Annotated in this window: 43 protein-coding genes (1 of these 43 running past the window's edge); 19 read left to right on the forward strand and 24 right to left on the reverse strand. The window is 59.5% G+C overall.

Going from position 1 to position 57,671, the window contains the following annotated elements:
- The first annotated feature begins 55 nt into the window (after positions 1–55).
- On the forward strand, positions 56–1,660 hold the full coding sequence (locus IH881_05705; protein ID MCH7867173.1) for a DUF3604 domain-containing protein: 1,605 nt from the start codon (positions 56–58) through the stop codon (positions 1,658–1,660).
- A 110-nt stretch (positions 1,661–1,770) separates the two neighbouring features.
- On the opposite strand, the gene IH881_05710 is transcribed toward IH881_05705, so the two are convergent.
- The 7 genes from IH881_05710 to IH881_05740 all read right to left on the reverse strand — a co-directional run bounded on the left by IH881_05710 (position 1,771) and on the right by IH881_05740 (position 11,848).
- The gene (locus tag IH881_05710; protein MCH7867174.1) at positions 1,771–3,822 is read right to left on the reverse strand and encodes a PAS domain S-box protein; all 2,052 of its coding nucleotides are present in this window, start codon (positions 3,820–3,822) and stop codon (positions 1,771–1,773) included.
- A gap of 266 nt (positions 3,823–4,088) precedes the next feature.
- Positions 4,089–4,874: a succinate dehydrogenase/fumarate reductase iron-sulfur subunit gene (locus IH881_05715; GenBank protein MCH7867175.1), complete on the reverse strand. Its 786-nt coding sequence runs from the start codon at positions 4,872–4,874 to the stop codon at positions 4,089–4,091.
- The gene (locus IH881_05720) at positions 4,871–6,784 is read right to left on the reverse strand and encodes a fumarate reductase/succinate dehydrogenase flavoprotein subunit (GenBank protein ID MCH7867176.1); all 1,914 of its coding nucleotides are present in this window, start codon (positions 6,782–6,784) and stop codon (positions 4,871–4,873) included. The genes IH881_05715 and IH881_05720 overlap by 4 nt, the downstream gene beginning before the upstream one ends.
- Before the next feature lies 1 nt (position 6,785).
- Positions 6,786–7,472 (reverse strand): succinate dehydrogenase cytochrome b subunit, encoded by a 687-nt coding sequence (locus IH881_05725; protein ID MCH7867177.1) that lies wholly within the window; start codon positions 7,470–7,472, stop codon positions 6,786–6,788.
- Between the two features lie 254 nt (positions 7,473–7,726).
- A complete protein-coding gene (locus IH881_05730) occupies positions 7,727–9,433 on the reverse strand; it encodes an NAD-dependent malic enzyme (GenBank protein ID MCH7867178.1) in 1,707 nt (568 codons plus the stop codon).
- A gap of 88 nt (positions 9,434–9,521) precedes the next feature.
- Positions 9,522–10,751, reverse strand: coding sequence for a GNAT family N-acetyltransferase (locus IH881_05735; protein MCH7867179.1), 1,230 nt, complete (start codon positions 10,749–10,751; stop codon positions 9,522–9,524).
- A gap of 95 nt (positions 10,752–10,846) precedes the next feature.
- Complete coding sequence (locus tag IH881_05740; GenBank protein ID MCH7867180.1) at positions 10,847–11,848, reverse strand: NAD(P)H-dependent glycerol-3-phosphate dehydrogenase; 1,002 nt, start codon at positions 11,846–11,848, stop codon at positions 10,847–10,849.
- Positions 11,849–12,078: 230 nt separating this feature from the next.
- Between IH881_05740 and IH881_05745 the strand changes: the two genes are divergently transcribed.
- From IH881_05745 to IH881_05760, 4 genes are all read left to right on the forward strand, one after another.
- A complete protein-coding gene (locus IH881_05745; protein MCH7867181.1) occupies positions 12,079–13,554 on the forward strand; it encodes a patatin-like phospholipase family protein in 1,476 nt (491 codons plus the stop codon).
- A 19-nt stretch (positions 13,555–13,573) separates the two neighbouring features.
- The gene (locus tag IH881_05750) at positions 13,574–14,866 is read left to right on the forward strand and encodes a cytochrome P450 (protein ID MCH7867182.1); all 1,293 of its coding nucleotides are present in this window, start codon (positions 13,574–13,576) and stop codon (positions 14,864–14,866) included.
- Positions 14,867–14,900: 34 nt separating this feature from the next.
- Positions 14,901–15,875, forward strand: coding sequence for a cyclase family protein (locus IH881_05755; GenBank protein ID MCH7867183.1), 975 nt, complete (start codon positions 14,901–14,903; stop codon positions 15,873–15,875).
- Positions 15,876–16,109: 234 nt separating this feature from the next.
- Positions 16,110–17,786, forward strand: a complete 1,677-nt coding sequence (locus IH881_05760) for a hypothetical protein (GenBank protein MCH7867184.1) — start codon at positions 16,110–16,112, stop codon at positions 17,784–17,786.
- 28 nt (positions 17,787–17,814) lie between these two features.
- Here IH881_05760 and IH881_05765 read toward each other — a convergent pair whose 3' ends face one another.
- The 5 genes from IH881_05765 to IH881_05785 all read right to left on the reverse strand — a co-directional run bounded on the left by IH881_05765 (position 17,815) and on the right by IH881_05785 (position 24,889).
- Positions 17,815–18,297, reverse strand: a complete 483-nt coding sequence (locus IH881_05765) for a MaoC family dehydratase (protein MCH7867185.1) — start codon at positions 18,295–18,297, stop codon at positions 17,815–17,817.
- Between the two features lie 43 nt (positions 18,298–18,340).
- A complete protein-coding gene (locus tag IH881_05770) occupies positions 18,341–19,765 on the reverse strand; it encodes an HAD-IB family hydrolase (protein ID MCH7867186.1) in 1,425 nt (474 codons plus the stop codon).
- Positions 19,766–19,829: 64 nt separating this feature from the next.
- Entirely contained in the window at positions 19,830–21,257 is a 1,428-nt protein-coding gene (locus IH881_05775) for a wax ester/triacylglycerol synthase family O-acyltransferase (GenBank protein MCH7867187.1), read from the reverse strand.
- Between the two features lie 21 nt (positions 21,258–21,278).
- Complete coding sequence (locus IH881_05780) at positions 21,279–23,657, reverse strand: glycerol-3-phosphate 1-O-acyltransferase (protein ID MCH7867188.1); 2,379 nt, start codon at positions 23,655–23,657, stop codon at positions 21,279–21,281.
- A gap of 47 nt (positions 23,658–23,704) precedes the next feature.
- A complete protein-coding gene (locus tag IH881_05785; GenBank protein ID MCH7867189.1) occupies positions 23,705–24,889 on the reverse strand; it encodes a hypothetical protein in 1,185 nt (394 codons plus the stop codon).
- Between the two features lie 135 nt (positions 24,890–25,024).
- Here IH881_05785 and IH881_05790 point away from each other — a divergent pair, with 135 nt between their 5' ends.
- Positions 25,025–25,519, forward strand: coding sequence for a copper chaperone PCu(A)C (locus IH881_05790; protein MCH7867190.1), 495 nt, complete (start codon positions 25,025–25,027; stop codon positions 25,517–25,519).
- Positions 25,516–27,759, forward strand: coding sequence for a tetratricopeptide repeat protein (locus IH881_05795; protein MCH7867191.1), 2,244 nt, complete (start codon positions 25,516–25,518; stop codon positions 27,757–27,759). Before IH881_05790 ends, IH881_05795 begins: the two co-directional genes overlap by 4 nt.
- Before the next feature lie 24 nt (positions 27,760–27,783).
- On the opposite strand, the gene IH881_05800 is transcribed toward IH881_05795, so the two are convergent.
- From IH881_05800 to IH881_05810, 3 genes are all read right to left on the reverse strand, one after another.
- Positions 27,784–28,923: an acyl-CoA dehydrogenase family protein gene (locus tag IH881_05800; GenBank protein MCH7867192.1), complete on the reverse strand. Its 1,140-nt coding sequence runs from the start codon at positions 28,921–28,923 to the stop codon at positions 27,784–27,786.
- 39 nt (positions 28,924–28,962) lie between these two features.
- Entirely contained in the window at positions 28,963–30,195 is a 1,233-nt protein-coding gene (locus tag IH881_05805; GenBank protein ID MCH7867193.1) for an acyl-CoA dehydrogenase family protein, read from the reverse strand.
- A gap of 143 nt (positions 30,196–30,338) precedes the next feature.
- A complete protein-coding gene (locus tag IH881_05810) occupies positions 30,339–31,751 on the reverse strand; it encodes an HD domain-containing protein (protein MCH7867194.1) in 1,413 nt (470 codons plus the stop codon).
- Positions 31,752–31,877: 126 nt separating this feature from the next.
- On the opposite strand from IH881_05810, the gene IH881_05815 reads away from it, so the two are divergent.
- From IH881_05815 to IH881_05835, 5 genes are read left to right on the forward strand one after another with little or no spacing between them, the layout of a single operon-like run.
- Positions 31,878–32,495: a LemA family protein gene (locus IH881_05815; protein MCH7867195.1), complete on the forward strand. Its 618-nt coding sequence runs from the start codon at positions 31,878–31,880 to the stop codon at positions 32,493–32,495.
- A 1-nt stretch (position 32,496) separates the two neighbouring features.
- Positions 32,497–33,291 carry a TPM domain-containing protein gene (locus tag IH881_05820; protein MCH7867196.1) on the forward strand — a complete coding sequence of 265 codons (795 nt, stop codon included), beginning with the start codon at positions 32,497–32,499 and terminating at the stop codon, positions 33,289–33,291.
- On the forward strand, positions 33,291–33,947 hold the full coding sequence (locus IH881_05825; GenBank protein ID MCH7867197.1) for a TPM domain-containing protein: 657 nt from the start codon (positions 33,291–33,293) through the stop codon (positions 33,945–33,947). Before IH881_05820 ends, IH881_05825 begins: the two co-directional genes overlap by 1 nt.
- Positions 33,948–33,999: 52 nt before the next feature.
- Positions 34,000–35,514, forward strand: a complete 1,515-nt coding sequence (locus IH881_05830) for a hypothetical protein (GenBank protein ID MCH7867198.1) — start codon at positions 34,000–34,002, stop codon at positions 35,512–35,514.
- Positions 35,511–36,806 (forward strand): sulfatase, encoded by a 1,296-nt coding sequence (locus IH881_05835; GenBank protein MCH7867199.1) that lies wholly within the window; start codon positions 35,511–35,513, stop codon positions 36,804–36,806. Before IH881_05830 ends, IH881_05835 begins: the two co-directional genes overlap by 4 nt.
- Before the next feature lie 54 nt (positions 36,807–36,860).
- Here IH881_05835 and IH881_05840 read toward each other — a convergent pair whose 3' ends face one another.
- Entirely contained in the window at positions 36,861–37,793 is a 933-nt protein-coding gene (locus IH881_05840) for a ribokinase (GenBank protein ID MCH7867200.1), read from the reverse strand.
- Between the two features lie 36 nt (positions 37,794–37,829).
- Positions 37,830–39,191 carry a phosphomannomutase gene (locus tag IH881_05845; GenBank protein MCH7867201.1) on the reverse strand — a complete coding sequence of 454 codons (1,362 nt, stop codon included), beginning with the start codon at positions 39,189–39,191 and terminating at the stop codon, positions 37,830–37,832.
- A gap of 277 nt (positions 39,192–39,468) precedes the next feature.
- Here IH881_05845 and IH881_05850 point away from each other — a divergent pair, with 277 nt between their 5' ends.
- The 4 genes from IH881_05850 (at position 39,469) to IH881_05865 (ending at position 43,676) form a co-directional block, all read left to right on the forward strand.
- Complete coding sequence (locus IH881_05850; GenBank protein MCH7867202.1) at positions 39,469–40,611, forward strand: acyltransferase; 1,143 nt, start codon at positions 39,469–39,471, stop codon at positions 40,609–40,611.
- Positions 40,608–41,552, forward strand: coding sequence for a hypothetical protein (locus tag IH881_05855; GenBank protein ID MCH7867203.1), 945 nt, complete (start codon positions 40,608–40,610; stop codon positions 41,550–41,552). The genes IH881_05850 and IH881_05855 overlap by 4 nt, the downstream gene beginning before the upstream one ends.
- A gap of 100 nt (positions 41,553–41,652) precedes the next feature.
- Positions 41,653–43,197, forward strand: coding sequence for a DNA-3-methyladenine glycosylase 2 family protein (locus IH881_05860; GenBank protein MCH7867204.1), 1,545 nt, complete (start codon positions 41,653–41,655; stop codon positions 43,195–43,197).
- The gene (locus IH881_05865; protein MCH7867205.1) at positions 43,194–43,676 is read left to right on the forward strand and encodes a methylated-DNA--[protein]-cysteine S-methyltransferase; all 483 of its coding nucleotides are present in this window, start codon (positions 43,194–43,196) and stop codon (positions 43,674–43,676) included. The genes IH881_05860 and IH881_05865 overlap by 4 nt, the downstream gene beginning before the upstream one ends.
- 52 nt (positions 43,677–43,728) lie before the next feature.
- Here IH881_05865 and IH881_05870 read toward each other — a convergent pair whose 3' ends face one another.
- The 6 genes from IH881_05870 to IH881_05895 form a co-directional block, all read right to left on the reverse strand.
- On the reverse strand, positions 43,729–45,153 hold the full coding sequence (locus tag IH881_05870) for a PAS domain-containing protein (protein ID MCH7867206.1): 1,425 nt from the start codon (positions 45,151–45,153) through the stop codon (positions 43,729–43,731).
- Between the two features lie 181 nt (positions 45,154–45,334).
- The gene (locus IH881_05875; protein MCH7867207.1) at positions 45,335–46,396 is read right to left on the reverse strand and encodes a Gfo/Idh/MocA family oxidoreductase; all 1,062 of its coding nucleotides are present in this window, start codon (positions 46,394–46,396) and stop codon (positions 45,335–45,337) included.
- Between the two features lie 162 nt (positions 46,397–46,558).
- On the reverse strand, positions 46,559–47,236 hold the full coding sequence (locus tag IH881_05880) for a glutathione S-transferase N-terminal domain-containing protein (protein ID MCH7867208.1): 678 nt from the start codon (positions 47,234–47,236) through the stop codon (positions 46,559–46,561).
- A gap of 56 nt (positions 47,237–47,292) precedes the next feature.
- Entirely contained in the window at positions 47,293–48,180 is an 888-nt protein-coding gene (locus IH881_05885; protein MCH7867209.1) for an LLM class flavin-dependent oxidoreductase, read from the reverse strand.
- Positions 48,181–48,385: 205 nt separating this feature from the next.
- Positions 48,386–49,969: a glycosyltransferase gene (locus IH881_05890; GenBank protein MCH7867210.1), complete on the reverse strand. Its 1,584-nt coding sequence runs from the start codon at positions 49,967–49,969 to the stop codon at positions 48,386–48,388.
- Between the two features lie 142 nt (positions 49,970–50,111).
- On the reverse strand, positions 50,112–50,531 hold the full coding sequence (locus IH881_05895; GenBank protein MCH7867211.1) for a nuclear transport factor 2 family protein: 420 nt from the start codon (positions 50,529–50,531) through the stop codon (positions 50,112–50,114).
- A 333-nt stretch (positions 50,532–50,864) separates the two neighbouring features.
- Here IH881_05895 and IH881_05900 point away from each other — a divergent pair, with 333 nt between their 5' ends.
- Complete coding sequence (locus IH881_05900) at positions 50,865–54,053, forward strand: autotransporter domain-containing protein (GenBank protein MCH7867212.1); 3,189 nt, start codon at positions 50,865–50,867, stop codon at positions 54,051–54,053.
- An 89-nt stretch (positions 54,054–54,142) separates the two neighbouring features.
- On the opposite strand, the gene IH881_05905 is transcribed toward IH881_05900, so the two are convergent.
- Positions 54,143–54,967 carry a 2OG-Fe(II) oxygenase gene (locus IH881_05905; GenBank protein ID MCH7867213.1) on the reverse strand — a complete coding sequence of 275 codons (825 nt, stop codon included), beginning with the start codon at positions 54,965–54,967 and terminating at the stop codon, positions 54,143–54,145.
- Between the two features lie 193 nt (positions 54,968–55,160).
- On the opposite strand from IH881_05905, the gene IH881_05910 reads away from it, so the two are divergent.
- Together IH881_05910 and IH881_05915 are read left to right on the forward strand one after the other, a co-directional pair.
- Positions 55,161–56,720 (forward strand): glycosyltransferase family 39 protein, encoded by a 1,560-nt coding sequence (locus IH881_05910; protein MCH7867214.1) that lies wholly within the window; start codon positions 55,161–55,163, stop codon positions 56,718–56,720.
- Positions 56,717–57,671 carry the 5' portion of a glycosyltransferase family 39 protein gene (locus tag IH881_05915; GenBank protein MCH7867215.1) on the forward strand. 779 nt of this gene lie beyond the right edge of the window, so the window shows 955 of its 1,734 coding nt (coding positions 1–955); the start codon lies at positions 56,717–56,719; its stop codon lies beyond the right edge, outside the window. Before IH881_05910 ends, IH881_05915 begins: the two co-directional genes overlap by 4 nt.

The raw sequence follows: 57,671 nt of genomic DNA on the forward strand, positions 1-57,671 counted from the left end.
CCCTGGAACTCCGCCGATCAGCGAGACCGCGCCTAACAAGGTTTTGGTTGGAGGCATGGCGGCTTATCTGTTCAACTCCGGTGGACCTGAGCTGGCCCGCTATCTGGCCGAGATCCAGACCAACGTCCCCTGCCAGGAGGGTGTGGCGGTGAGAGACCTGCCACGCGATTGTCAGGAAAGCGCGGGCACGCCCGACATTCTCTTCGCCAAACTCGATGAATGGGGCCACGAGGCGATGGTGATCCCGCACGGCACCACCTGGGGCTTCTATACACCTCTCGGCTCTTCCTGGGACAAGCAGATCGCACCGGGCATGCACGACCCGAACCGCCAGCGAATCATCGAGGTCATGAGCGGCCACGGAAACGCGGAAGAGTTTCGCCCGTTCAACGAAGTGACAACCGATGCGGATGGAGAGCGTCGCTGCCCAGCGCCGAACAGCAACTACCTGCCGTCGTGTTGGCGCGCGGGAGAAATCATCGAGGCGCGGTGCATGGGCGCCGGTGAAAGCTCCGAAGAGTGCGCGGGCCGCGCCGAGATCGCGCGGCAAAATTACGTAGATGCGTATCGCAATAGTGGCGCAAATACGGTTCCCGGCGTGGAAACATCCGAATGGCAGGATTCGGGTCAGTGCCGTGACTGCTTTCAGCCTACGTTCAACTACAGACCAAAGAATTCGGTTCAGTACATCCTCGCGCTGGGGCGACCGGGACGAGACGATGACAGCGGCCGCTTCCGCTTCGGCATGATCGCCGCGAGCGACAATCATTCCGCGCGACCCGGTACGGGCTACAAGGAGGTCGCGCGCTCGGAATTCACCGAGGCGCGCTTTGGCAACTTCATTGATACACCTCTGGGCTACAAGGCAAAGTCCAAGCCAAAAGCATACTCGGAGAAGTACGATCAAAAGTTCAGCACCGCGGTCTTCGCCATCTTCGAAACCGAACGCGCTGCTTCCTTTTTCTTGAACGGCGGCCTGGCGGCGGTTCACAGCAACGGACGCAGTCGAGAAGAAATTTGGGATGCGATGCAACGCCGGGAGGTCTACGGAACCAGTGGTCCGCGCATTTTGCTCTGGTTCGATCTCCTGAATGGGCCGGACGGTGCGCCGCAACCCATGGGCAGCAGTGTCGAACTTCGGGAGCCGCCCATCTTCCAGGTGCGCGCGGTCGGTTCCTTCGAACAGAAGCCCGGCTGCCCGGCCGACGCGCTTTCGGCGATGAGTGAGGACCGCATCGATCGCTTGTGCCAGGGTGAGTGTTACAACCCATCGGACACCCGGCGTCCCATCACCAGAATTGAGGTGGTGCGCATACAGCCTCAGCTGAACGCTGACGAAGAAATCGTGGGACTGATCGACGATCCGTGGAAGGTCATTCCGTGCCCTGGGGACGGTGGGGGCTGCCGGGTCGCATTCAGCGACCCGGAATACGAACGACTCGGACGCGACGTCATCTACTACGTACGCGCAATCGAGGCCCCGAGTCTCGCGGTCGGCGCGAATCCATTGGGGTGCAGCTACGACGAATCGGGGCGCTGTGTCGAGGTTTCGCCGTGTAGTGCGCGCCCCAACGACGACGACTGTCTCGCAGAAACCGAAGAACGCGCGTGGTCATCGCCCATCTTCGTCGATCAACCGCGGGTTGAAGGCGAAAGCTGAGACGCCACCCGATCCCCGTTCCTCAACCTGCGCCTCGTGAATTTTCCGGCTTTGTCCTCGCGTCGCAGCGCAGCCAATTGAAGAACCCACGCCCCATCACCCGCGAGGCTTCAGAGCCGCGCATCCTGCGTGGTCGTGGATATTGCCAGTGGCATGATGATGGTCACGGTCGTACCTGCGGCGGGTTCGCTGGCCACCGACAGTGTGCCGCCAAATTCGACCGCAATGCCTGCCGCGACGCTCAGCCCGAGCCCGGTTCCACCCTCCTGCTGACGGGTCGTGTAAAACGGATCGAGCACGCGGCTCGTATGCTCGCGCGGGATTCCCCTGCCATCGTCCGTAACCGCAATACAGACCTGCTCCTCCCGCGCCTGGAGCTGAATCGAAATGTTGGCACCCGAAGCATTCGATTCGATCGCGTTGTTGATGATATTGACCAACACCTGCTCCATCTCGATCGGATTCACCAACACGGGTGTGGGACGGCCGTCCTCCGTAACCTTGATCGTTGCATGATTGGACTTTGCATAGGACTGGGTGGCGTTGAGCGCGCGCTGCAGCACGTCTCCAAAGTCTTCGGCCCACCGCTCGGTTCGCGCACCGCGGGAATACTGCAACATGCTGCGAACGATTCGCCCACAGCGTCTGGCTTGCGCGACCGATTCGAGCAGCGCTTCCTTCCAAACCGAATCGGCGTCCTGGTCTTCTTCGCAAAGCAATGCGTATTCAGCCGAGTTCAATATCGACCCGATGGGGTTGTTGATCTGATGGGCAAGGCCCGACGCGAGGGTTCCCACGGACGCGAGGCGCTCGGCCCGGCGAAGCCGGGTGAGCGTTTCTTCGAGCTCCTGGGTGCGCTGGGCAACCTGGGTTTCGAGATGGTCTTGCTGCTGGGCCTGGGCACGCTCGAGTTGTTTCTGCTGGGTGATGTTGCGGGTACGAGACAAGATGGCGAGTGGTTCGTTCCGATCGTCGGTCAACAGCCAGGCGCATACCGAAACCGGGACCACCGAGCCGTCTCTACAGCGCATCTCGCGCTCGCGCTCCGGAGAAATCCCCGTGGTCTCGAGTTGTACGAGATCTTCCTGCAACTGCTCGGGGTCAACGTCCGCAGAGCGCAGGTCCGAATACAGCATCTGCTCGAGGGTTTCCTTCGAGTAGCCGGTCAGTTCACAGAACGCGCCATTGACCTCCATGATCTTGCCATCGGCTACGGTGAGGAATGCCATTGCATCTCGACTGGTTTCGAACAACTTTCGGTAGCGCCTTTCGGCGATGGACACTTTGGCTTCGATCAGCAGTTGCTCAGTGACGTCCCACAGAATCGACATCGCATGGGTCGCCCCGCTCTCGATTTGAATGGGACAAGACGACACCTCGAAGGTATGAGTACTTCCGTCCTTGTATATAATGTCCGTGAAAATCTCGATGGAATCTCCGTTGATCACACTGTTGAGCGCCGCAATCATCTCTTGTTGTGAATCCGGGTGAATGAACTTCAAAAGGGGCTGGCCCACGATTTCGGATTGATCGAATCCTGATTCCTTCAATACGGTGTGACTTGAGTCCACGATCACACCTGTATCATCGACCTCGATCATCTCGAGCTGCGGATTATTGGAAAGGGCCTGGAAGCGAAGACGGTCCTCGCCCCTTTCGCGTTCGGCGCGGCGTCGCTCGATCAGGTCCACCACCCAATCGGCAAAGTCTTGAAGAGTTTTGCGGTCGTATTCACTGAATGATCTCTCCTTCAGATCCGCAATGCACAGCGTGCCGAGGATATGACCTTCCGAGTTTCGAATTGGAGCACCGGCGTAAAAGACGATCCCCTCCCCGTTGTCGACCAGGGGATGAAGCTTCGCGACCGGATGTTTTCGCGCGTCGTTTAGCTGCACGACCGATCCAGTCTTGATGACTAGTTCACAGAGTCCATCCTCCCGCTCGAGACAAGTAGGCTCGAACCCGACACTGGACTTGATCCAGATGTAGTCAGCATCGATGATAGTCGCCATTGCGATCGGAACACCGAAGACGCGCGCAGTCATGCGGGTGATGCGATCGAGTTGTTCGTCGGGAGGAGCATCGATCGCACCACTGCGCAGAATTGCGGCGATGCGAGCTTCCTCAGTAGATTCGAATTCCTTTCGCGAGGGGTCATTCATCGTTATGCACTCCGGCAAACATCTTGGGATGGAATTTTGGATCTTGGCCAGTTCGGGCCCAGGCAGGAGAGGCGCAACATACCACGATCCCAACGCAGAGTGTTGAACATTGATTGACAATCAATGTTGCCAAACCCCGCGGACTCGCGATTTTCGGCGACACTTTCGAGTTTCAAGTATGAGAATCAACCGAGCTTGAACCAGCCCGCATGATTCAGCCCGCGGGCATTTTCCCGGCGTGTTTGTCGCGGGGTACGCGACAGCCGCTACTCGTCGATCTCCACAGGAGGTGCGAGGGGACTGAACTCTTGACTCAGCAAGGCCGCCTTGAAGAAATCTCGGTTGAGCTCGGCGATGAATGTGACGGGAATGCCCTTGGGACAGACAGCCTCACATTCATAATGGTTTGTGCAGCCACCGAAGCCCTCGCGATCCATCGCTTCGACCATATGAACGGCGCGCTTCATGCGTTCGGGTTGTCCCTGCGGAAGTCGACTGAGTTGCGCCGTCTTGGCTGCGACAAACAGCATCGCCGAAGCGTTGGGGCATGCGGCCACACACGCGCCACAGCCAATGCACTGGGCGGCGTCGAACGCGGCCTCTGCATCCTCTTTTGCGATGGGAATTGAATTGGCGTCCGGTGCGGACCCAGTATTGATCGAGACGTACCCCCCGGCCTGGATGATTCGATCCAGCGCACGGCGGTCGACCACGAGGTCCCGAATGACCTTGAATGCCCTCGCTCGCCAGGGTTCGATCGTGATCGTGTCGCCGTCCTTGAAGTGACGCATATGCAACTGACAGGCGGTCGTTTCCTTTTGTGGTCCGTGAGCAATGCCGTTGATCACCAGCGAACACATGCCACAGATTCCCTCGCGGCAATCGTGATCAAACGCGATTGGAGTTCCTCCGGATACGATCAGCGACTCGTTGACTTGATCGAGCATCTCGAGAAACGAGCTGTCTTCACTGACATCGTTGGCCTGATAGACCTCCATCCGGCCTTCGCTTTCTTGATTTTCCTGGCGCCATACGTGGAGTGTCAGATTCACTTGTAACTCCTGGTCGAGAGTTCCACGTTCTTGAATACAAGGGGTTCCTTGGAAAGCGCTGGCTTGTTCCCGACGCCGGTAAACTCCCAGGCCGCAACATAGGCAAAGTTCTCGTCGTCACGCTTGGCCTCGCCGTCGGGAGTTTGATGCTCTTCTCGGAAGTGCGCGCCACACGATTCGTCGCGATCCAGGGCGTCGTAACAGAGCACCTCGGCAAACTCGAGAAAATCCGCCACCCGAGCGGCTTGTTCGAGGCTTACGTTGAACTCTTCGTTCTTTCCCGTCACGCGCACATCCTGCCAGAAGCGGTCGCGCAGGGTCGAGATATCAGCGATCGCTTTCTTGAGCCCGTCTTCATTGCGTGCCATTCCGCAGCCTTCCCACATGATGTGACCGAGTTCTTTGTGAAAGGAATCTACAGAGCGAGTGCCGTTGACGTCCAGGAGCTTCTGAATCGCGGCGCGGGCCTCGTTCTCGGCATCGCGAAACTCCGCAAGCTCGGAATCGACCTTCGTAAGCCTCGTGGCGCCCAGGTAGTTGCCGATCGAATCGGAGATCACGAAGTAACCATCCGCCAGCCCTTGCATGAGCGCACTGGCGCCCAGGCGATTTGCGCCGTGATCAGAAAAATTCGCCTCCCCCATCACGAAGAGCCCTTCGACCGTGCTCATCAAGTGGTAATCGACCCACAAACCTCCCATCGTGTAGTGGGAAGCCGGATAGATACGCATTGGACGCTCGTAAGGATTCTCTCCGGTGATCTTCTGGTACATATCGAAGAGATTTCCGTAGCGCTCCTTGATGGTGTCCTTGCCCACCCGATCGATCGCATCCCTGAAGTCGAGATACACACCCCGGCCCAGGGTTCCGACCCCTCGCCCCTCGTCGCAAACCTCTTTGGCCGCGCGCGAAGAAATATCTCGCGGGCTGAGGTTTCCAAACGCCGGGTATTTACGTTCGAGGTAGAAATCGCGCTCTTCGTCGGGAATGAGCCAGGGGTCGCGATCGTCTCCGACCGCCTTGGGTACCCAGATGCGTCCGTCATTGCGCAGGGACTCGCTCATCAAGGTGAGTTTGGATTGGTACTCGCCAGCGACCGGAATGCACGTCGGATGAATCTGCGTGTAACAAGGGTTCGCAAACAGCGCGCCCTTCTTATAGGCGCGATAGGCAGCGGTGACGTTGCACCCCATGGCGTTGGTGCTGAGATAAAAGACGTTTCCGTATCCGCCCGTCGCAAGAACGACCGCTTCACCGGCCCAGCGCGCGATGCGTCCCGATACCAGGTGCCGGGTGATGATCCCCCGCGCCCTCCCATCGACGATCACCACATCGAGCATTTCCACCCGAGAGTGCATTTTGACCGTACCCGCAGCGATCTGTCGGCTCAGGGCGCCGTAGGCGCCGAGCAATAGTTGCTGACCGGTCTGGCCCCGCGCATAGAACGTTCGCGAAACCTGGGCGCCACCGAACGAGCGATTGTCGAGCAGCCCACCGTATTCCCGGGCAAAGGGAACTCCCTGGGCCACGCACTGATCGATGATGCGCGAACTGATTTGTGCAAGCCGATAGACGTTGCTCTCTCGCGCACGAAAATCGCCTCCTTTTATCGTGTCGTAAAAGAGTCGCTGCACACTGTCGCCGTCGTTCTGATAGTTCTTCGCGGCGTTGATGCCACCCTGGGCTGCGACACTGTGCGCCCTTCGCGGGCTGTCTTGAAAACAGAAACAATGAACGTCGTAACCGAGTTCGCCCAAGGTCGCAGCCGCAGAAGCGCCCGCAAGCCCTGACCCGACCACGATCACGGTATATTTTCTCCGATTTGCGGGGTTCACGAGCTTCATGTCGAAGCGAGACTTCTCCCACTTCTGTTCCAGCGGACCGTCCGGTTCTCGGCTGTCGAGGTTCACATCATCCCCCTGGTAGACCAATGACCCCGGCGTACACCAGGATGGGAATAGAGCAGTTTCCGATCACGAAGATCGCTACGACCGTGAGATTCGCCGCGCGAATTGCTCCGTTGTAACTGGTGTGATTGATACCCACCGTCTGAAACAAGCTTCGGGTTCCGTGAAAGAGATGGAAGCCGACCAGGTTCATCGCGACGACGTACGCACCACAGATCCACGGGTTGCGAAAGCCGTTTACCACCATGGAGTAGACGTCGTGTCTACCCGCTGCATCGACACTCCCGAAATTCTCCGGTGACACCACGCCAAAGGTGAAGTGAAGCAGGTGGCCCACGACGAACACAATTACCAGGAACCCCGTGAACACCATGTAGCGAGAAGCCCAACTCGATTGATAAACCTGAGACAGCGAGTATCGGGTGGGTCGAGCGGCGCGGTTCTCACGGGTGAGTTGCACCGCCGCATAGATGTGGATGCCGAACACGAGAGCAAGGCCCAAGCGCATGAAAATCAACAATGGATGGCCCTGTAGCCAGGACGCGTAAGCGTTGATCGCCTCGGGTCCCTGGAACAGAGCCATGTTGCCGAGCATATGGCCCAGCAGAAAGCCGAGTAGCATGGCTCCGGTCACGGCGATGACGAGTTTGCGACCAATCGATGTACTGAAGAGTCGAATCAGCCTATGCATTTGCGAATCCGATCCTCCATGGTTTGACATCCCGACGCGAATCGCGACTCGTCCAATGATGTCGGTTGCGACACTTCTTCGCACTGCCAAAATTCTCTCAGAAACCGAACGATAATGGAATCCCAAAACCATGCGTTCGCTAGTTCTCGAGGTGAGGGGCTGAGCACACAGCCCGATATTCAAGCTTGCAACAAGTTTGGTAGAACGTAAATGGATCGCGCCTTGCCCGATGCGCATGAGGGTAGAAGCTACCGCTACTCCGCTTCGATCTTGGGGTAGGCGGGCTCCCACATCATCTGCGACACCCGATTTTTGATTTCGCCGTCCGGAATTTCGTTCCCGAGTCCGAGGTCGTTCGCTTCGCGTATTACGGCACAGGCGATGCGGTGGGTGATTTCTCGCAATGTGGTCAGTCGCGGAAACAGCGTTCCCTCGTCGAGGTCTTGCTTTTCAACCGACTCGGCGACAATTTCCGCGGCGATCGTGAACATGGAATCCGTCACCTCGCGCACATCACCTACCAGGCACGCGAGCCCGACCCCCGGAAACACGAACACGTTGTTGCTCTGACCGATTCGGAATGAACGTCCTTCGTATTCAACCATCGGAAAGGGGCTACCGGTCGCAACGAGCGCATGTCCACCCGTCCAGCGAATGATATCCGCGGGCGCCGCTTCACACTTGCTCGTGGGATTGGAGAACGGAAATATCGCGGGCTCGGAACAACCCTTGTGCACCGCGCGAACCACCTCCTCGGTGAACGCGCCGGCCTGGCCCGAGGTCCCGATCAGAATCGTGGGCTCGAGCGCGTCCACGACCTTGAGCAGATCAATCGTTTTGCCTGGATCGAGCCCGCATGCGCGCGCGAGTTTGTCCGGCCATGCGAACACACGTTTGAACTCGTCAGAAATCTCTCGACTGTCGACCAGCATTCCGCGACTGTCGATCAAGGCGATCGCCCGGATCAGCGCTTCCTCCGAGAGACCCGCGCGATGCATCGCATCCCGCAACTGGTGAGCGATTCCGACACCTGCCGCTCCAGCGCCCAGGATCACGACCCGCTGTTGGTCGATCGGGGTCCCGGTCTTTCGGCCAGCCGCAAGCACTGCGGCCAAACCCACGGCCGCGGTGCCCTGGATGTCGTCGTTGAAGGATGCGAGATCCTTGCGGTACCGAGCGAGCAATTCGATCGCGTTGTTCTTTTTGAAGTCTTCCCACTGCAAGAGCGCTCGCGGGAAGCGATGCTTCACAGCCTCGATGAACTCCGCGACAAACGACTGATAGGGTTCCCCTCGAAGTCTCGCTTCGCGTACCCCTACATACTCCGGATCGTCGAGCAGCGTCTGGTTGTCCGTGCCCACGTCGAGACAAATGGGCAGGCAGTGACGCGGATGAATCCCCGCCGCCGCCGTGTAGAGGGAAAGCTTCCCGATCGGAATCCCCATACCACCGGCACCTTGGTCCCCCAGCCCCAGGATGCGCTCGCCGTCGGTGACGACGATCAAGCGGATGGAACCGTTGTCTGCGTTTGCAAGTACCTCGTCGATGCGGCCCCGATCGTCTGGGGTAATCCAGACCCCGCGACCACGCCTGAAGATCTGACTGAACGATGTGCACGCCTCACCGACGGTAGGCGTGTAGACGATCGGCATCAGCTCTTCTATATGGTCCTGCAACAAGCGATAGAAGAGCGTCTCGTTGCGGTCCTGTAGTGAGATCATGCCGATGTACTTTTCGAGATCGGGAGACTTGCGCGCGATGTTGTCCAGGGCCCGCTTCACCTGGGCTCCGATCTCCGCGACTGCCTTTGGAAGCAACCCTTCGATCTTCAGTGTGCGACGTTCTTCGGCACTGAAACCGGTTCCCTTGTTGAGCAGCGGATCGGACAGGATGTCGATCCCACGTTTATCGGTTTTGACCACCAGGCTGCCGTCCCGCGCTTGAACGAAGTTCGTCGCCATCGCGATCCTCCAGTCGAAGCGGATCCGTGCAGCTGTCGCAGGGGGCCGAACGACACCCCATCCTACACCGAATCGCGAAAGGCGTCCCTCAAAAGACCTCGGGACACCACGGGAGCAGGCTCCAGGCAAACATGCGGTCGAGTGACTCGATGGCCGCGGGAGTGCCCGCGATTCTGCCGGCCCGGGCCAGGGTTGTCGCTCGGTGGCCGCCCAGGAAGAGTGTTCCCAACGCGTCGATCTCGAGACGGACGTCGGGGTCGGCCTGGATGCGGCGACACTGCGCTGCCTTTCCATCAGCAATAAGTTCGTAACTGCCGCTGTTCTCCGGCAGATAGGGATCGTGGATGCCCAGAACACAGCGCCCACTTTCGGAGTACACGCGACCGGAGAGCGCGCGGGGGATGTCGAGCACGCGAAGCCAGAGACTGTCCTGGAATCTGCGCTCCACCCGACGCGGTTCGGTCACGCGCCACGGGAGTTCGTCGTCGACCGCCATGTTCCAGAAGTTGACCTTCGGAAAGAGATCGATGTCCATGATGAAGCGCCACAGCGCGTCGCTCGCCTCGGCTGTGGCGGCGAACAACTCGATTACGCGAATATTGCCTTCGGGAAATTCATCCCACTTTTCCTGCTGCTGATAGATGACGTAGCCGTCGACACCCTCCTCGCCGCTGCAGATGACGAAGCGTTTGGCGCTGTATCCCTCTCGCTCGGACTCGACGTCTCGAAAGGTAGTGCTCTTCCACCAGCCGGCGCTGCGGGTGAACATGCCGGGGCGTCCCTGACGCACCCGGTCATACACTTCTGGCAGCACCTTGCAGGCTTCATCCGGCTCGATCGTGCGCAGGTTCCGGTCCGCGGGCTCACCGACGAAGTGGATTCTGCGCGAGTCGGCCTTCATCTCGCAGAGCTCCGCTGCGGCGCCGTAGCCGAACTGCTGGTAGATGGAAGATTCCGAACACCACAGCCCGGCCAGGGGCTCGCCGCGGTCGCGTATGTCTTTTATGTGCGCGCTCATCATCCCGCGCAGCAGGCCGCGGCGGCGGTGGGTCGGCTGAACCGAGACCACCGTGGTCCCGCCCATCGGCAGAATCCCGCCCGGCACGGTGAGGTCCAGGGTGAAAGCCGCGCAGGTCCCCACGAGCTGATCGCCGTCGAATCCTGCAATCATGCGATCGAGATCCAACACCTCGAGCAGCCGGAACTCGTCCGCCTCGGGGAGGGGGTCGCCACCAAAGGCGCGGGTCAGCTGCCGCTGAAAGAGATCAACCTCAGCAGCCGCAATCGTTCGAATCGTCAAGTCGCGTGTCGGGGACATGGGAAGGCGAGAACATCGCCGACTCCAAGGCGCTGTCAACTACTGATCGGCAAAAACGCCTCCACGGTGTAACGCGGAACTTGCGTCAAAGCGGTTCAGCCGGATTCGTTTTCGGCGCCGGGTTCGCGCCGGGTCAGTCCACTGTAGGCGTCGGTCGCGTCGCGACCCTCGTAGATGACGCCGTAGACCTCCCGGGCGATCGGTAGATCAATATCGTACTTGGCGCCGAGCTCGACCATGACTCGGCTGGTCTTGATCCCTTCTGCTACCTGATTCATGTCCGCGGTGATCTCATTGATTGTCCGGCCGCGACCGAGTTCTTCGCCTACGAAGCGATTTCGACTTTGTCGGCTCGCGCAGGTTGCAATCAGATCGCCAATTCCTGCGAGCCCGGCGAAGGTCGCGGGTTCGCCGCCCATCGCGACCCCGAGCCGCGTCAATTCTGCCAGACCGCGGGTCATCACCGCCGCCCGCGTATTGTCCCCGACCCCCAACCCGTCTCCCATCCCCACCGCAATCGCAATCACGTTCTTGAGGGCGCCGCCCAATTCGCAACCCACCACGTCGTGGTTGGTATAGACGCGCAACAATCCCGAATTGAAGACGCCCTGTAGTTGACGCGCGACGTCCGCATCCCTGAACGCAATGACGCTCGCCGCGGCAAAGCCCGACATGATTTCTTTCGAGAGGTTCGGCCCCGTGAGCGTACCCGCTCGGTGGTCGGGAAGAACTTCGTTGATCACTTCGCTCATCCGAAGATTCGAATCCGGCTCGAGTCCCTTGGCGAGACTCAAAATGGGCACCCAGGGTCGGATGTACTGCTTCACCTTTCCCAACAATTCGCGCATTCCCACCGAGGGAACGCCCATGACCAGGACATCCGCATCCCTCACGGCCTCCTCGAGGGAGCCCGTCGCCCGCAGGCGGGACGACAATTCGTGCCCGGGCAGGTATTTGGAATTGCGATGTTCGGCGTTGATTTCGGCCGCGGTTTCTTTTCGACGACACCACAGCAAGGTCGGGACATTCTCCGTGGCCAGATGAGCGATCGTGGTGCCAAACGACCCTGCCCCCAGTACGGAAACGCGAAGATCCATGCTCTATATCCTCCCCAATTCTCATTCGCGACCGATCGGATCTGGGTCCGCTGCCGAGGGATTATGCATCCTGGGGGCCTGATCGCCAAGAACGGCCTCATGACAGTTTGCCCTGCGAATCTGGTCGCCGCCGCGCCTTCCAGTGACTAAACTCTTCATTATCTTCCACAACTCGGGGAAGGAGTTGCCGTCTCGATGTCAACAGAATCAACTGGCTTCACAGAGTGCTTGTGACCACTGCCTCTCCAGCAAGTCCCGACCGAGAAGAGCAGCTCCTCCGCCTTCAGCGGATGGATCGCAAGCTCGTCGAGGGGCTGTTCAAACACCCCGGTGTGGTCAACCGACGCTGTGAGAACCAACTCCGCTACGCCCTCGCACTCGCTGCGCTCGATACGTTTCAGCCCGGCGCGGCCAAGAAGGGAGGCCTGACGAATCGACCCGATGTCGTCGTGCGCTCCCAACTCCTGGCGGGTTGGCGAAGAAGGGTATTGACCAACCTGGGCAATGTCCTGGTCCAGACCAAGAACAGCCGCGAGCGCGTCGAGGCCGCAAATCGCGCGCTCTACCCGATGCTCCCGAACCTCGCGAAGACCCGGGCCGAGGTGATCAGCAAGTACGTCAACGATTTCAGTGCCCGGGAACTCGACCAGGAGTTGGGAATCAAGACCTTGGTAACTGTCGCCGGGGGCGGAGGTGGGTCGGGTTACGTGTATCTGGGCGCATGGGACGTGCTCCAGAGCGCGGGGCTCATCCCGGGCTACGTGATCGGCGCTTCGATTGGCGCGGTGCTCGGGCTGTTCCGCGCACGCGATCGCTTTGCGGATTTTGATGAATACCTGCGCCTCGCGAAGAAAATGCGCCGCGACCAGGTCTTTCGTTTTCTGAGCATCAAGACCCGCTACGGCCTGCCCGGGATCATGCGTCTCTATCTGCACGCGGCCATCGGCGGTGCATTCCGAGACGACCAGGGCTGCGAGCTCCTGTTGCCCGATCTCGACATTCCGTACGAAGCGGTGGTCGCCGGCGTGCGTCGCCGGGCGCTCGGCGAAGATCCAGAACAATACGCGCGCTCCCATCACCTGGCACTGGACGAGCAGCCGAGTCCATTGCAATTGCGCGCCCAGATCGCATCGCAACTCGTACGACTCGTTGGCTTCATCAATCCGCGCGCGGTGCAAGAAATCGTGATCGGCGCCGACAAGCTGACTGAAAAATTCAACGCGATCGACGCCGCAGGATTTTCGGCGGCCATTCCCGGTATTTTGCACTACGACGTCACCGGAGACGATCCACGCATGCACTCGATCCTGCGCGAATTGATGGAGCGTGAAAACGTCATCGCGTTGGTGGACGGTGGCGTGGCAAACAACGTCCCCTCCCGGACCGCGTGGCGTCAGGTGCGATCTGGCAAGATTGGAACCCGCAACTGTTACTTCCTGGCCTTCGATTGTTTTCATCCACAGATGGGCTTCGGCCACATCTGGCTTCAGCCGATCACGCGACTGGTCGCGTATCAGGTTCAACTCAGTCGACGCTATGCCCAGAAACGCATCGAGTTCCGGCCGACGCTCTCTCCACTGAACCTGCTTCCTTCGGCCGAAGAACTCGACCGATCGATCGGCTGGGGGCGCCGCCAGATGTCGCAATCTCTTCCTGAAATTCAGAAGAGCTTCGAACGGGTTCGCTGGGTCGCACCGGCCAATTGATGTCTGCAGGAGAAAAGCGTTGACCGATCGATCGGCCTCGGAGCCACGAGCAGGATGCAGCCCGGAGCAACCTCAGTCCCATGAACCCGTCGCTCCGATCCCCGGATGGTACGGATCCGTACCGACCGAGACCCAGATCGAGGATCCCTATACCGGATTCAATCAGCTGCGCGAAACCCAACCGGTCAACTTCACTCCGGAGGGGAATTGGCGGCTTTCCCGGTATCAGGATGTCCAGCATCTGTTGCGCGGGGCGTCGGCGGGCATGCGTTTGACCAACGGTCTGATTCCCGGTCAAGATGAATCAATGCCGGGTACGGGGCTGTTCATGTTGCTTCAGGATCCACCGACGCACACGCGCTTGCGAAAGCTGGTCAAGAAGGCCTTCACCCCGCGAGCCATCGAGTCGTGGCGACCCCGGGCGGAAGCGATCACTTGCGGGCTGCTCGATCGCGTGGCCGAGAGTGGAGAGATGGATCTGATCGCCGATTTGGCGCGCCCGGTTCCAGCGACCTTGATCTGTGAGTTGCTGGGTGTCCCAACTGAGGACCAGGAAGACTTCACGCAATGGACCACGGACGCCACTCACGGACTGCTCATATTGCGCGGTCTCGGCGATGAAGCGTTGGAAAAGAGAGTCGCAGCCGCGAGCATGTCATTGCTCGGCTACTTCAATCAACTCATTGAATCGCGCCGGGACAACCCGGGTGATGACCTGTTGAGCGTGTTGATCTCCGCGGAAGAAGACGGAGACAAACTCAACCCACTAGAACTGCTCTCCCAGTCCATCGGTCTGTTGATCGCCGGATTCGAAACCACGATCGGGCTGATTGGAAACGGCTTGACGACGTTGATTCAACATCCCGAGCAATTGGCAAAGCTTCGCGCTCATCCCGAACTCAATGCGAGCGCAGTAGAAGAATGCTTGCGCTATTCGGGCCCGATCCTCGCTTCGGTTCGCGTTCTGCACGAGGCGACCATGTTTGGGGGTTATGAAATTCCCCGGGATACCGAGATCATTGCGATCCTGGCGAGCGCCAATCGCGATCCGGAGATCTTCGAAGATCCCGACCGCTTCGACGTCGCTCGCTACGCACCGGGACGTGATACCCCTGCGCACCTGTCCTTCGGCGGCGGCGCACACTTCTGCCTGGGTGCGCACCTCGCGCGCCTCGAGACCGAAATTGCGATCGGCTCTCTGGTGCAGCGCTTCGATCAACTGGAACTCGTAGACAAGACCACCGAATGGGGCCGCTCGCTATTCCGGGTCCCCGGTAGAATTCCGATCAAGTTCAAAGCGATGAAAGCCTGAGCCGAAAAAATGATCCACCACTGGAGGGGTCTTCATGATTCGATCGTTCGCACAACTACTCGTGGCCTGCGCGTGGGTCGCGTCGATTTCATCGATCGCTTTGGTGGCGTCCCTCGCTTCTGCGGAGGGGAATGAAGCCGATTGGTATCCCTCGAAATGGGGCGCCGACGATACCCTTGGCGCAATCAATGAACTCTCTCCCCAAGGCGTGCTCGAAGCCGCAAAACTGATCAAGACCGGGAAGACCTACTCGCTGGCTGTCGAAACCGGCCGACACACCCCGGCCTTTGGCTCGCGCAGCTTTCAGCTGTTTGCGGTCGCGAGCGGAGATGGATCCGGCGCGGTGATGGGGCGCAATCGCGGGACCTTCAACGACGATTGGATGACGACCTGGCTCGGCATCGGCACCCAGATCGACGGACTCGGTCATCTGGGGATCGAGCACGTCTACTACAACGGCACCCACGTTTCGGACTTCTGGCGAGCCGATGGTCTGACGCGCTTCGGCACACATTTGCTACCGCCCATCGTCACTCGCGGGGTTCTACTCGACATCGCCGGCCTCAAGAAGGTCAAGATGCTCGCTGGCGGAACGCCAATCCATGTGAGCGACATCAAAGCTGCAGCGAAACGCCAAGGCATCGAGTTGCGGCGAGGCGACGTCGTCATCTTCAACACCGGGTGGCAGGAACTCGCAACCACGGATCCAGAAAAGTTCATGGCAACGGAACCTGGGCTCGACGTGGACGGTGCAGAGTACCTCGCCACGATTGGCGTGGTGGCGATCGGCGCGGATACCTGGGGGCTCGATGTACTTCCGAACCCCGATCCCGAACTCGTGTTTCCAGTGCACCAGATCCTGCTGGCCAAGAACGGCATCTACGTGCTCGAAAACATCCGGACCGATGAACTTGTGGCGGATTCCGCATGGGAGTTCTTGTTCGTCCTCGGCCAACCGAAGTTCGTCGGCGCGGTGCAGATGGTCATCAATCCTATCGCGATTCGTTAGCCGCCAGCACCCAGACAACCCTTGTTCCTGGGGCTGTTGCTCGATCGATAGCGGTTTCTTCAAAAGGCAGCATTTCGATTTGCTCTGCGCTGATGAGAAAATTGGCCGCGAGAATGTCGTCGATAAAGATTCACTCGCAGCCTAATGACACTCCTTTCACTTGATTGAATTCGGAGTTCTTCCGATCCATTTGCCTGACGTTTCATCGCGTTGTTTCGCGAGCGGAGCTTGCACGTGGACAATCCTCAGTCTGATGAGAAAAGAACCAGAGCTTCCTCTGGTGGCTTGACGGCCGTCTCGCTGCTGCTTCGCGGCGCACTGCTGAGCTCCGCAGGATACGTTCTTGTTGTTCAATGGTGGTTTGGAGGCGAGGCGAGCGCAGCACATGGCGCTGCCGCAGTAACACTTCCCGTGCTGCTCTACCTCGCCGGAATTGGATTCAAAATTCAATCGGAGACAGCCGCGCTCGTACGTGCTGAGCGCGGAGACTTCTCCACGCAATTCTCGAGCCATTCGATTGACTTCATCGGAGCGAGTGGGCTCACAGACGCGACCCGCCACCTGCTCTCCACGCTGCGCCAACAGCTTCAGCGTGACAAAATCGATTGGGAAGCCGTGCGCACCGAGCAGATGGCGAGTTCGCGGCTGCAAGCCCTGATCGACCAGTTGCCACTCGGGGTCATCACGACCGACGTCAATCACCAGGTTTCGCTCGTCAATCCGGAAATGGAACGAATCTTCAAGATCGGCGAACTCCCCGAACCGAGCAGCGGATGGCTGAACTCGAACCTGAGATTTGCCCACACTTCGTTCGAGTTTCTAGACGACGTGTTCCCCCTGGAAGACAGCGACAGGAGTCCTCGAACGCGACTCGTGGGTTTCGGCGCGGAACTCATCGAATTCAATGTCGTCCGGGTTCGAGATGTTGCGGGGGGAGACCTCGGCCTGTTGTTGGTCGGAGAGCGCATGACGGATCAAATCCGAGAGCAGGTCGCAGAGCGTACCAAGAACGAATCCCTCGGAGCGATGCTGAGGCAAATCTCCGAAACCCTTTCGCCACTGGCGGATTGCGCCCAGGCTCTGCAACAAGTCGGAGAGGTCGCGACGGACAACGCACGCCTGACCTCGCAACGAGCTGCATTGGTTGAAGACCAGTGTCGGGGCGTGTCGGAAAACATGAGCCAGGCTCAAGAAGAGCTTTCCCGCATGTGCGGAGAAGTGGAGCGGATTGCAGATCACTCGTTGGACGCGTCCAATATCGCCTCCAACGCCGTCGAAGCCTGTGGACTGGCGAAGGTCGGCATGCTGGGTCTTGCCAAAAGCGGTGACGCGGTCTTCAAAGTCATTGAACTGATCCGTTCGATCTCGGCCCAGACCAATCTGCTCGCCCTGAATGCAGCCATCGAGGCCGCGAGCGCCGGCCAGTTTGGCCGCGGATTCAGTGTCGTGGCCAATGAAGTAAAGGCCCTCGCAGGAGAAACCGCCAAGGCCACAGAAGAAATTGAATCGCGCATCAATTCGATTCAAAGTGAAACCAAATCGGCCATCGGACACATCGAGGAAATCGATGAACTCATCGATTTGATCAGTGGCGCTCAAACAAAGATTGTCGACGGCCTGATGGACGAAATTGAGCGCTCAGGGGAACTCAATCAGCGGGTCGCCGACGCCACCAGTAACACTGTTGTGATCCAGGAACACATCAGCGACCTGACCGAAGCCTCGAAGAGCACGATCTCGCACACTGCGGATTCGCACCAATCCGCAATCATGCTCGCCAGCTCAGCCCGGCGGCTCACCAGGCTGATCGTCGCCTTCGAGGCGTGCCGCGCAGACAAACCGTTCGAGTCGATCCAGGCTACTGCTACTGATGACCATCAGGCCCAGGGTGGAGAAATAGAGCTCTTCTGAGCGAGAACCGGGCAGAACCAACGGGCTGTTAGGCGTACACTACCCGCGTGAGCCAATCGGCGACCAACGCGGGCTTGGTTTCACCTTCGATCTCGATTGTCATGGTCAGGGTCTGTTGGACCGCGTTTCGTTTGAGTTCCACCTTGGAGAGCAGCCGGTGTACGCGAATCCGTTTACCGACCTTGACGGGGTTGATGAAGCGAACCTTTTCGAACCCATAGTTGACACCCATCACCATGCCTTCCAGGCGAGCGGGGTCGGGATTTTCCGGATTCGCCGAAGACGCCAGATGCGTGAGCAACGATAGCGTCAGGAACCCGTGGGCAATCGTCCCTCCAAATGGTGTCTGCTTGGCGCGCTCGGGATCGACGTGAATGAACTGGTGATCGTGGGTGACGTCTGCAAACTGGTTGATGATATCCTGGTTGATCTCCATCCATTCGCCGGTTGCCTCTTCGACACCTTCGACTTCCTTGAAGAGTTTGAATGCCTTTTCTGCTTTGTCTGACATGTTCTGATGTTCTCCCTGCATGGTGAGCCTGCGCGAGTTCTGGTTAGCCGTCAGCGAGAGTCTTCTCGTAGAAGGCGTGGATATCCGAGATGTGTTCGTCCAAGTCTTCGAGCTTCCATCCATCGGTTGAAATTGGCGGGTGGACTACAACCTCGACTGTAGCGGGTCGAGTGACGATCGCGTGTCGTGGCAGGGCGTCGAGCGCATTCTTGAGCACGATGGGAACGATCGGAATCCCCGTCGTCATTGCCATGCGGAACGCACCATTCTTGAAAGGGCCCAACCTCTTGGTCACACTGCGTGTTCCCTCGGGCGCGATCTTGATCGAGAGACCCTGGCGCACGGCTTCTTCTGCACTCCTGAGTGTGTTGGTCGAATTTTCGCGGTCGCCGCGCTCGACGAAGACCGTACCTGCGAGTTCCGCCAACCGGCCAAAGATTGGCGTGTCTCTGAGTTCTTGCTTCGCGACGCCCACGACATCTCGACGCAGCAGGTGCGACATGATCATTGAATCGAGTCCGCTCTGGTGGTTATAGATGAAGACCGCCGGACGATGGGACCAAAGATGTTCTTCGCCGTCGACCTGAATTTCGACACCGGTGAGCGAAGTCGAAAGATCGGCGTAGGTTGACATCATCATGTCCATGCCTCGGCGCAGGCTACCGCTCGCAATCGCAGCGGGGATGGCCACCAGGGCAGCGGGCCCCATGGCACCCAGCGAAGCTGCAAAACCGATCATCTCGCGCAGTCCCGGTCGGCCGCGACTCTGAAATCGGAACACTGGCCAACCGTTGCGGCTGGCAATCTGGGAGAGTTCGCTGTCGGGATTGACGAGCCGAGGTTTCCCTACGATGTCGAGCAACGGCAAATCGTCCCGACTGTCTGTATAGAAGTAGCTCTCCGAAAGATCGAGATCGTACTTCTCCGCAAGAGCCAGGCCAGCCTCGGCTTTACCCTCGCGAAAGCATGCCGGTCGCACGACCTTGCCCGTGAATTTTCCGTCCACGAATTCGAGTTCGGTACACAGCACATGTTCGATCTCGAGTTCCCGCGCCAGCGCATCGACCTGAAAATGGGTCGCCGACGAAATGATGGCAACCGTGTGGCCCATTCGTTGGTGCGCCTCTACGAGCGCGCGGCTTTCGGGATAGATGTCGGTCACAAGACGCTGATGAAAAACCCGCTCGCCCACTTCGTTGAGTTCTTCTTCGGTCGATCCAACGAGATCGCCGGAGGACTCTTCTACAAAGGCGGGAAAGCTCGTCTGCCTCAGACCAAAGCGAACAGCACCGCCGATCGAAGCCACGGTCTTCGACAGGCCGATGCCCTCGCTCGCCATCTTGTCGCGCAAGAAGGCGGTGACGGAAAAACCCGCGAGCAGAGTACGGTCGACATCAAAGAAGGCGCCGATCTTGGGGCCGCTCGGGCCGCGAGCGATTGCCCGGGTGAGTTCTCTGCGAGAAGCCATGGTTTCGTCTCCAGGTAATGCGTTCAAGGAACGCGTTCAGGCGGTACGTATCTGTATCGCCTGATTACGGGTCGAGATCGAAAGTAATGCCGGATGCTCGAGCAAGCTGGTCAAAGGAAGCGTCGATCAGGTTCGTGAAAACGCCGAGGTCTGGAACCAGGTCGTAGTCGGCGTTGAATCCCCAGCACAATTTCCCGTCGTAACTCACCACTGCAATTCCCAGCGCGGTCGCCTCGGCGATTGGCATCTGAGAGTACTGGGACAGCAATCTGGCGCCCAACAGGTAGAGGGGATACTGCGGACCGGGGATGTTCGTCACCATCATGTTGTAGGCAGGCGCGCGGAAAGCCGAGCGACTTGCCAGGCTCAACAGGACGGTCGGCGTCCACTCCGCCGCGGCCATGATCAAGTCTGCGTCCATGGCCCGGTCCGATGTCTTCAGTTCTTCGGTAATGTCGCGAATCGTTTCCAAGCGCTCGAGCGGGCGAGGCTCTTCTACCGGAGCCTTGACGATCCACTGTGAGATCAGGCTTTTCGTCGGTTGGTCTTCCGGCTCGCGAATGCTTACCGGCGTGGCGATTCTAAAATCGAGTCCAGCAAGATCTTGACCACGCCCGAGCAAAAACTCGCGCACAGCACCCGTTACGATCGTGAGCACCACGTCGTTGAACGTGCAGCCGACTGCCTTGCGAATGGCCTTCACTGCGGATAGATCCATCTCCAACCAGTCGAAGCGCCGATGTGGGCCGATCGGCTCGTTCAATGGTGTCTTGCTGGGAACATCCCGAAAGTTCTGCACGGCCCCGACAATAGACCTCGCGCGAGTTGTGATCTCATTTCCCAGTTCGCTGATCTCTTGAACCGCTGCGCGTATGCCGCGGGCGGCCCGTCCAGGCAAGCCGAGGTATCTGACGATCTCGTCGCGCAAGAGATCTACCGCCCCGGGAGTCGGCCGCGGCATGTAGGCCTGCGGCTCCTCGGGTTCGGTGATGTCTGGTGATGTCGCATGGAGAACTTGCACCAGATCCTGTCCCGCCAGACCGTCGAGCATGCAGTGATGAATCTTGTGGATCACCGCGAAGCAATCGCCCTCCAATCCTTCGACGACCCAGGCCTCCCAGAGTGGCTTCGTCTTGTCGAGAGACTTTGCCATGATGCGCGACGAGAGTCGCTTGAGCTGTGTCAGGCTGCCGGGCCGGGGCAGACTTGTATGTCGAATGTGATAGTCGAGATTGAACTCTTCGTCGTCTACCCAAACCGGATGCCCCACACCGGGAATCCATCGAAGCTTCTGGCGATAACGAGGGATGCGGTGCAGCACGGCTTCGATCGCCGCCTTGTAGGCATCGATATCGACGCCACCACCTTGCGTCGCGAAAGGCCCGGACTCGTAGATCAGTGTTGCTGCAATGTGTAACGGGATCGATGGTCTTTCGAGGATCAAAAACGAAGTATCGGTCGCGGACAGACGTTCGTAGTTTCCTTGTGACATCTCACATCCCTTTCGCGCTCGCTACACGAGGGCACCTGCGCGACGAGCAGAAGCCAGTGCATCAATGACATCAATGCGCCGACTCGTTTCTCGTAGTTCGTCGACCAGGCGTTCGCGCGCTGCCGCAAGCGTGCTCGGCTCCCCGACTAGAAGCCCTCGATTGCGGGCAAGACTGAAACCATTCTGGAGCAGGATCTTCGAAACAGATTCGGCGCTTCGGATACGTCTCTGCAGGGTGTACTGCTTGCCCCAGACCATGCATTCGCTCAGTAATTTTGATTCATCAGCCACGGGTTCGCTACCCAGCATCACGAGTCTGTCGGCGACAATTTGATAGGCGTCGAGAAATGTCCGCAGGGTACGGTGGGCATGAAAGGGCCGAATTTGTTCAAGAAAACTCCGGGCGGCTACGGGGTCGTCGAGATGCTCTTTCCAGTTCTTCGACTGGAGAGAGAGTTCTTGTTTAATCTCCTCGCGAAAATCGTCTTTATCGGCAAAAAAGAACTCGAATTTGAGCAGATCCCGAAGGCCCATGGCCTCATCCCAAAACTTCTGGGCCGAAGTTCCCGGATCACTTTCCGAAGCACGCAGCAGGGCGAGCTCGACGATCGCGCTGCTCACGAGAAAATGGATCACCGTGTTGCGGTAGTACGCGGCCGACAGGTGTTGGCCCGAGGCAATCGAGTAGATCACCTCGGGACCTTCATCAAAGCGCGCGAGCACGCCGCTTTTCACCAGAAGATCGAGGGTCTGCTGGATTTCTTCATGGGAGCCGAACGACAGCGTGGACGTCGTGGGCAAACCACGCCGGGTCACGAAGTCGACGAGATTTGTCAATGAGATGTGAATCTCGCTCAAACTCATCGCGCGGTCGCCGCAACCGAGCAACGCGACCATGGCGAGAGATATTGGAGTAATGGGCGTCACACGATTGATCCGGGTACAGACTTCGAATGCCAGCTTGGGAACTGTGAGGTCGTTGTACGCGTCTCCGTTTCCATTCTGATCTGGGGGCCCGAGCGCCGCGCGCAAGGAAAGAGGTTCGCCGAAGCGAAGGTCGATGTTGCCGTATTTCAATCCAAGCCGACGCATGAACCTGATGAACCAGGTGAAGCCCTCGGCTTCTTTTGCTGCACCGCGTTCTTCCCTCGAGTAGTCGCCAACCTCTGAGATCTGGTCGTAGGCAATGGATACCGGGATCAGGATGACGTCTTCACTCTTGCCCCGGCGATACGAATCCACCACGTAGGACAGCATCCCGTATCGGGGTGGCAGCATCTTCCCCGAGCGTGATCGCCCCCCTTCGATGTACCACTCGAGTGGAAAACGTTTTTCGATCAAGAAGTCGATATAGGCCCGCAGGACAAATTTGTAGACCTCGTTGTCACCAAAGCTCCGGCGAATGAAAAAGATCCCCGCGCGACGAGCGAGTGGGCCCAAGGGAAAGAAGTTCATGTTGATGCCACCCGCCGTGTGGCTTGGCGGCATCCCGTCTTCGTGAAGTACGTGAAACAAGACCACGTGATCGAGGTTGGACTTGTGGGAGGGGAGGAATACCACCGAGTGTTGCTGGGCGAGCTTGCGTATTTCTTCGATCTTTTCTTGATCGAAGCGCAGGGCATCGTAGCCTCGGATTGCAGCGGAGCGCGCCAACTGAGCGAAGATGTCGATCATCATCGGACTGTGTTTTGCGGCGATCTCCTTCAGGTAGCGCGCGGCTGTGCGACGCACGGCGGCGGGTGAGCGACCTTCGTCTCGCGCGAACTGGTCGAGCCCGCCGCGAAAGGACGGTCGCGTGAGAACCTCCTCGTGCAAAAACCGCGGAACCTTGTATCGAGCACCACGTAACTTGCGTTCGGCGCGGTCGAGGGCGAGCGCGGCCTGCCGGGCCACAAAATGGGCGAGGCCGACGGTCTCGGCGACATCTTGGCTCGAAGCCAACGCCCAACGCGCTCGAAGATCCGAAACAGTTGCCGGTTCGGCCGCGATCACGCGAACGCGATCTGGCGACAAACGCGCTATGAAGCGCGCGCGCAAACGACCGGGATCGCGCGGGTCGCCAAAGCGAAGCAAGTCGAACAGACTCGCGACACGTTTCCCCTGCTTTTCGATCGGGAGCCAGATCACCCGCAACGGAGTCAGCAGCGGATCGTTCGAGGTGGCCAGGGCGGGTTCGAGCGGATCCAGCCGCGAAATTCGCGGTCGCCTTGAAGGTGGAATACAGAACGCCTCGACTTCTCCAGGTTTGACGTCGTCGGGTCGCGTGCGTTCGATCCAGCTGCGCAGAAGCGCTTCTTCGAACGAAGAAGCTGCGTCGAGAAGGAATACGACCCCCCGCTTCCCGTGCGCGGGCCAACTGGGCTTCAGCTCTTGCGCCAATCCGGGCGCGGGGTTCGGCATCGGGCGACTCCATTCCGGCAACGGGGTTCCCGCCACGGTCGCGGCTGCTATCGATTCGTGGGAAAGAGAACGCGTACCCGCGTGCCCTCGCCAACTTGACTCATGAGGTCAAGCGCTCCCCGGTAGCGGTGAACAATTCCGTCGATCGCGGTCAAACCGAGACCGCGTCCACTGGCTCGCGTCGTGAAGTAGGGTTCGAAGATGCGCCCGAGATCTTCTCGGGGGATACCGGAGCCGTTGTCGCATACCTCGAGATAGACATACTGCCCCTTCTCGACGTTATCGCTGAGCTGACACGCATCGAGATAGGCCTGGTCGGCTTCGATCAAGCCGGTGCGGATTTCGATCCGTCCGCCGCTCTCGGGAAAACTCTCGCAGGCGTTCGCGACCAGATTCAAAACGATTTGGCCAATATGCCGATCATCTACTTCGATGAAGGGCAAATCGCCTTTCAGCGCATAGTCAATCTTGGTCCCGCCCGATGACATCGATTCGAGCAGCAGAGTCATCTCCTCGACAGCCACCGAGACATTGACGGCATTCACGTTGGACGCGCCCTGCCCCGCGAACGTGAGCATCTGCGCTGTCAGTGCAGTCGCGCGATCGGCCGCCGCGCAAATCTTTTCGATCGGCTTGCGAACCGGCGACTTTGCGGGTAGATCGAGCAGCGCCAGGTTGGCATTGCCAACAATCGGGGTGAGGAAATTATTGAACGCGTGAGCAAACTTTCCCGCCAGCGCGCCCAGGCCTACGAGCCGTTGGCTGTTCACGTTCCTCTGTTCGCGATCTGGGTCCGTATTGGCGATCCATCTCGCGACCGCGTTCCACGATTCGGTCGCATCACGAAAGATCATCAGACAGTCAGCCGGGTCCTCGAGGACGTAAAAACCCTGTCCCTCGAGAATTCTGGAACCCGTCCGAGCGTCCGAGTACTGGAGCAGGATCGAATGATCGCGAAGTGGGTCTGCTTGCGGGTTCGCGCGCTCTTCGCCCGAATCCCGGAATACGACTTGAACCGGTGCGTCTTCGAGAATTGCAGCGAAAGGTTCCCCGACGAGAGAAGCGACGGGTTGGCCGAACACGCGCTCCCACTCCGGACTCAGGTAGAGGACGAGGCGGGCATCGTCATCCTCAAATTCACCGAGAACGATGAGGAGGTCACCCGTAGCCTCGAATCGCGCAGTGCTCTGCGCCACCCGCTCGATGCGTGCGTCGATCGCTCGGTTGCTCATCCGCACTCTCCGCCGAGAATACTAACAGCCTGACCAGACCTGCGCCGAATCCTCAGAGACTCTAGAGCTGCGGTGTTTCGCTAGACTTCGAGAGGGCGCCGCATCATGCTGAGCACTCGATCTGGGAGACGAGGTTTGCATTCGCCGCTGAATCGCGCTCGCACTGCAATCATGCTCAGTGCCGCGCTTGCAGCCCTCATTCTTCCTCCCCGGTTGTCAGCCGATTCGACCCCACACCCGACAGGCGCCGCGACCGGAACACTAACTCTCGAAATTGTCAGCGCCGTTTCGCATCCGAGCGCTGGAGCGGCAGTCGGCGTGATCTACCTCCACATCGTCAACCACACGGAACAAAGCGATCGACTCATCGCCGTCGAAACCGCAGCAGCAGCAAAGGCGGAGTTTCACGAAACGGTCGCCGCTGGAGACATCGTGCGCATGACGCCTCGTCCAGAGGGCTTTGAGATTCCGAAGGCCGGCCAACTCGTGCTCGAAAGCGGTGGCAAACACATCATGCTGATGGGGCTCGCCGAGCCACTCGAAAGCGGCGGGGCAATCGAACTCGAGTTGGTGTTCGAACACGCCGAGCGAATGCGAGTACGCGTCCCCATCCGCCCGAGATCGTTTTGATCCAGAGCGATCGACCCGCAGCCGGTCGCTTCCGCCCCGCTTCGCTTCTGGCCTGGCTGGTGGTCGTCGCCACCAGTGCGATTGCCAGTATTGCGGCCAGTCCTGGTCGCGCAGAATTGCCGACCCATCTGGGTGGCGCGGCGTGTGCCCAATGTCATCCGAAAGAGGCGCGCGAGTGGACGGGATCCCATCACGATCTTGCGATGCAACCCGCCAACGAATCGACCGTCAAAGGCAATTTCAACGACGCCAGTCATACACATCAGGGCATCACGACGCGGTTCTTCAGGCGCGGTCCCAAGTTCATGGTTCACACCGAAGGATCCGAGGGAAACATGGCGGATTTCGAGGTGTCGTACACCTTCGGTGTAGAGCCCCTGCAACAGTACTTGATCGGGTTTCCGGACGGTCGATTCCAGGTCCTTAGTCTGGCGTGGGATGATCGGCAGAGGGAATCGGGGGGGCAGCGTTGGTATTCGATCTATCCAGACGAAGTCATTCCCCACGGCGACGTATTGCACTGGACCCAGCCGAGCCAGAACTGGAACCACATGTGCGCCGAATGCCATTCCACGAACCTGCGCAAAGGCTATCGGGCCGAGACCGACACGTTCGAAACCCTGTGGTCCGAGATCGACGTGTCATGCGAAGCCTGCCACGGCCCGGGTTCAATCCACCGAGCGCGCAAATTGAAGGCCAGGGCGAGCGCCGCGGCAGACGTGAAGGCAGACCGGAAAGGCGAGAGCGGTCTGACGATCGAATTTCCACCGGTCGCAGAGGCGAACTGGTCGATTGATCAGAACAGCGGAATGCCCGTTCGCGCGCCGATCCGAGTCGAACGCCTCGAGGTCGATACCTGCGCGAGGTGTCATTCCAGAAGGTCGAAGATTGCAGAGGGCATCGTGCCCGGCCATCCAATCCAGGACAGCCACCGGGTCGCGACCCTCGACCCACCGCTCTACTACCCGGACGGTCAGATTCGTGGAGAGGTCTACGTCTACGGATCGTTTGTTCAGAGCGCCATGTTTGCCGCCGGGGTCACGTGCAGCGACTGCCACAATCCTCACAGCGGCACGCTTCGGGCCGAGGGCAATGATCTCTGCTCGCGTTGTCACCCAGCCGGTCGCTTCGACGTGCCGCAGCACCACCACCACAAGTTGAATTCTGCCGGTGCCCAATGCGTTGCATGCCACATGCCCAGCCGCACGTATATGGAGATAGACGATCGCCGCGATCACAGTCTGCGCGTTCCCCGCCCCGATCTCTCCGAACCTCTGGGCAGTCCGAACGCTTGCAATGGTTGCCACTCCAGCATGACGAGTACCTGGGCGGCCAACAAGATCAACGCCTGGTACGGGGAATCACGACGCATGGAACCTCATTGGGGAAGTGCGATCCGCGCCGCGCAAACCAGTTCGGTCGACGCCGAAGCGAGGCTGGTTGCGATACTGGCAAACGACAAGGTCCCGGCGATCGCACGAGCAACCGCAATCGCACTGCTCCCGCGCTTCATGAGCCCGCGCAGCTTGTCCATGTTTTCTGAAGCCGTGAAGGACGACGATCCACTCGTGCGGACTGCGGCCGTCGCCGCGCTCGATCAGTTTCCACTCGACATGCGTAGCGCCCTGGTCTCAGAACGCTTGGTTGACCCAGTGCGTTCCGTGCGTCACGAAGCCGCTCGAGTGCTCGCGCCAGTTCCTGCCTCGCAACTCGATCCGAAGACTTCACAGCGACGCGACGCCGCCCTGGCTTCATATCGGCGTGCGCAAGAACTCGATGCCGACCGCGCCGATTCGCACATGAGACTCGGCGAAGTCGCGCTCGGCCAGGGCCAACTCGATCTCGCGCAAGCGGAATATGAACTCGCGCTAACTCGCGAACCCAGTTTCATTCCGGCCTATGTAAACCTTGCAGACTTGCACCGCATTCGCGGCGCGGAGAAAGAGAGCGAAGAAATACTTCGCGCGGCGCTGAAAATTGATCCGAATAACGCCGATGTCCGACATGCCCTGGGCTTGTCACTGGTTCGCATGAAGCGACTCGACGAAGCACTGGTCGAACTCGAAGCCGCCGCGACCCATCGGCCAGAAAACCCACGCTACCCCTACGTCTACGCGAGCGCCCTCCACACCGCCGGCAAAATCGACCAGGCCCGCAGAGTCCTGCGCAAGGCCACTGCCGAGCACCCGGGCGATCGCGACCTGCAGGCGTTTCTCGTCATTCTCGAAAGCCAGAATTAGAGATTCGAAATCAACTGACCCAGGCTAAAACCCAAGCAGACTGGCAAAGCGATTGCGGTGGAACGAAGCGTCCCCAAACATCAACTCCGCCGCCTTCGCGCGCTTCAAGAACAGCCCCACCTCTTCCTCGTCCGTCATGCCGATACCACCGTGCATTTGGATTCCCTCTCGAGTCACCAGGCCAACGGTATCTGACACCCTCGCCTTTGCGGCACTGACGACGCGTGAAACGTCCGGGCGACCCTCGTCGATCGCGCGCAAGGCATCGAGCACGACCGATTTCGAGAGTTCGATCTCGCAAAACATCTCCGCAGCTCGGTGCTTCAGTCCCTGAAAGCTGCCGATCGGAACACCAAACTGTTGTCGCGTCTTCAGGTGTTCGATGGTGCGCTCGAACACCTCGCAACTGATGCCCAGCATCTCTGCGCAGAGCACCGCCGCAGCGCGATCGAACACCACGTCGAGGATGTCGGCACCCGCATCGACCTTGCCAAGAACCTGGGCGGCTTCCACTTGCAAATTGCGAAAGGAAATATTCGCCGCATTGCGACTGTCCACCATCACGGTGCGGGAGATCGACACTCCCTCGAAGTCGGAAGCCACCAGGAACAGAGTCAAGCCATCGCGGTCATTCACTTCGCCCGCTGTCCGAGCGACAACGATCAACTGGTCGGCTACGTGCCCGTCGAGCACGAAAATCTTGTCGCCGCTGATGGAGTAGCCCGAACCCGAAGCGCTCGCAGTACACTCGGTGAAGTAGGGATCGAAACGGCCGCTCTCCTGGAACGCCAGGGCGAGAAGCGTTTCGCCGCGACACACTCCGGGCAACACCTTCGCACGCTGTTCTTCGCTACCCCCCTCCATCAGCGCGCCACCGCCGAGCACGACAGTGGACAACAACGGATAGGGAGACAATCTGCGTCCCGATTCTTCGAGCAGGATTCCGAGTTCCGCGTAACCCATTTCTGCGCCGCCGTACTCTTCGGAAAAGATGATTCCCGGCCATCCGAGTTCCGCCATCTCTCGCCACAATGCGCGGGAGAACCCGACGGCGTCTTCCGTGTCGCGCATTTCGCGCAGGTGAGTCACGGGAGACTTGTCGTTCAAGAATTCTGACGCGCTCTGCTTGAGGAGCTCTTGTTCCTCGGTCAAAACTAAGGCCATCGTTGTTTCTTCCTTTACTCTTCTTCTGCCGCTTCGACGCTAATCCGGTAGTCCGAGGACACGTTTCGCGATGACGTTGAGCTGAATTTCCGAGGTTCCACCTTCGATCGAGTTCCCCTTGGAGCGCAGCCAACCTCGAGTTTCACCGATCTCTTGTGACGTGAACCCGTCGCCGCTCCAACCGAGCCCGTGGGCGCCCATCACCGACATCTGAATTTCGAGCCGGCGCTTGTTCATTTCGCTCGCGTATAGCTTGAACATGGATGACGCAGCACCGGGACTCCGCCCCGCCTTGCTCTCCTCGCCGCTTCGCTGCAAGCTCAAACCGAAACACAGGGTGTCGAGTTCGAACTGCGCGATCTTGTCGCGCAAGATGGGGTCGGCGAGCCGCTTGCCTTCACTTCCGAGATAGGACCGAGCACCTTCGGCGAGCAAACTCGTCACGGCAGCAGGTTTGGGCTTTTTCGTGGCCTTCTTCTTCTTGACGACGGGAGCCGCAGCCCCGGCGCCAGCCATCCCGCCCGAGAGCATCTTGCGTTCGTGTTCGAGCAGGCGCTTTGCGATGGTCCAGCCGCCGTTCAACGGACCGACGAGATTCTTGGCCTCGGCGCGCACATCTTTGAAAAAGACTTGGCAGAATTCAGACTTTCCGCTGATCAGTTCGATGGTAGAAATCGTGACCCCCGGACTCTTCAGATCAAACAAGATGAAACTGATGCCGTCGTGTTTTTTCGCATCGGGGTCGGTGCGCACCAGGCAAAAGATCCAGTTGGCCATATTGGCCTGCGTGGTCCAGATCTTGGAGCCGTTGATGATGTAGTGGTCGCCGTCGAGAACTGCGCGAGTCTGCAGCCCGGCGAGGTCCGAGCCCGCCCCGGGTTCACTGTATCCCTGGCACCAGTGGATCTCACCGCTGGTGATTTTGGGGAGATGATCGAGCTTCTGTTCCTCGTTGCCGTATTCGAACAGAATGGGGGCCAACATCACAGTGCCGAAGAAACTCACCGTGGGCGAAAACGCACCGAGGCGACCCAGTTCTTCACCCAGCACTCTGAACTCGTCTTTGTCGAGTCCTCCGCCTCCGTATTCCTTCGGCCAGGTGGGCGTCGTCAAGCCACGGCTCGCCATGGCATCGAGCCATTGCTTGCGCTCTTCGGCCGTAGGGGTTGCGAGCTTCGCGCCTTCGGCGAGGACGCGCATGGAGGCTGGACAGTTGTCGTCCAGCCATTGGCGCAACTCCAGTCGGAAGGATTCGAGTGCTTCAGTCGTCATGCGGTTCTCCCTGCTAGAGCTTGCGCGGGCGCTTGCCCCGAAGCCCCCGTCTATCACAGTCGATCGCAGCCGATGAACGTAGCTCGATCTGGGCGGGATTCGAAGCGATGCGGCGAGGAATGTTCAGGGTTTTTGTCGCCGGCTCAGTTGCGCAGGACTTGATCGAGAATTTCTTCCGGGTCCGCGAGACCTGTTTCGTCCTGCACATCTCGGCAACGGTCGAGAATCTCGGCAAACTCGGGAGAGGGAGTGTGGCCTCGGGCAATCAGGTGGCGACCGAGTACGACGTCCTTTGGCCCGCGGGTGTCCACGGCCAGGGAATCGGCTTGTTCGATGAAAGCGTCGCCCGCCGTGAAGCGACCCGCCACGGCATCCTCCGTTGTGCGACCCATGTGATCGGCCCGCGCCACCCGTTCGAGCAGTCGCATCGATACCCCGGCAGCCGCGAGCTTCCGCGCCAACTTTCGATAGGCCTTGGGCGTGGCGCGCTGTTCGATCAAGAGTGCTGGCGCCAGATGTTGCTCTACCAGGGCAACGACCATCTCTGTGAGCTTTGCCGACGCGCGCAGTCCCTCGAGAAAGGCTCGCGTGGGCTCTGCACCCAATCGGTCGTGACCGCGAGAACGGAGGCGCCCATCAATTTCAACGGTCGTGGCCGGCTTTCCAAAGTCGTGACACAAGACGGCGAACATCAACGCTTCGTCCTCACTCGATTCCCCCTCGCGCAATTGCGCAGCACGGTCCAGCGCCATCAAGGTGTGGATCCAGACATCTCCTTCGGGATGCCAGACAGCATCCTGGGGAACATCGATCAAGGCCTCGAGTTCGGGGAAGTGATGGAGCAATCGACTCTCCCGCAAAAACGCGAGGCCCCGAGAGGGTTCGCGCCCCTTCAACAGCAGTTTTCTAAACTCTTCGTAGAGTCGTTCGCCCGGCAACTCCGACAGATCGAGTGCCGCACAGATTTCGACGAGATCCGGATCGATCGTCATGCGGAACCGCGCAGCCATCTGCGCGACTCGCAGCGCGCGCAGCGGATCCTCACCAAAACACGTGGGGTCAGTGGCGCGCAGCACACGGGCTTTTAGATCTGCGCGGCCTCCGTGGGGATCGAGCAGTTCGCGACTCGTGAGATCGATTCCCATGCTGTTGATCGTGAGGTCTCGTCGCCGGGACGCTTCGTCGAAGGAGAGCTGTGGGTCGACTTCGATTTTGAAGCCGCGATGGCCCGGGGCCACTTTGCTGTCTTTGCGAGGCAGCGAAAAATCGATCGCGAGACCGCTCACGATCAGCACGCCGAACGACTGTCCAATCGACAGGACCTCGCCAAAACCCGCGAGTATCTGCTTCAAGGGCGCTAGTTCGATGTCAAAGACTTCGACGTCGAGATCTTTGATCGGCAGCCCGAGCAACCCGTCGCGAACAGCACCCCCGACCAGCACTGCCCGCCCACCGGCTTCCCGGAGCACCGCTGCGATGTCCAGCAGACGGCGACCACTGTGGGTCGCGGCGAGGGTCGAAAGCACTATTGTCGCATCATTGTCCATTATCGACACGAAATCATAGCAAGCGAGCACGAACTGCCGCCCACACCCGAGTCTGAGCTTGACAAGAGGAATCCCGCGCCCAAACATGCGAGGCGGATGAGCCCCGCCAGTGCCCAAACAAGCCGGAGGATTCGAATGCGCAGTCTCAGGGTCAATCGTTTTTCAAGGACATCGGGGATCGTGGCGGTGTTGCTGCTCGCAATGTCACTTAGCGGCTGTGGAATCCAATCGATCCCCAAGGCGCTGAACGCCCTCGATGCCACCGTGGCGGAGGTCACCAACCAATACAAGCGCCGAGCGGACCTGATCCCAAACCTCGTGAGCACGGTCAAGGGCTACGCGTCCCACGAACAAGAGACACTCACGGCCGTGGTCGAAGCCCGGGCCAAGGCGACGAGCGTGACGATCGACCCTTCGAATGCCAGTCCGGAACAGATCCAGAAATTTCAGGCTGCCCAAGGGGGGCTCTCCCAGGCGCTCGGTCGACTCATGGTCGTCGCAGAGCGTTATCCGGATCTCAAGGCGGACCGCAATTTCCGCGAACTCCAGGCCCAACTCGAAGGAACGGAAAATCGCATCACCATCGCGCGTCAGCGGCACATCGAAGCGATTCGGCGATTCAATGATCTCGTGACTGTCCCTCCCAGCAGCTTGACCAACAGTTTTTTCTACCATCACGAGAAGCGACCCCAATGGTCTCTCGATGCCGACGAGCAGAAGGCGGTGGAGCAAGTACCCGAGGTCGCCTTCTAGCATGCGGTCTGCAAGAGAAGGAGTCCGCTGCTGGTTCGTAATCGCCCTGGTTACGGTCATCGTCGCATTCGCAGTCGGACTCTCTCCGACCCGTGCCACCGCCGACGAGTTCAAGATCCCCGCCCTCACCTCTCCCGTCATGGACACGGCGGGGATGCTTTCGCGCTCGACCAAGATGCAACTCGAAAGCGCACTGCAGGCACTGCAGCGTCAGGGCGGGACACAACTCGCCATACTGACGGTCCCGACACTCGAGGGACTCACCATCGAACAAGCTTCTATTCAGGTAACGGATCAATGGCAGCTCGGAAGTGAGACCGGGGACAACGGGGTCCTGCTGATAATTGCCCGAGACGAACGCAAGGTGCGAATCGAGGTGGGACAGGGACTCGAAGGCGCGCTGCCCGACGCATACGCCAAACGCATCATCGACGAAGCCATTACACCGCTGTTGCGAACTGGAGACATCGATTCCGGCGTGATGGTGGGCGTCATCCAGATCGCGAAGCGAACCAATCCCGACATCGACCTGGTCACCCATCTCCAGGGCGTCCAACGGCATTCGAATACCCGCGGACGCCGAACCCGGAACAGTCCACTCGCCAACCTGATGGTCTTGTTGCTCGGCATACCCATCGCACTGCTTCGGATGGGAATGTTCGGAGGCATGGGCTACGGCTACCGCAGAACTGGCTACTGGGGCGGTGGGGGCTTCGGTGGTGGAGGCGGTTTTGGCGGTGGATTTTCTGGCGGTGGCGGCGGCTTCAGTGGCGGTGGCGCCTCAGGGGGATGGTGATGGAAAAACTTCCCGATTGGGCAACCAGGACTTTGGGCAAAAATGGACACGACCGCATCGAAGAGGCGATCGCCAGGGCCGAGTCGCAGACCTCCGGAGAAATCGTTCCGCTGTTGGTCCGCAGATCTTCGACGGTCGGGCACGTTCCCATGCTCGCGATGTCCCTGCTGATGCTTTCGGCCTTCATGCTCGACCTGCCGGCATGGCTCAGCGAATGGCGAGGCAGCGAACCGATCTGGATTGTCGTGCTCTTGTTGGCCGCTGCAGCGTTGGGTTATGGACTGTCGCGCTTGGACGCGGTCGACCGCCTGCTCACTCCGCGCCCGGATCAGATGCGCCAGGTAGACCTGCGGGCACAGATCGAGTTCTACGAACTGGGGATGAGCCAAACCGACGCTCGCACGGGAGTCCTGCTGATGGTCTCGCTGATGGAACATCGCGCCGTGGTTCTGGCCGACCACGGCATCTCCGAAAAACTCGACGCGACCATCTGGCAAGAGGTCGTGGATCTCATGATCGACGGAGTCAAGGGTGGCGATCTCGCCGGCGGCATGTGTGCGGCGATCGAGCGGTGTGGCGCGTTGCTCGCGCCCCACTTTCCAATCGCCGCCGACGACGCAAACGAACTGCGCGACCATCTCGTGGTTAAGGAATAGCCAAGGAATAATCTTCAGCCGCCCTTCCCTTGTTGCCGCTATTCTTGCTGCGATGTCGGCCCAAACGCTTCAAGCGATCTCAGGCGGCGATTCGGATTCACGACTCGCGAAGCTGTATTGGGCGACTGTCGCCGGCCTGGTCCTGCTGCTTTGGTCCGCCCCCGCCATTCCAACCCAGGACGGGCCGAGCCATCTCTACAATCTCGCACTGATTGGCGATCTGCTGGGTGACGCGCCGTTGCGCGCAACGTTTCACCGTCTCGATTTCGATACCGTCACCAACTTCGGCTTCATCGCTCTCGGACTTCCTCTGGCGAAGGTCGTGCCCCTGTGGGCCGTAGAGCGCATCGTGCTCACGCTCCACATCCTGTTGCTGTCGCTGTTCGCGACCCTATGGCTCGCACAATGCGACCGCCGGGTCTATCCCGCGGCTTGGGTGGCCCTCGCATATTCCCTGCCCTGGTCCCTGTTCATGGGGTTCTATGGCTATCAACTCGCTGCGGACGTGACGCTACTCGCAATCTGTCTGGCCTGGAAGCTGCGCGATGGAGCCATTCACCGGGTCGCGCTGTCGAACCTGGGCGCCGGAGCCCTGGTACTTTTCTTCCATGCAGTTCCGGCGGCACTATTTGCGGGGCTGCTCGCGATCATTCAACTGACAAGTCGGGATGCACCCATCGGCAAACGATTGCTGCGCGCGGCGATCTCGGCCTTGCCACTGCTCGCGCTCGTGTGGATGGTGATCGCGAGTGGCGGCGAAAGCGCCAACCCGGAGTGGCGTGCTCCAGAGTACATCCTGTTGTTTCTCATCACGTTCGGCACGCTCACGTTTTCAACTCAGCTGTCGACCTGTCTGCTGGTCACACTCGGCTGGGTCTTGCTCTGTCTACCCGGCAGCGAGCCGCGACGTCGCGATCACGCGATGCGGTTTGCCATGACCTCCGGAGCGTTCCTGGCTGCGCTTCACCTCCTTGTGCCCGACGTCATGGGCGGCGGAGGCTATCTCACGGGACGCTTCGCCTGGTGGATCCCCTTGCTCATGCTTCCGGTTCTCGGTACCGGGCCGGCGTTGGGCGGACGTATTGCCCGGGACTGGATCCCGGCGGCGCTGGCGGTAATCTCGATCGGGTCGACCGCCTTCAGCGCCGCACCGAGCGCACGAGTGGTTGCGGAGGTTGAACAAGCCGCAGCAGTGCACCAGGTGTCTGGCACCTTGGCGGGCGCCATTTTCGACCGCACACCCAAGAGCAGTGCGATGATTCAGCCCCTGCGCCATGTCGCAAGCCTGTTCGTTCAGAAGCGCGGAACACTCATCACCAACTATCAACCACGCGTAGCCTTTTTTCCGATTCGATTCAGCGAGCAGGCTGAAGCACAGTTCCCCGAGGTCGATATCAATTCGGCCTGGTTGACCGATTGGGGGCGGCTGCCGATCTCCGACCTGGTCGCGATCGACGCGCAACCCGCCGATCGCACAATTCTCGAGACTCGCTTCAAATCGATCTGGATCGATCAATCGAAACGCGTAGAGTTGTGGCACAGGCGCCAGGAGATAGAGTTGAAGTGATGCTCGACCCAATCATCCCAAGTGCCCGTCGAACCTGGTTCAATCCGGTTCTGCCGGCGGTCCTGAGTGTCGTGTTCGCAATCGCGTGCGATCGCGCGATCGAGCCCACCCGGCCCTCCCCTCCCACCCACGTGCTGCTGGTGGTGATCGACTCTCTGCGCGCCGACCACCTGAAGAGTTACGGCTATGCCCGCGATACCAGTCCCTCTCTCGACCGCCTCGCCCGGGAAGGCGCGCGCTTCGAAACTGCCTTGGCCCCTACTTCGTGGGCGCTGCCATCATTGGTCACGCTGTTGACCGCCTTGCCTCCCGAACAGCACGGGGTCATCCGAGCCGACTTGGCATTGAGTGACGACGCCCTGACGCTGACAGAGGTGCTGAAGAAAAATGGCTTCGCAACCGCGGCCATCGTCGCGGGCGCCAACTCCGACCCTGACCGCGGACTCTCCCAGGGTTTTGATCGCTACACCTACGTCGCGGGGGGTGAGGTGGGAAGCGAGGTCGTTGCCTGGATGACCGAGTGGGATCGAGGGGGGCGGGTCGATCCCTTTTTCTTGTTCGTCAAAATTCCGCTCATCGCCAACGACGAAGTTCTCCCCGCGTCATTCGCAGCAATGTTTCGTCCCAATCATCTCGAAGTAGCCGATGTCGAGCGCGCCTTGGATCTCTACGACCGCGAGATCCGGTTCGCGGATTCCCAACTCGACCTCATGCTGCAGAAACTGGAAGGACTCGAACTCGCTCACGAGACCGTGGTCATCGTGACTTCCAGCCACGGCGAAGAGTTTCTCGAACGGGGCAACACCGGCCACGGCAACACGCTTCACGGCGAAAGCGTCCGAGTTCCTTTGATCGTGCGATTTCCCCGCCTGGTCGACGCCGGCAAGATCATTGTGCAACCTGCGCGCCTGATGGACATCGGATCCACCATCATGATGCTCGCGCGAATCCGAGAGCCCGACGAGTTTGGCTTTCATCACGACACCATCGGAATCGCAACCCGAGACCTGACCGAGTTCCTGGTCGGTGAATGGAACGGCAAAGATGTGCTGGTCTGCGGTGACCTCGCCGGCAAGAGTCAATCGATCAGACTGGGCAGCTACAAGTTGATCCATCGCGGCGAGGACGAGATTCAGCTCTTCAATTTAGAGCTCGATCCGGACGAGAAACACGATCTCTCCAAAACGGAGAGTCAACGGGCCAGGGTCTACCTGAACAAGCTAGAACGCTGGCGTGAGATTTGCGCAGAGCGACCGCAGTACGCCAGGGCGCATCGAGCCACAGGGGACTGAGCGCGGCGGCCGGTCTTGCCGAGCCTGCCCAAATCGCTCCCCAGCAACTGCCCCTCACGATCGGACGGCATCTCTCGCGAAGTATGGTGCGAGGTCGTCCAGAGTCGGCATGCTCGTCGCTGCGCCGGCGCGCAGCGTCGAAACGGATCCCGCCGCAACCGCTCGCTCGAGCGCGAGCTTCATCGGCTCCCCCAACGAAAGGCCAAATGCGAGTGCGCCATTGAAGGCATCCCCCGCCCCCGTGGTGTCGATCGATGCGACCCGGGGCGCTTCGAGATGGACGATGTCACTTGCGCTGATCCAGACACAACCCATCTGGGCCAGGGTGATGACAATGTCGCCGCCCACCCGCGACCGGAGCAGTTCTCCCGCGCAGATGGCGCTGGCGACATCGCAAACTTCCATCTCCGTGAGCTGCGACGCCTCGTTTTCGTTCGGCGTCAAAACGTCTACCTCGGCGAGAAGTTCGTCGGAGAGCGGGCGATAGGGTGCCGGATCGAGAATTCGAGTGAGTCCGTGCTCCCGGGCCAGATGGAGCGCGGCCAACACCGTCTCTGGGGGCGCTTCGAGTTGCACGAGCAGAACCGATGCTGTGCGAAATGCTGGGGCGGCGGCGGTGATCTGTGCGGGGGACAGCAAACCGTTCGCTCCACCCGCCACCGTGATCGCATTCTGGCCACCGGCTTCCTCGATCACAATGACTGCTGTCCCGGTCGCGCGTTCGCGGCAGGGCTCTACGTGAGTGGTGTCCACGCCGGCTTCGCTGAGCGCCGTGCGCGGCACGTCCGCGAGGCGATCTTCACCGACCCGGCCAACCATCACGACCCCGGCGCCAAGTCGCGCAGCGGCGATCGCCTGGTTGAGACCCTTGCCCCCGGGTCCGAGCAGTACTTCGCTGGCGCGAACGGTTTCGCCTGGGCTGGGAATCTTTGCGGCTCGCAGGGCGATGTCGACGTTGATGCTGCCTACGACCACAATCTCGTTCACCGCAGAGGCCTCGACGCACGGTTGTGATCGCTGGATCTACGCGGGTTCGCCGCCCAGTATGTCCAAGATCGCCTTGGTCTTTTCCGCCATCAGATCGCGATTGGCTTTGGACTCGACGTTCAATCTCACGACCGGTTCGGTGTTGGAAGATCGCACGTTGAAGCGCCACTCGTCGAACTCCAGGGTGAGGCCATCGGTGAGATCGACACTGATTGCATCGCCTTCAAATGCGCTCTTCACCCGGGCAATCATCACAACCGGGTCCTCGAGGCGTCGATTGATCTCACCGCTCACGGGAAACTTTTCCATTCGCTCGGCCACCAGTTCGGACAACTTTTGTCCGCGGATCGACATCAGTTCGCTCACCAACAACCAGGGAATCATTCCTGAGTCGCAATAGGAGAAATCGCGAAAGTAGTGGTGAGCACTCATTTCACCGCCGTACACCGCGTCTTCTGCTCGCATGCGCTCTTTGATGAACGCGTGTCCGGTCTTGCTCAAGACTGCAGTGCCCTTGCGTTCCGTGACGATTTCAATGGTGTTCCAGGTGAGGCGAGGATCGTGGACCACCTTTTGACCGGGTCGCTTGTCGAGAAATGCGGAAGCCAGCAGTCCCACGATGTAATACCCCTCGATGAAGTTTCCCTCCTCATCGAAAAAGAAGCAGCGATCAAAGTCTCCATCCCAGGCAATTCCGAGGTCCGCGCCGGTCTCTTTGATCTTGTCGATCGTCGGTGGTCGGTTCTCTGGAACCAGCGGGTTCGGCACCCCGTTTGGAAAGTTGCCGTCGGGCTCGTGATGAACTTTGATGAACTCGTACGGGAGCGATCCCTCGAGTGCGTCGATCACCGACCCCGCACCCCCGTTGCCAGCGTTCACAACAATCTTGAGGGGGCTGCACTGACTCGCGTCGAAATAGGTCAGCAGGTGCTCGATGTAAGCGCTGCGATGATCGAGTGGCTCGAGACTCCCCGGAGTTTCCGCCAGCTCGAATTGATTCTCCTCCGCCAATCTTTGAATCTCGAACAACCCCGTGTCGCCACTGATCGGCCGCGAGTCCTCACGGACGAACTTCATGCCGTTGTAGTCCTTGGGATTGTGGCTTGCGGTGACGACAATTCCACCGTCCACGCCGTAATGAAAGGTTGCGAAATAGACCTCCTCGGTCCCGCAGGTTCCGATATGCAGGATGTCTACACCACTGTCTCGCAGTCCCTTGACCAGTGCGTCGCTGATGGATTCGCTGGTGAGCCGGATGTCGTGCCCCACCACGACCCTTGTGGGCGAAACAAAACTCGCGTAGGCGCGACCGATCCGGTAGGCGATGTCTTCGTTGAGTTCATCGGGGATCCGACCGCGAACATCGTAGGCCTTGAAACAGTTGATCTTGTTTGACATGAAACGTCCGTTCCTCGGGATGGGCGGTGAGTCTACCGCTCGTATTGTGGAATTTCGAGTAAGCGCCGTATCGGCCCGCAGTCGTAGTAGCCGTAGTCGTCGTATCGGCAGCCATTCGGCAACGGTGAAGATCACTCGCGGCGAGATCCGGCCGTGAATTCGACAGGTGCAAATCTACAGACTCTTGCGAATATCAAGTTGTTCGCTCCTTCTCTCGGGTAGAATGTCACCGCTTACTACCAGTGAGAATCCAGTGTCGCCGGATCACACCTAATCCATGTCGTCGTCTCCCGTTGAATCGGAATCCACAAAATCCGAGACGCGCGTGCTCGCGCTGGACGGCTTGCGCGGAATCGCAGCTTCGATGGTAGTGATTACGCATGCCGTGAGCGCACTGGCAAAGCCCCTCGATGCGATACTCGCCCTGCACCACAGCCCGATCGCACTGCTCGCGAACGGCGGCGGCGGCGTGCATATCTTCTTTGTCTTGAGTGGCTTTTGTCTCGCGGGCTCCGCGCGGCGAGCCCAGAACATTCTCGGCCTGGCGAGGTTCTACCTTCGCAGGGTGTTGCGAATTCATCCGCCCTACGTGATCGGGCTGCTGCTCTCGTGGATGCTGAGCGGTTGGGTGTACGAGCGTAGCGCTCCCATCGATGCTCTGAGTCAAACCATGATCGACATGCGTCGGGTTCACATCTCGCCTCGCGCCCTGCAGCACGCGCTGATGTTTCCCGGTCGTGCATTCGTCCAGTTGCCCGTCGGTTGGACACTTCAAGTGGAAGCCGTGTTCTCGATTCTGCTGCCCATGTTGATGCTCGTCGCGACACGGACACACTGGCTGTTGCTCGTCGCAGTCTCGCTGCCGATGCTCACGATCGAAGAGGAGACGAGCCTCGACTACATGCGCTTCTTTCTGGACTTCAGCTTTGGGATTGCGATCTATTGCGAACGAGATCAGCTGTCCCGGTTGTTTGCGCGCATCCCCGCCGCCGCCCGCGGCTTGTTTCTGCTCACGGGGATCGGATTGCTCACCAGCCCGGTCTACTTCATGATCGACACCCACATCCCGGTGCGCGCGCTGGTCCTGTACTGCTGCGGGGCCGCGGTGACCGTAATGTGCGTCGTGCACATGCCCGGAGTGCGGCGCCTCTTGTCGCTCCCGATCCTCGGCTGGATTGGTCGCATTTCGTTCAGCGTCTATCTCATTCACGCGCCGATCATCATCCTGCTTAGCCACTATGTCGATCATCAGCTAAACCTGTTCGAGGGCATGATCTTTGTCGTACTCAGTCTCGTCGCCACCTACGCGATCGCGCCGCTGTTCTACTACGGAGTCGAGGAACCTTCGATCCGCGCCGGTTACTGGGTGAGTGCAAAGCTCGAGAGCCTCGGGCGTTCAGGGTCAGAGGGCAATTCATGAGCTCACTTCGGTGTTTATTTGCATTGGTCTTCGCATTGTCCTTCGCGATGTCGATGGTCCCTGCGTGCGAAACCCTCGGCAACCCGGTCGGAACCCCGGGATGCCCGACGTTTCTCGCTGGAGTAGAACAGGGCCGCATCGCCTCGAATCAAATCAGAGAAGCCTCGGGAATTGCCGCGAGCCATCGCAATCCCGGGGTCTACTACCTGCACAACGATTCTGGAGATAGCGCGCGAATCTTTGCGATCGACGAGCGCGGAAAAGATCTGGGCACCTACCACCTGAAGGGCGCAGTGGCCTTAGATTGGGAAGACATCGCAGTCGGACCGGCGCAGGGATTGCCGGGGACCTTCATCTATGTCGCGGATATGGGCGACAACGATCATCGGAGAAAGTGGGTCGTGGTCTACCGCGTGCCCGAACCTGAGATTTTTAGCGGCCGGGCGGGCACCCAGATCGTCCTGCCCGGAGTCGTCGCACTCCGCATGCAGTATCCGGACGGAGTCGCGCACAACGCCGAAGCGCTGCTGATCGACCCCCAGACTGCAGATCTCTACATCGTGACCAAGGAAAGGAGGAAGCCCGCAACGGTATTTCGCTACGCGGCACCCCATCGCCCCGATGAACTCGTGATGCTCGAAGAGGTGGCTTCGCTGCGGCTCGGCTCCCCACTACTACCGGCAAGCGAGATCGTGACCGGAGGAGATATTTCGGTTGGCCGGAACCAGATACTGCTGAGAACGTACGCGCTGGTGTACTTGTGGCAGCGCAAAGCCGGACAATCGATCGCCCAGGCGATCTCGCAGACACCGTGCATGGCGCGACAGCGCCGCGAACCACAAGGAGAGGCGATTGCCTGGAGGCTCGATGGATCGGGCTACGTCACGGTCAGCGAAAAATCCCATCAACCGATCTACCTGTTTGCGCGACCCCCGTTCTAACCCCGCCCCTCGAGCGCTCGGAAATCTCCATGGTTTTCTCGAAAATGGAAATGTCCGAAAACGGCTAGTCATCTACGGCGGTCCATGGTTTCATGAAACCATGGAGCTGGACCACGACACTTGCTACCGGGCACTTCGCACCCGCGATTCGCGCTTTGACGGGCGCTTCTTCATTGGCGTGCGCACCACCGGGATCTACTGTCGGCCGATCTGTCCGGCCCGCACCCCCAAGCAATGCAACGTCGATTTCTTTGCCTGCGCGGCCGCTGCCGAAGACGCTGGTTTTCGCCCCTGTCGCCGCTGCCGCCCCGAGACTTCGCCGGGAACACCCGCCTGGCTTGGTACGTCCACCACCGTAACCCGGGCCCTGCGGTTGATTGCCGACGGGGCACTCGACCAGGGCGGTGAGATCGACCGATTGGCTGATCGCCTCGGTGTTACGGCGCGGCATCTGCGGCGACTGTTCGACGAACATCTCGGCGCCTCTCCCGTAGCGATCGCCCAGGCACGCCGAGTTCACTTTGCAAAGACACTGCTCGACAGCACCGCAATGTCGATCACCGATATCGCTTTTTCCAGCGGCTTTGCGAGTGTTCGCCGTTTCAACGCTGTATTCGCCAAGACCTTTGCGCGTTCGCCCCGGGAGGTTCGCGAAAATCGAGCGACGAAATCCCTGGCCACGGCGACCCATGGACTCGAATTGCGGCTTTCGTACCGGGACCCATTCGACTATCAAGCGCTGCTGGCCTTTCTCGCCGATCGGGCGATTCCGGGTGTCGAATCAGTCTCCGAGGGTCACTACCAACGTACCGTCTCGCTCGATACAGACCGGGGCGTAATCGATATCAGTTGCAATCTCGTAGCGAAGCATCTGATCTTGCGAGTGCCGCCGGAACTTTCGGGACATGCGATGACGATCGCCGAGCGAGTCCGTCGATTGTTCGATCTGTCGGCAGATTCCAGGGTGATCGAAGCACAACTCAGCGCAGACCCACTGCTTCGCGACATCGTAAAGCGTTTCCCCGGCACCCGCGTGCCGGGAGCATGGGATGCCTTTGAGCTTTCGGTGCGCGCGATCCTCGGACAGCAGGTGAGCGTAAAGGGTGCAACGACCCTTTCGGGACGCCTGGCGGAGGCATACGGCACCCGGCTCGATACGGGAGAAGATTGCGGCTGGCTCCATCCGGGTCCCGAACAGCTGGTGCACGCCAGGGGCGAAAGAATCGGTCTTACCCGAGCGCGTTCCGCGGCGCTTCGCGCGCTCTCCCGGGCGGTCATCGACGGGCAAGTATTTTTTGACGGAGCCGGGGGGCTCGACGCTGCGGTCGCGAAGCTGCTCGAGGTGCAGGGCATCGGTCCGTGGACAGCACAGTATATCGCCATGCGGGGTTGCGCAGAGCCGGACGCATTTCCGTCCGGCGATCTCGTTCTGCGACGAGTCGCAGAGCAGCTCGCTCCCGAACTCAACAGCGAAACCAAGCTTCTCGAACACTCGGAGGCATGGCGTCCCTGGCGCGCCTACGCGGCCATGTTCTTGTGGCGGGCTCACGTTCCCAAGCTGAAGACGACGCTGAACAAACGGCCAGAAAAAGGGCAAACCAAACAACAGCAACCCCGAACGCGACAGCAGAGGATCCGATCATGACCATTGAATACACGTACATCGACAGCCCGGCCGGGCAGGTATGGGTCGCGTGGTGTCGCGACGGTTTGGTTTCCGTCGACTTCGTCGACCCACTGGAGGACGCGCAGCTCGATCCCGATTGGGAGTACAACGCAGACCTGCGCTGCGACGCGGTCGATCAACTGAACGCGTACTTTGCGGGCACTCTGCGCGAATTCGATCTGCCGCTGGTCTTGCACGGAACCGACTTTCAGAAACGCGTCTGGCGAGAACTCGCAAAGATTCGCTACGGCGAAACAACGACGTATGGCGCGATCGCCGGGCAACTCGGCAAGCCAACCGCTTCGCGGGCGGTCGGAGCGGCCAACGGGCAGAACCCCATTTCGATCGTGCTGCCGTGTCACCGCGTGATCGGCAAGAACGGCAAGCTCACCGGCTACTCCGGGGGGATCGACAAGAAAGAAAAACTCTTGCGCTTCGAGCGCGACTGCCTGAGTTGACGGCTGGGCGGGGATGAGGTGTTGGGTTCGGTCGGCCCAAGCCAGATGCAGGCTAACGGCGTTCGACCGGAATTTTCAAAATGACTTTCGATCTTCCCGAGATTGCTACATCGATCTCGAGTTCACCGCCGTGGAGATCCGCGACTGATCTGGAGACCCCCAGATCCAATCCTTTCGCGCCGCGTCGAGTCCCAGAGGAAGACTCGATTGGCCGCGTTCGCGACTCGTCGCCAATTTTTGGACCGTGATCAGAGACGCTGAAGCAGATCTGTTCGGATTCCTCGTCCAGATCAGCGGTCAGCAAGAGCGTGCCTCCATCCGGCATCTCTTCTACCGCGTTCTTTAGCAGTTCGTCCAGCGCGCACCCCAGAAGATTGGGGTCGGCCTCGAACTCGAAATCTTCGAGGTTGGGAGAAACCGTCACCTCGACGTCACCCCCTAACTGCGCGGCAATTGGGAGAATCCTGTGTACGGCGGGCGCGAGAATCGACTTTGCCTTCAGACTCTCGAACACCGGTCGCTCGCTCTTCGTAAGCTCCAGCATCTTGTCGATGCTCTCACCGATTCGAGTTGCCAGTCCCGAGATTTCCTCGAACGCATCCGCCCGGACTGTCCCGGGCCCTTGAACTTCTGGATTGTTCACGATCTCGAGGATGTTGCTGAGCGGGTTCACGATCGCGCGAGCAATTGCACTCGCAACCTCCTCCGCATTTGGAGATTCATCTGCACCCTGGAAGCGACTTCGCAGTGACCTCAACTCATGCCGACGGGCGTCTTCACCTAGAACAATCTGCGTGACGTCGACGTAGTGCTCTACGCGCCCCCCTGCAAAAGGGCCGGCGTTGATGGGCTGGCTCCAGTGCTCGAGCCAGCGCTCCTCCCGCCCTTCCCCGGGCAGGACGTGGCATCGGAAATGTTCGATGTAAGTGTTGTTTTCGTAGGTAGCGAGGACACGCTCTTCGAAGTGGAGCGGGTCTTCGAGGTGATTGCGAATCAATTCGCGAATCAACTTTCGCTTGTCGCGGCCGATGACGTTCGCTCGGTCTATTCCGAAGTAGCGCTCCATCGCCCGACTGATCCACACGACCTTGAAATCGACATCGAGCAGGAAGATCCCCACTGCAGAATTTTCCAGCAGGTCGTCGGCGCCGCCTTGAAACGCCACTTTCACCGGGTGGGACTGGTGCACGTTGTCGCCGGAGCTGTCGATGCGGTGACTCAGCTCCTCGAGATCGGCGGGCAGCCTACTGGGCTGGGTCTCTTCCGAAGTGCGGATACTCCAATACTTGCGACCTTCACGGGTCTCGGCTCGCAAGCCTGGAAAGCGGTCGCGCAATGCGCCGATCATTCTTTCCGCGGTTCGCCGGCTCACTTCGAAGTTCTCGGAAATATCGTCCATCGTCAGACCGACCAGTGTGGTCTGGAGCAGATCTTTGAGCTCTAGAATGTCGGTTGCGCGTTGGTAGCGCTCACTCATGGCTTCACCATTTCGGAGAGACGAGGCGGTCAGTAGGATCGGATCCGGAGTTTATACATAATTTGGAGGTGAAAACATCCGTTCAGCCGAAGCAGAATCGACTCAGATACCGCGCATTCGAAACAAGAAGAGCAACTAAGCGTGCTGTTTTCAAGTTCTTGATGTCGATGCTGAGGGGCCGCTAGCGACTGTCGATCTTCAGGGAGCTTTTGGCGAGGGGCAGCGCAATCCACTCTCCCCCGACTCTGAAGGACTCGTGAAATCCCAGGGCGATCTCCAGCGCTTTGAATCCCTGGCCGATCGAGTTGGTGCTCTCGACGCCCCGGGCGAGACCCGCCAACAGGTCGGGCACCGCACCTCCCGTTCGCCGTCGCCTGCCCTGGGGAAACGCAGCCGCCTCATCGACCGGGACCAGGTCTTCGAAGTGGGTCGCGTAGCGCGCCGGAGCGGGCTTGAGCAGGGTCAGTGGCGTCGAGTTCCCGATTCGTATCGCACCCGTAGAGCCAAGAATCTCGAACTCGAAGATGAAGTAGTCCTTTGCCCGAGCATTGATCGTCCCGCTGGCGCCGTTTGCGAAGCGCAAGCTTCCACTCGCGCCGAAATCCTCAATTGCTTTCTTGTCCGTCGAATCGTCGGGCAATGCAAACTCGCCGTCGGGCGTCCCGCGCACGGCTGTAACCTCACCAAACAAAAACCGCATCATGTCGAACGCGTGAGTACCCGTGTGAATGAGGTTGCCTGAGAACGTGGAAACGATCGCCTCGGGCACTCCGATCGCTCCGATGTCGATCAACTCTCGAGCTCGAATGTATTTGGGGCTCCAACGTCTTGGATGATTCACCACGGTCGTGATGTGATGCTTGTCGGCGAGTCGAACCATGCTGCGTGCGCCGCGCAGACTGGTGGCAATGGCCTTCTCGATCCAGATCGCCTTCACCCCGGCCTCGGCGCAATGCTTGAACATGATGTGGCGTTCCGGCGCGTACGCCGTGAGGCTGACGATGTCGGGACGCTCGGCTGCGAGCATTTCGCGGTAGTCGCGATAGACATGCTTTACTCGCCAGCGGCGCTTGAAAAATTCTCGGCGTTCACAGTCGATGTCCGCACCGGCGACCACCCGGATCCGGCGGCTCTTGCGATAGTGACCCATGTGGCTGGCGGGCTTGCGCCGCAGGGGATCTTCTTCGAAAAGGCTCGCGGTCCTGCCGCAACCGATCACCGCACCGCGATACGAAACTGCCAAGTCCGCGCCCCCCGCAATACGTAGCGGCAACTCGATCCCACATCTTATGTGTGGTAGCGAGACAACTCGAAGCTTCAGCGATGTGCTGAGGGGTACAGGGGAAATCTCCGAGTGACGCTCCGAAGATTCTCGTTGCACGATCCGGGGAACTACCCGGTCATTTCAGGTCGCGTATTGATCGAACAGATAATTCACGATGTCCTGTGACTCGAACATTTCGGTCCCCGTGTTCGGATCTCTGAGCCACGGCACCATCATCTTCCCCGAGCGCTCTGTGAAGCTCGCACGCGACGGGCTTCCCCTGGCCACGTTGCGCAGCAGGTACGGAATTTCGAGGGTGCAGAGCGCCTCCCGTACCAGGCGGGAAAACGGAGAGGCTTCGTAGCTTGCGAGTTCGAGGGGCTCGTGGGGTTCGCGCGACGGCGTGACCCGCGAGCCGGCGGTCCCCCGCGACAAGCCGGAGATAATGGAGGAGATGTCGGTCAACGGGCCCAGCCCCAACATCAAGGGGACGCTTCCGTCTCCGTACTGGCTGAACAGGTATCGCACGATGTCGCTGGATTCATACATCTCGACTCCGGTGTTGGGATCGACGAGATAGGGGAACAGCGCCTTGCCACCTCGCTTGATCAGCGCCGGACGGAACCGCTCACCACCCTTTGGACATGGCAAGATCCGCACTTCTAGATCGAGAATGCTCAGCGCTTCGCGCACCTTGCGGCAGAACGGACAAGCCTCGAACTCGTAGAGCTCCAGTTGCTTTTCCGGGCGCGCGCCCAGCTTCCCCACCGCGCCGCCACTTCCAAGACGGCCAATGGAAATGAGCACCGATGTGGTCACGTCGAGTGTTCGATTCACTTGGTTCTCCCTGTGAAGATCTGGACGACTCAACGGGTTTAGGCTGATCGCTTTGCGACCAGTTCGCTCATTCGATCGATGTCTTCCAGATCACAAGTCGTCGGAACGAGCATGGTTTCTTCACAACCGAGTTCTTCCATCGCGTCGAGGGATTCGTTGATCGCATCCGCGGTGCAGCGATTGATGTTCTTCGCCATGGCCTTTCCGAGTTCGGGACTCAGCACCTTGAGGTAGTCATAGACGTAAGTCTGCATTCGCTGTGCCCCATTGTCGGCAAGGGTCGCCCAGAAGCCGGCGATACGTTGGGGCGGCGCACCGCGTCCCGCGTCTTTCCACGCTGCGTCGGCCATCGTGATCATGCGTTCGATCTCAGTCTTTTCGCCGTTGCCCGACCACATGTACAGGCCATCCGCCCATTCGGCGGCGCGGCGCGTGGCCTTGGGCCCCATGGTCCCCGCCCAGATCGGGGGGCCACCCGGTTGAATCGGGGTCGGACCGACTTCATCCCCACCCGCCAGTGGAGGTTCGCCCTTCCAGATTTTTCGCATGGTCGCGATCTGCTCGTCCATCCGCGCGTGCCGTCGCTCGAAGGGAGCGGCGACCGCTTCGTAGTCCATCGGCCGCCCCCCCACGCCCACGGTGAGCGTCACGCGACCGTTGCTCAACACGTCGAGGGTGGCGATCTCCTTGGCAGCCCAGACGGCGTTATGCATGGGCAGCACGTAGAGCGAGGGTACGATTCGCACCCGTTCGGTCAGCACCGCCGCGGCACCCAGTACGGTCCGCATCTCGACCGTATGGGAGGTGATGCGCTCACCGCAGGTCAAACTCGAGAAAGGTCCATCGTCAATGGCCCGAATCCAGGCGATCAATATTTCTCGGTTGAGTTCGCGCTCCATGTAGGGAAGACAGACGCCGATCTTCATATCTCATCGTTCCTTTTGATCTTGGCTTTGGTCTTGGCTCGGGTCGCGAGAGAGACATGATAGCTCGGCGTCAGACAATGATGGGCTGTCCTTGAATCCCCTCATCGGATCTGAAACGCAACTCGAGAATTGATTCTTTCGCGGCCTTCGCGCCCTTCACGCCCTTCACGCCCTTCACGTAGAAGACCACCAGGTTCTGCGGCACTCAGCTTTCGAAAGAATTGTCCGGGAGAGGAACGATCTCGGCGTTCGGGCCGAGTTGCTCACGGGTACTGAGAATTTGCTCCACGCCGGGCATCGGACGGCAGGTGACGAGGAACTGAAATGCGAAGGCGCCGGGCCAGATTCTCGCCAGCAGCCCCGTCACACTTTGTAGGAAGCGACCCAATTTCCCACCGATCACGGATTCCCAGGGAATTGCAACGGGGTCGATGCTTTCGATCGCATAGCCACAATCGCGCAGGGTACGGCGCAGGGATACCCGGTTGAACAAGCGTCGGTGCTGGATGTCGAGAATCCCGCGATCGGTGTAGTTGAAGCGCCCGAAGAGCAGACCGATTCGATTCGAGATGAATGCCACATTGGGCGTGATGACGATCATCAGGGGTGGCTTCTTTCCGGGACGAAGCGCGCGACTGCAGTTGCGCAGATCGAGCAACAACTGCTCTGGGTTTGGCAGCTCTTCGATTACGTCGAGCAGCAATACCACGTCCGCGTCCAGCGCATCGAACGGGAGAGGGTGGTTGAGGTCGGCCTTCTCGAAGCGGTCGACGGATCCGACCTCGGGTTCACTGAGATCTACACCTGTGACCTCGATTCCCTTTTCCCGGCAAGCGCGCGCGACAATGCCCGACCCGCAACCGAGATCGACGATCCGTGCGGGCGCTTCACGCTCGATGACCGCGAGGGCACTGGTGTGGGCGGTATCCATCCCGTAGACCTCGTAGTGACCGGATCCCTTTTCGAGATCGCGGAACTTGAGCGAACACAGCATGCCCAGGCGATGCAAGCGATAGCGAATCGTCTCCCGCAGCACGTCCTTGCCGTACTGCACTCCATCTACATTGCAGTCCTCTTCACCGTAGTGGGTCGGGATGTCGAACTCTTCGATGTGCGCGCCAATGTTGGCAGCCTGCAGGAGCATCTCGGTATCGAAGTGATATTCGTTTGTGTTGACTTCAAAAGGAACGCGTCGCAAGAATGCAGAGGAGTAGGCGCGATAACCGGTGTGATACTCGGAGAGGTCGAGGCCGGTCAAGTAGTTCTGAAACGAAGTCAGCCCCATGTTGGCGATGATCTTGTAGAGCGGCATGCCACCCGCGCGCGCACCAGCGATGTTGCCCATCCGGGTACCGAGCACGACGGCGGCTCCGGTGCGCTCCCAGATGTCGATGAACTTGGGAAGCATCTCGGGGGCGTACTGCGCGTCGCCGTGAAGCAGAATGGTGAATTCGAAACCCGCTTCCAGCGCGTAGCGATAGCCGAGTTTCTGATTGCCACCGTATCGCTGGTTGACCGGGTTGCGGGCCACGGACACGTTGCCGATTTTCCGGACTTCGATCCAGCGCTGCAGGACTTCAGCGGTGGCGTCGCCCCCAGCGTCGTCTATCACGAGAAACTGGATGCGATCATTGTTGAACAACTCCTCGGGAATACGTTCGAAGAGCCCTTCGATGAGCCGTTCGTGCTGGTAGGCGACGACAAAAATCAAGACTTTCGAAGAACGCCGATCCAGGGCTTCGGCTTCGGTCTGTTCGAGATCTTGGTCTTGCATCAGGAGGCCACTCACCTTTCGTTCTCTCGTCTCTACGACGCATTGTAAGTCACAACCTCGACCCCGACGAGCGCAAACTTTACTTCAGCATCGCGCATCTACTCGGCAACTACTGCAACGGCCGGCTCTAGCCGCGCCCTCCGCAACCACTTCCCCCTCAATTCTTCAAAGTACGTTCCTCATGCAAGCGGGTGAGCTTCAAACGCCGAATCTTCCAATGCCCGTTCTGTCGCACATACTCTTCGTGGTAGTGCCCGTACCCGACCAAGAGATAGTCGGGATGGTCCACCCGGTCGGTCATCGCCCAGATCCCCTTCGCATGATCTGCGTCGATCAACTCGATCTCGGGCATGTGCCCCTGGTGACAAGTGACGGCACCTTCTAGATTGGCAATCAATCCCGCAAGGATCGCGTCGCGCCCTTCCATCACTTGTCCAGCTTCGGGCCCCCACTGCAAGATCGCATCCTCGGTAAAGACTTCGGACAGCGCATCCCAATCCTGTGTATCGAGGAAGCGAAAGTATCTGGCCTTGAGCTGCTTGATCTGCTCGAAGGTCATGAAGTCGGAGTCGCTCATCGGAGGACTTCCTCCTTTTTTATTGGGTTGTCTTCCGCCTCTTGGCGAATCGCATGGCCACATGGCATTGACAAGTTATCTCACCCCAAATCTGCGGAGATCGATAGGTACCGCACCCCACGGGGGCCGCATCGAGGTTGCCATCGAGGGAAACTGTTCTGCGCACGGGTTTGAAATCACAACCGGCAAGTCGAGCCATGCAATGTTTCTGCACACCGGAGAAGTTCAAGATCGCATCAGACCGAACCCAAGGCTCGCTCCCGGGGTCAGCTTGTGATTGAATCCGCCTGAATTTCGCTGGCTTTCTGGCGAGCTTGCCGATCGAGGAACGGAATGCAGGAGCGTGTGGAACGGAGTAGAACCGGCATCTTGGGCCTGGCCATCGCCGCCCTGACGGTCGCGATCGCGATCGTTCCTTCGCTGGGTGTGGCGGCAATAATTACGGTGGACACCTTCGACAACGGGGCTGGCTCCAGCACTCTCGGAGAACGGACGCTTACTTGGGCAATCAACGAGTCGAATTCGAATGGTGAGGGTTTCAACACCATCGTTTTCGATTTCACACTCGCCGAACTCGTCGCAGCCGATAAAGACAACACTATAGAAGGCGAACCCGAAGAAGACCAGGTCATCACGTTTGAAATCACCTTGTCACCGGATGAAATTCTTGAATTCAACTCCGAGTTGACCATCGATGGCAACAAATTAGTTGCGGCCATGGGCGGCTATTTCTTCGACATCGTAAAAACCGACTCCAATGGCAACGCGGGACTCGCATTTATAGCCCGCGAGGATCTGACGCTGATCAACGTGGGTATGCGCGCCGATGCACTCGTCGCGAACCGCACACTCAATGATCCCGACGACACAATCGATATCATTTTTGAGATCGGTATTAATTTCGTGCATGACATCACTGGGGAAATCAAAGAGTTTTATTTCAACAACCCGCGCGGCGAAGAGATGCGATTGGTAAAGACGGGCTTCGGAGAACTCGCGTTGCTCGCGAAGATCGAGACGCCTGCAGACGGCATCGAGCTTACCTACACCGGGGGCACCCTGCTCGTCGACGGTGTCCTGCGGACGGATACCGACAGCCTTGAAGGGGATATCGAGATCTGTGCCAATTCAGACGGCTCCGACGGCTTCACATCGTCCAACTGCGACAGGGCGCTGCTGATCTTCGAGATGCCATCGCTCGTCGTGGAGGGCGCGATCGACCCGCGCCCCAACCCACCGGTAAACGGAACCTACGCCGGGAACATTACGGGCGATATAGACGGAACCGGCACAGCTAGCTTGAACGGCAAGGTTATAAAAACCGGCGTTGGCAGCCTCACCCTGACGGGCACAAATACATACGTCGGGGGGACGTACATATTTGAAGGTGAGGTCATTGGGGACACCGACGCAATTCAAGGGGATGTCTATATCTGCCCGGGTATCGCGAGTATCGAGAAACTCACCGACGAAGTTGGTAAACCGAGTTTGGTGTGCAACGACGATCCGGGTGACCAGGCTCAGCTGACGTTCGACATTTCAACCGACAGCACCTTCGGTGGCACCCTCAATGGGCAAGGCATCGTCGCAAAAGACGGCGCAGCCAAGCTCACCCTTGTCGCCGATCAAACAAACTTCGGTGGAAATTTAGAGATCAACAGCGGAGTGCTCGAGCTCGACACGGTGCTGGGAACCGATGGCATCGACGAGGTCGATGTCGCAGTAAACAATGGCGGCACCTTGTCCGGCTCGGGCACGATCACAGGAAGCCTGGAGGTCAAATCGGGGGGCATCTTCGATCTCACCGATCAGAAGCTGACGGTCTCGGGTACAAGCGCCAAGATCGCTGACGGTGGCGTCATCGCGATCCACATCGACGGCACCACCACGCCAGGTAGCCTAGTCGTAGCGAACACCGTCATATTGGATGGCGGCGCAGTAGGAGTGGATTTCGACGCCGACTACGTCGACACACTCACCGACGGGGACCCGCCGATCAGTTATACGATCATAGACGCGCGCAACCCCATCGACTCCACCGAAATCCTGACGGGAGGCTCTTCGGAAGACGGAATTCTCCACAGTAATGCGCTCTTCAAGCTATCCCTGGAGTACATTGACAACCCTTCCCAATGCTTCCTTAGGGGGGTGTGCCGCGTCAACCTCGTCACAGAATTCGAGCCCATGCTCGTGGACGATGCTGTAACGAACAATCAAAAGGCCATCGCCCGGGTGCTCGATGCGGCTTACGACTGCGCAAACTCGATCGGGGGTTGCGTCATCGACATGGATCTCGCCACCGACTTCAGAGATCTCTACGGTGACTTTGCGGTGACCTCCGAAGAGATTCCCGACATTCTCGACACAATTGCCGGAGAGGAGTACGCAGCCTTTTCGGATGTTCGATCGGCCGCGACGGCGCGTTTCAACCGCAGCATCTCTCGGCGCTTTGACCTGGAATTCACCGTCGCTTCAGATGCCGACGCGGAGTCGTCTGAAGGCAATGAATCCGAACCCGCGGTCGGCGACGTGTCTGCACCCGGACCGACATGGAAAGCGCTCGGGAGCGGAGCGCGCAACACTCGCAGCTACCGCGATTACCGCAACTCGCGCAATGCATGGCGGCGGCAGGGGCGACCTCTCAAGGACCCCATGCCCATTGCACGCCACAGCGGCAAAGGGGGCTTCACCGCCTGGCTCGACGTCCACGGGGTGTTCGGTGAACTCGGTGGGGGCAGTAACGCCGACGACATCGATTACAGCATCTTCGGACCTCTATTTGGCCTTGACTACGGCGTGAGCGAACACATCACCATGGGCGTCACCATGGGATACACCCGCAATGAGATGAATACCCCCGGCTCGGCCACCAAGGGGAGTGGAGACACCTTTCAAGGTGGCGCCTACGTGGGTGCGGTTTTCGAATCATTTCATCTCGTCGGCTCAGCTCGCTACGCCTACAGCGATCTCGAAGCTCGACGTCGCGTGCGCTTCAACACCTTGGATCGCACGGCGACGGCCGACTTCGATGCGCGCGACACGTCGATCTTTCTGGAAGCGGCCTACCACTTCAAGCCCATGGGCAACGTGATCATCCAGCCGATGATTTCTTTGGCGTACGACCATCTCGACCAGGCCTCCTTCGATGAGAATGGAGCCGGAAGCCTCAACCTCCAGATTGACAAGCAAGTGTTCGACACTGTGCAGACCAGTCTCGGCGTCCGAATCGCCATGTTTGGCCGCGACACAGAAGGTCGCTATCTGCTCCCGCAATTCCGCATTGCCTACGAGCGCGAATGGTTGGACAATGATCGCTCCATGTCCGCAACCCTCCCCACTGCCGGTCCGATGGGCGCGTTCCAGATCAAGGGTGCCGCGCTCCCGCGCGATCGCGTCGTCATCGGGGTGAGTTCCGAAGTTGGGGTCTCCGACCGCATCAACCTGTTCGTCGACTACGATTTGCGCGCAGGGACAGATCTTCTGGAGCACTCGCTGGCGTTCGGTTTCCGCGCGATCTGGTAAGCGCATTCCACGCTGAGACTCGGCAGCTTCTGCCGAGCTGGCTCAACATCCTGCTACTACTGCTGGACGATTTCGGCTACAAAGAACTTTTAGAAGTATTTGAGAATGCGATCGAGCATGCGATCGCGAAGTCCGCCGTAGCGACGCAGCATCGAGTAGAGCCTGACCAAAAACGTGTCGATGCCGATCAACAAGCGCTTGCCGTTGGAATCCGCCGGGCGAGAGTGGTAGGTCGTCGGATGGAGTTCGAGCTTGACCGAACCCTTCTGAAAGTAATAGAGGGCAATCGAATTGCGGGAGACTCCTTCCGGACAAGCAAGAGGTTGGGGATGACCGTGATATGAAATATCAGAAGTCCGAAAGATCACGCAACGGTTGAACAATGGCTCGATCGAGCGGACACAGTGCTTCACCTCGCGGTCCCAAAATTCCAGATTCCCCAACCACTCTTCCTGCCACCCCGGGTTGAAGTAGATAAGTAGATTGATCTCGCGGCTCCACTCGCCGTGATTCGGGTGGGAGAGGAAGTCGGTGTGCATGTTCAGATGACCACCGGGAAGAGTCTTGTGCATGCCCGCGCCGTCGAGAAAGGGATCCGCAAACAAGCCCTCTAAACCCGTGATCCCCTCGATGAAGCGAACAAAATCCTCCGACTGAAGCGCTTCCACCAACTCCCGAGTCCGCGGACCCATCCCTTCCAGGTTGGTGATCGCCATCTTTCGCTGATTGTAATGGTGATAGTGCGCCCAGCTGGATTCCTCCTCGGCGTATTCTTCGACCACGGGTTCCGCGATATCCGCCGGCAGGAAGTCGTCTAGAACCACGTGCGGAAAAGGATCGGCAGATGCGAAATCTGCGCGGTGCTGCCCGGCGAGCTTCGTGTAGCGATCAAAATCCAAAATCTTTCGCGACAAGTGCGGCTTTCCTCTGCCCGGATTGCAACGGATCGAACGAAGAACGGGAGCAAAAACGGAGTGACTGCCGCATAGTATCGGTTGTCCGGCTTCGACATCCAACACGGCATTCGCTACTGCCGCCCATCGCGATCTCGCTTTCCCCGTGGGAAGGCAACAGGCTTTTGCAAACGTTCCTGGAGAAGAAGATCTCGTGAACACTCCGTCGACCCACGATTCAAACTCGACGACGAGCGAGCCTGGCCGTTGGCACATACCCGCCCTGATCTGTCTCAGCACGTTTTGGGAATCGCTGTTCATCTTGAAGGGCAGCAACCTGCTCGATGAAGGTTGGGCGCTCTACGCCGGCATGCAACTTGGAATGGGCCGGCATCTCTACGACGAAATCTCTTGGGTCTTCCCCCCCGGCCACGCACTTCCGGCCTGGCTGGGTCACGCGCTGGATCCACAAGGGGTGGTGGTTCCTCGACTCATCTATGCCGCGTTTACGGTGGCACTGTGCGTTTCGCTCTATTTGCTCGGCCGCAAGATCATGCCCGCGAGGTTCGCGTTTCTGGGCGCTGCCCTGCTCGCCGTCGCTGCACCGCGTTCACACATGATGCATTTGCTCTACGGCTATCGCTACATGGTATTCGCGGTAGCAGTCCTGCTCGCCTATTCGATTCGTCTCGAAACAGGCCGCCGGTCGTGGATCTTCATCGCCGGAATCCTGGCCGGGGTGGCTCTCTACTTTCGAGTGACTCCGGCATTCGCGGTGAGCGTTGGGCTCGGAATCGCGGTGTTGACCCAGGACGGTGGATGGCGAAGTTGGCTACAGGACTGGCTTCTCTACGCAGCAGGCTTGATCCTCGTGATCGCTCCGGTACTGGGCTACTTCGCCACGACGGTTGGCATCGAACGCGTCTTTCAAGAAGTCATCCTTCATCCCATGGCGATGCTCCAACCGCTAGCGGTTCCCGAGTTGGCCATTCCCGACTGGTCGAGCCGCACCGCAATCGCCGAGGCCTGGCGGGTGCTCTCACTCCGCCTCTACCTGCTTCTTTATTTGGGCTTTGCCGTGTCGCTGGTCATGTCCTTCACCCGCGCTCGCCGTCGCGGGCAAACTTTCGAGTCGACCCTGCTGGTCGCCATCGTAATTTGGGGCAGCGTATTCTTCCTTCGCTCATTCGGCCGCGCCGACGAAGCCCATATGGACACGACCCTGCCCCCGATCTGCCTGATGATCGCACTCTTTGTCAGCCACTCCTTCGACAAGCTCAGGCACCGGTTCACTACACCCCGCAGCGCAGAGCTCGCTGCACCGATCGCAGTCGGGTTGGTGTTCGTGATCTGGGTGCTGCTACTGGCGAGCGATCGCTATCCCCTGCCCCACCGGTTTGAGAGCACCGGTCTTCCGCGCAGAGTGACATCGGGTGTCGAGTTGATCGAGAAGCACACCCGGCCTGGCGATATCATTCTGGATCTCTCGACCGCGCCCATGTTTCACGCGCTCACGGGTAGACCGGGGCCCGGTCGATCTGACATCATCATGCCGGGAACATTCATGCACGAATCGGATCAGGTAGAATTTTTGATGCGGCTCGAAGCAGAACCGCCGGCGGCGGTGCTATGGCCGGTGCGACACTTCGACGACATGGTGAGTCGATCCGCCAGAGCCGTCGCACCCGATGTCGTCGCCTGGGTTCAAACGCGATACCGACCCGTCAAGAAGACCAACAAATTCCAGCTCTGGCTCCCGCGGCAAATGCGATGAACGATCAAGCGACAGCACAGCCAAAGGCTTCAATGGATCGCAGCGATTGGCTCTGCCTGGGCGGCCTGCTGTTTGTCCTGTTCGCCACTCGGATCGTCTGGATCCTCTGGAATCCAGAAGCAACTATGTATTGGGAAGAAGACTATCGCTGGGTGGTGGCGCGCGAAATCATTGCGGGCCCGCACCAACCGGTCTTCGACTACCAGGCGGACAACTACCAAGGCGGCTCACTGGTCTTGATCGGTCTCATCACCGGGATGTTTGCGGTGTTTGGAGAAACGCTTCTCAGTCTCAAGTTGGCCCCGCTCGCCTTTGCGGGCGCAACCCTCGCCGCCATCTACACCTTGGGGCGCCTTTGGTTTGGTCGGCGCACCGCCCTGATCGCGGCAGGCGGTTATCTCCTCGGTCCGCCCCTGTTGGTGCACTCGGCGCTGATCCCGATGGGCAGCCACGGCGAATCCGCCCTCTTTAGCCTGGTGCAAATCATCTGCTTCCTGGGAATCCTGTCGCGACGCTGGCACACACCGCGCGGTTGGGCCGCACTTGGATTCGTTTCAGGGCTCGGCCTCTGGTTCTGTTACACGTCGGGACTCAGTCTTGCGGCTTGCGGAGTGACCTGGTTGATCCTCGAAGGAATCCCGAAGCCCCGCCTGCTGCTGGCCGCGACCGGGGGAGCGTTGCTCGGTCTGATCCCGTGGATTGCCTACAACTTGCAAAACGATTTCACGGGACTCTCGCGACTGCTCGAAATATTCGGCGTCGGGGATCCGATCGACGCGTGGGTAGCTCAGGGACCGCTCGAAAAGTTCTTCGACCTGATCTTTCGCGACCTTCCCATTGGAATGCTCGACCCGTTCGCCGATCTGGACAGGCTCGGCCATCCCATTCTCACCACAACCCTCGTATTCGCCTTCTACATCCCCGTTGTAATCGCCCTGGCGGCAGGCCTGG

The sequence above is a fragment of the Myxococcales bacterium genome, assembly GCA_022563535.1.
Classification (GTDB): domain Bacteria; phylum Myxococcota_A; class UBA9160; order UBA9160; family UBA4427; genus DUBZ01.

Bases quoted from the DNA above. Each gene is read 5' to 3' on its own strand.
- IH881_05705 (MCH7867173.1), top strand. From the start codon at position 56: ATGGCGGCTTATCTGTTCAACTCCGGTGGACCTGAGCTGGCCCGCTAT.
- IH881_05710 (MCH7867174.1), bottom strand. From the start codon at position 3,822: ATGAATGACCCCTCGCGAAAGGAATTCGAATCTACTGAGGAAGCTCGC.
- IH881_05725 (MCH7867177.1), bottom strand. From the start codon at position 7,472: ATGCATAGGCTGATTCGACTCTTCAGTACATCGATTGGTCGCAAACTC.
- IH881_05730 (MCH7867178.1), bottom strand. From the start codon at position 9,433: ATGGCGACGAACTTCGTTCAAGCGCGGGACGGCAGCCTGGTGGTCAAA.
- IH881_05735 (MCH7867179.1), bottom strand. From the start codon at position 10,751: ATGTCCCCGACACGCGACTTGACGATTCGAACGATTGCGGCTGCTGAG.
- IH881_05740 (MCH7867180.1), bottom strand. From the start codon at position 11,848: ATGGATCTTCGCGTTTCCGTACTGGGGGCAGGGTCGTTTGGCACCACG.
- IH881_05755 (MCH7867183.1), top strand. From the start codon at position 14,901: ATGATTCGATCGTTCGCACAACTACTCGTGGCCTGCGCGTGGGTCGCG.
- IH881_05765 (MCH7867185.1), bottom strand. From the start codon at position 18,297: ATGTCAGACAAAGCAGAAAAGGCATTCAAACTCTTCAAGGAAGTCGAA.
- IH881_05770 (MCH7867186.1), bottom strand. From the start codon at position 19,765: ATGGCTTCTCGCAGAGAACTCACCCGGGCAATCGCTCGCGGCCCGAGC.
- IH881_05775 (MCH7867187.1), bottom strand. From the start codon at position 21,257: ATGTCACAAGGAAACTACGAACGTCTGTCCGCGACCGATACTTCGTTT.
- IH881_05780 (MCH7867188.1), bottom strand. From the start codon at position 23,657: ATGCCGAACCCCGCGCCCGGATTGGCGCAAGAGCTGAAGCCCAGTTGG.
- IH881_05785 (MCH7867189.1), bottom strand. From the start codon at position 24,889: ATGAGCAACCGAGCGATCGACGCACGCATCGAGCGGGTGGCGCAGAGC.
- IH881_05800 (MCH7867192.1), bottom strand. From the start codon at position 28,923: ATGGCCTTAGTTTTGACCGAGGAACAAGAGCTCCTCAAGCAGAGCGCG.
- IH881_05805 (MCH7867193.1), bottom strand. From the start codon at position 30,195: ATGACGACTGAAGCACTCGAATCCTTCCGACTGGAGTTGCGCCAATGG.
- IH881_05815 (MCH7867195.1), top strand. From the start codon at position 31,878: ATGCGCAGTCTCAGGGTCAATCGTTTTTCAAGGACATCGGGGATCGTG.
- IH881_05820 (MCH7867196.1), top strand. From the start codon at position 32,497: ATGCGGTCTGCAAGAGAAGGAGTCCGCTGCTGGTTCGTAATCGCCCTG.
- IH881_05825 (MCH7867197.1), top strand. From the start codon at position 33,291: ATGGAAAAACTTCCCGATTGGGCAACCAGGACTTTGGGCAAAAATGGA.
- IH881_05830 (MCH7867198.1), top strand. From the start codon at position 34,000: ATGTCGGCCCAAACGCTTCAAGCGATCTCAGGCGGCGATTCGGATTCA.
- IH881_05845 (MCH7867201.1), bottom strand. From the start codon at position 39,191: ATGTCAAACAAGATCAACTGTTTCAAGGCCTACGATGTTCGCGGTCGG.
- IH881_05850 (MCH7867202.1), top strand. From the start codon at position 39,469: ATGTCGTCGTCTCCCGTTGAATCGGAATCCACAAAATCCGAGACGCGC.
- IH881_05855 (MCH7867203.1), top strand. From the start codon at position 40,608: ATGAGCTCACTTCGGTGTTTATTTGCATTGGTCTTCGCATTGTCCTTC.
- IH881_05860 (MCH7867204.1), top strand. From the start codon at position 41,653: ATGGAGCTGGACCACGACACTTGCTACCGGGCACTTCGCACCCGCGAT.
- IH881_05865 (MCH7867205.1), top strand. From the start codon at position 43,194: ATGACCATTGAATACACGTACATCGACAGCCCGGCCGGGCAGGTATGG.
- IH881_05870 (MCH7867206.1), bottom strand. From the start codon at position 45,153: ATGAGTGAGCGCTACCAACGCGCAACCGACATTCTAGAGCTCAAAGAT.
- IH881_05885 (MCH7867209.1), bottom strand. From the start codon at position 48,180: ATGAAGATCGGCGTCTGTCTTCCCTACATGGAGCGCGAACTCAACCGA.
- IH881_05895 (MCH7867211.1), bottom strand. From the start codon at position 50,531: ATGAGCGACTCCGACTTCATGACCTTCGAGCAGATCAAGCAGCTCAAG.
- IH881_05900 (MCH7867212.1), top strand. From the start codon at position 50,865: ATGCAGGAGCGTGTGGAACGGAGTAGAACCGGCATCTTGGGCCTGGCC.